This is a genomic window from Streptomyces diastatochromogenes (assembly GCF_002242805.1).
GTDB lineage: Bacteria > Actinomycetota > Actinomycetes > Streptomycetales > Streptomycetaceae > Streptomyces > Streptomyces diastatochromogenes.
In genome coordinates this window covers 1-57,671 of sequence record NZ_MCGQ01000039.1, presented here as the reverse complement: position 1 = coordinate 57,671, position 57,671 = coordinate 1, and the positions used below count along the sequence as shown (strand labels likewise).

The following is a 57,671-nucleotide window of genomic DNA, read 5'->3' as shown; positions in this document are numbered from 1 at the left end:
TGGGGTGCAGGCAGCGAGCGGCCAAGGACGATCTGCTGCGCATCGTGGCGGATCAGGAACAGTGCGTTCCCGATCCTCGCGGTACGCTGCCCGGCCGGGGTGCCTATGTACACCCCGACCTGGTCTGTCTCGACCAGGCGGTACGCCGCCGGGCGTTCCCACGGGCGCTGCGCGTCCCGGGGCCGCTCGACATAAAGGCGTTGCGCCGGTACGTCGAGCAGTCAGACAGTTGCTGAGCAGGCAACACAGTAAGAAAGCGAGCCGTACGGATCCTCCTGTACGGCCTGGTACACCTCGCGAGTCGAAAGCAGGTCGAGATTGCGATGAGCACTCGATGAGTACGCGATGAGTACGCCCATGAACTAGCGACGGTCCGGCTTCCCCGGACCTCAAAGGAGCGAAGTGGCTAAGGTCCGGGTCTACGAACTCGCCAAGGAGTTCGGTGTTGAGAGCAAGGTCGTCATGGCCAAGCTCCAGGAACTCGGTGAATTCGTCCGTTCGGCGTCTTCGACTATCGAAGCGCCTGTCGTACGCAAGCTGACCGACGCCTTCCAGGGTGGCTCCGGCAAGTCCGCCGGCAAGCCCGCCCCGCGCAAGGCCGCCCCCAAGCCCGCCGCGCCCTCTCCGGCGCAGGCGGCCCGTCCGGCTGCTCCGAGGCCGGCGGCCCCCAAGCCTCCGACGGCTCCGCAGCCCGCTGCTCCGGCGGCGGCCACGACTCCGTCGGCCCCTCTGACCCCCTCGCCGGCCCCGGGCCCGCGTCCGGGTCCGAAGCCCGCGCCGCGTCCGGCTCCGGCCGCCCCGGAGTTCACCGCTCCGCCGGCCGCTCCGGCCGCACAGGCTCCGGCCGCGCAGGCCCCGCAGGCTCCGGCCCCGCAGGGTCAGCGTCCCGGCGGCGCCCGTCCGGGCGCGCCGCGTCCCGGTGGCCGTCCGTCGGCTCCCGGTCAGGGCCAGGCCCGTCCGGGTCAGGGTGCCCCGCGCCCCGGTGGCCAGGCTCCGCGTCCCGGTGCCCGTCCGGCCGGTCCGCGTCCGGGTAACAACCCCTTCACCTCCGGTGGCTCCACCGGCATGGCCCGTCCGCAGGCTCCGCGCCCGCAGGGCGGACCCCGTCCCGGCGGCCACGGTGGCCCCGGTGCCCCCGGCGCCGGTCCCCGTCCGCAGGGCCCCGGTGCCCAGGGCGGCGGTCCGCGTCCGCAGGCTCCGGGCGGTGCCCGTCCGTCGCCCGCCGGTATGCCCCGTCCGCAGGGTGGTCCGCGTCCCGGCCCGGCCGGTCCGCGTCCTAACCCGGGCATGATGCCGCAGCGTCCCGCTGCCGGCCCGCGTCCCGGTGGCGGTGGTCCCGGCGGCCGCGGTCCCGGTGGCGGCGGTCGTCCCGGTGGTGGCGGCGGCGGTCGTCCGGGTGGCGGCGGCTTCGCCGGTCGTCCGGGTGGCGGCGGTGGCGGCTTCGCCGGTCGTCCCGGTGGTCCCGGTGGCGGTGGCGGCGGCTTCGCCGGTCGTCCCGGTGGTGGTCCTGGCGCCGGTACCGGCGGCGGTGGCCGTCCCGGCTTCGGTGGTCGTCCCGGTGGTCCCGGTGGCCGTGGTGGCACGCAGGGCGCCTTCGGTCGTCCCGGTGGTCCCGCGCGTCGTGGTCGCAAGTCGAAGCGGCAGAGGCGCCAGGAGTACGAGGCCATGCAGGCCCCGAGCGTCGGCGGCGTGATGCTGCCGCGCGGCAACGGCGAGACCATCCGTCTCTCCCGCGGCGCGTCGCTCACCGACTTCGCGGAGAAGATCAACGCCAACCCGGCGTCCCTCGTCGCGGTCATGATGAACCTCGGCGAGATGGTCACGGCCACGCAGTCCGTCTCCGACGAGACGCTGCAGCTCCTCGCGGGCGAGATGAACTACCTGGTTCAGATCGTCAGCCCCGAGGAGGAGGACCGCGAGCTGCTCGAGTCCTTCGACATCGAGTTCGGCGAGGACGAGGGCGACGAGGAGGACCTGGTGGTCCGTCCGCCGGTCGTCACCGTCATGGGTCACGTCGACCACGGTAAGACCCGACTGCTCGACGCCATCCGCAAGACGAACGTCATCGCGGGCGAGGCCGGCGGCATCACCCAGCACATCGGTGCCTACCAGGTCTCGACCGAGGTCAACGACGAAGAGCGCAAGATCACCTTCATCGACACCCCGGGTCACGAGGCGTTCACCGCCATGCGTGCCCGTGGTGCGAAGTCGACCGACATCGCGATCCTGGTCGTCGCGGCCAACGACGGCGTCATGCCGCAGACGGTCGAGGCGCTCAACCACGCCAAGGCGGCCGACGTCCCGATCGTCGTCGCGGTCAACAAGATCGACGTCGAGGGCGCCGACCCGACCAAGGTGCGCGGTCAGCTGACCGAGTACGGCCTGGTGGCCGAGGAGTACGGCGGCGACACCATGTTCGTCGACATCTCCGCCAAGCAGGGTCTGCACATCGACTCGCTGCTGGAGGCCGTGGTCCTCACGGCCGACGCCTCGCTCGACCTGCGGGCCAACCCGGCCCAGGACGCGCAGGGCATCTCGATCGAGTCCCGTCTCGACCGCGGCCGTGGTGCCGTGGCGACGGTCCTCGTCCAGCGAGGCACGCTGCGGGTCGGCGACACGATGGTCGTGGGCGACGCCTACGGTCGCGTGCGCGCCATGCTCGACGACAACGGCAACAACGTCGCCGAGGCCGGCCCGTCGACGCCGGTCCAGGTCCTGGGCCTGACCAACGTCCCGGGTGCGGGCGACAACTTCCTGGTGGTGGACGAGGACCGTACGGCCCGTCAGATCGCCGAGAAGCGCGCCGCCCGTGAGCGCAACGCCGCGTTCGCCAAGCGCACGCGCCGCGTCTCCCTCGAGGACCTGGACAAGGTGCTCAAGGCCGGCGAGGTCCAGCAGCTCAACCTCATCATCAAGGGTGACGCTTCTGGTTCCGTCGAGGCGCTCGAGTCCTCCCTGCTCCAGCTGGACGTCGGCGAAGAGGTCGACATCCGCGTCCTGCACCGCGGCGTCGGTGCGGTCACGGAGTCGGACATCGACCTGGCGATGGGCTCCGACGCCATCGTGATCGGCTTCAACGTCCGTGCGGCCGGCCGCGCGGCGCAGATGGCCGAGCGCGAGGGTGTGGACGTCCGGTACTACTCGGTCATCTACCAGGCGATCGAGGAGATCGAGGCGGCCCTCAAGGGCATGCTCAAGCCGGAGTACGAAGAGGTCGAGCTCGGTACGGCGGAGATCCGCGAGGTCTTCAAGTCGTCCAAGCTGGGCAACATCGCCGGTGTCCTCATCCGGTCCGGCGAGGTCAAGCGCAACACCAAGGCGCGCCTGGTCCGCGACGGCAAGGTCATCGCCGAGAACCTCAACATCGAGGGTCTGCGTCGCTTCAAGGACGACGTCACCGAGATCCGCGAAGGCTACGAGGGTGGTATCAACCTCGGAAACTTCAACGACATCAAGGTCGACGACGTCATCGCGACGTACGAGATGCGGGAGAAGCCGCGGGCGTAACGCCTACGGTTCGCTGCTGGCCGACGGGACTCCGGTCCTGTCGGCCAGCAGGCCGTTCCTGGGGGCTCCGCCCCCGGGCGGGAGCCGCAGCCCAGGGTGCGGTAAAACCCCGTCGAGCCTCCGGCAGGAACGGGGTACCGTTCTTGATGTCCCCGGCCCGCACGGGTCCGGGGCCATCGATCCCGTACCGGCGGGTGAACCGGCTACACACATGTACGTGGGGACTCTGTCCTTCGACCTCCTCCTCGGCGACGTCCACTCGCTGAAGGAGAAGCGCTCCGTCGTCCGCCCGATCGTCGCCGAACTCCAGCGGAAGTACGCCGTGAGCGCGGCCGAGGTGGACCACATGGACCTCCACCGGCGAGCGATCATCGGCCTGGCCATGGTCTCCGGCGACGCGGCGCACCTCACCGACGTACTGGACCGGTGCGAACGGCTGGTCGCCGGCCGCCCCGAAGTGGAACTGCTGTCCGTGCGACGGCGCTTCCACGGCGACGACGACTGACCACAGAACGAGAAGAAGAAAGAACGGGAGACGGACCAGTGGCCGACAACGCGCGGGCGAAAAGGCTGGCGGACCTCATCCGGGAGGTGGTGGCCCAGAAGCTGCAGCGCGGGATCAAGGACCCGCGGCTCGGCTCGCACGTCACCATCACGGACACCCGGGTCACGGGTGACCTGCGGGAGGCGACCGTCTTCTACACGGTCTACGGGGACGACGAGGAGCGGACGGCCGCGGCCGCCGGCCTGGAGAGCGCCAAGGGCATCCTGCGCTCCGAGGTCGGCCGCGCGGCCGGCGTGAAGTTCACGCCGACCCTCACCTTCGTCGCGGACGCCCTCCCCGACACCGCCCGGACCATCGAGGACCTCCTCGACAAGGCACGGCAGTCCGACGCGAAGGTCCGCGAGGCCTCCGCGGGCGCGTCCTACGCGGCCGGCGCGGACCCGTACCGCAAGCCGGCCGAGGACGAGAGCGCCGAGACGGACGGCGACGCCGCGGAATGACCCAGAAGCACACCACGCCCGACGGCCTTGTCATCGTCGACAAGCCGTCGGGCTTCACTTCGCACGACGTGGTCGCCAAGATGCGCGGCATCGCACGCACGCGCCGCGTCGGCCACGCCGGCACCCTCGACCCGATGGCCACCGGCGTCCTCGTCCTCGGTGTGGAGCGCGCCACCAAGCTCCTCGGGCACCTCGCCCTCACCGAGAAGGAGTACCTGGGCACCATCCGGCTCGGCCAGAACACCGTCACCGACGACGCCGAGGGGGACATCACCTCCTCCACCGACGCGTCCAAGGTGACCCGGGACGCCATCGACGCCGGCATCGCCAAGCTGACCGGCGACATCATGCAGGTGCCGTCCAAGGTCAGCGCCATCAAGATCGACGGCGTACGGTCGTACAAGCGGGCCCGCGAGGGCGAGGACTTCGAGATCCCCGCCCGGCCGGTGCGCGTCTCCTCCTTCACGGTGTACGACGTCCGGGACGCCGTCGCCGAGGACGGCACCGCCGTGCTCGACCTGGTGGTCTCGGTGGTCTGCTCGTCCGGTACCTACATCCGCGCCCTCGCCCGCGACCTCGGCGCCGACCTGGGCGTCGGCGGCCACCTCACCGCGCTGCGCCGCACCCGCGTCGGGCCGTACAAGATCGACTCCGCGAAGACGCTGGACCAGCTCCAGGCGGAGCTGACCGTCATGCCGATCGCCGAGGCCGCCGCGGCCGCGTTCCGACGCTGGGACGTGGACGCCAAGCGCGCCCGGCTGCTCCTCAACGGCGTCCGGCTGGAGATGCCCGAGACGTACGCGGGCGCCGGCCCCGTCGCCGTCTTCGACCCCGAGGGCCGCTTCCTCGCGCTGGTCGAGGAGCACAAGGGCAAGGCGAAGAGCCTGGCCGTCTTCGGCTGACCGGCGTCCGGACCGCGCGGCTCCACGGGTACCAGCCCGTGGAGCGGCGGCCACGGGGTACTGCCCTTGCCGCCGCTCCACGGTCCCCCCTCGGTTCCCCCACCCCTAGGGTGTATCCAGCCGCCCCCGCCTATTCACCCGACCGGGCAGGCGCTCGGAGTGAAGCGGGGGAGCGGAAGGGGGCGCTTTCACCCCGCGTGCTGTCCCGCTGATCACCACGCCCCTACCGTCGATCGCGAGGGCACGTGTACGGGCGGGGAGGTACGGCCATGGCAGGTCGGGTCGGCGATGCGAACCGTACCGGCGTCTTCGGCCGGGTCCCGGACGAGAGCCGCAGGGACCGGGACGAGAGCCGCGGGGACCAGGACGAGAGCCGTAGGGGCCACGACGAGCGCCGTAGGGACGGCACGGACTGTGCCGACGGTCCGCGCACGGACCGTGCCGACGATCCGGCTCGCACAGACGTCCTCGTCCGGATCCGCGACCTGGCCGGCCGCCCCCGCGGCGTCGGCTTCCTGGCCGACCATCACGGCACCCTCCTCACCAGCCACGAGGTCGTCGACGGACTCGCCCGACTGGTCGTGCACACCGCCACGGACCGCACCCTGGTGGTCGACGCCGCCGACGTCACCCCGCTGCCCGCGCTCGGCCTGGCCCTGGTCCGCACCGAGGGCCTGGATGTGGACCCCCTGCCGCTGACCGTCCGGGAGCGCGTCGAGGCCGGCACCTACGTCCGGATCGCCGCGGGCTGCTGGCGCGAGGCACGGGTGCTGGCCGCCACCCAGGTGACGTACACCGCCACCGACCGCTTCCACCTCGTCGAGGACGCCCTGGAGCTGGCCATCGGCACGGCGGGCCGGGACGCGCTCCGGCTCGGCGGCGGCGCCTGCGGGGGACCGGTGCTGGACGCGCGGACCGGCGCCGTCCTCGGCGTCCTCGGCACGGCCCTGCACTCCACCGCGCCCTCCCCTCTGCACTCCGCCCAGCGCGACGCCTGCTTCGCGGTACCGCTCCGGCCCGCCGACGGCCCGCTGGCCGAGCTGCTCGCCCGCAACGCGGCCACCGTGCCCGCCTACGGCGCCGACCTGAACCTGGCCGGCGCCCTGGAGCTGACCGCCACCTCGGTGGGCCAGGACGGCCCGCCCGGCGCCCTCGCCGGGCACGTCGGCACCGCCGGCCCCGGCCGCCTGCAACCGGTCGAACGCGCCGACGTGGCACGGGAGTTGTCCGACTTCGCCGACGGTGAACCCGACCGTGCCGTGCTCGGTCTGGTCGGCGCCCCGGGCAGCGGTCGTACCACGGAACTCGCGGCCCTCACCGCCCGTCGGGGCCGGGCCGAGCGGCCCGCGCCCACGCTGTGGCTGCGCGGCGCCGACCTGAGGGACGCCGACGACTCCGTGGCCGACGCGGCCCGCCGCACCCTCCAGCGCGCCGCCCGGATCGTGGCCGCCTCCCGCTGCGTGCACCCCGCCGACCTCGGTGACCTCAGCCCCGAGCGCCTTGCCCGCCTCGCCGGGCGGGCCGGCCGCCCGCTGCTGCTCCTGCTCGACGGCCCGGAGGAGATGCCCCCCGTACTCGTACACCGGCTGCCCGAGTGGACCAAGGGGACGGCCGCGTGGCTGCGGGAGACCGGGGCGCGGCTGGTGGTGGCCTGCCGGGAGGAGTACTGGGAGCGCGCCGCGGCCGAGTTCCCGGCGGACCGGCTCCCTTGGCCCGCCTGCGTACGGCTCGCCGACCTCACCGAGGACGAGGCCCGCCGGGCCCGGGCCCGCTACGGCATCCCCGACGGCGCCCTCACCGACCGCGACGCCCGGCACCCGCTCACCCTGCGCCTCCTCTCCGAGGTCCGTGCCGCCCTCCCGGACGTCCCGCCCACCGGGCCGCTCGACCGGCACGAGGTCTTCGCCGCCCACCTCGACCTGATGTGCCTGCGCATCGCGGTCCGCCTCGCCGCCGAGAACGGGCTGCGCGGCACGGCCGTACGGCGGCTCGCGGCCCGGGTGGCCGGGCAGGTGCACGAGGCCGCCCGGTGCAGCCTCGGCCCCGGCCAGGGCGAGCTGGACCGGGCCTCCTTCGAGGCGGTGTTCCCCTGGGGGCCCGCCCCGGCCCGGCTCGGCGGCGGCTCCGGCTGGGCCTCCGCCGTCCTCACCGAAGGCCTGCTGGTCCCGGCCGGCAGCGGCTACCGCTTCGCGTACGAGGAGCTGGCCGACTGGATCCAGGGCATGCACCTCGACCTGGACGAGGCCCTGCACGCCCTGGTCCACCGCCCCCGCACCCCGCAGGAAGCGCACCCGCTCCCCGTCCCGCACCACCGGATCGGCCCCGTCGTCCAGGCCATGCTCCTCCTCGGCCGCCAGCAGGGCCCCCATCAACTCTCCCACCAGCTACGGGAGTTGGTGGACGCCCTGGACCTGGACCCCACCTCCTGGTGGGCCGCCCGGCTGCTCGCCCACACCCTCCTCCAGCTCCCGGACGCGACGCCGTACACCGACGTACTCCGCCTCCTCGCCGACCGCATCGTCGGCTGGCGCCTGGCCCGACGCCCCGTACCGTCCGACTTCGGCCCCGCCTTCTGGACCGCGCTGCCCCTCCCTGATGCGGAGCGCTTCGCACTGCTGCGGGTGCTGGTCCTGGCGGACGGGGAAGCGTCGAACCCGGGGTCCGTCGCCGGGGGTGAGCGCCACCTGGACGCCGTGGCCCGGCTGCTCGGCGCCGAGCCCGCTGTCGTACAGCCGCATCTCACCCGCTGGTTCGACGACGAGCGGCCGTTGCCCGCGACGCCGCACGCCACCGTGGCGACCGCCGCGCAGGCCCTGCTGCACACCCACCGGCACGGGGCCCTGGACGACCTCACCGAGGTGCTCGTGGAGAGCGCGCACCGCAGGGCCGACGAGCTGCTCGCCGTCCTCGCCGAGGACGAGCCCTCGGCGCTCTGCCGGGCCGTCGACCGCTGGGCGCACGACGAGCGCCCCGCCCGCCGGGTCGCCGCGGTGGCGTACGGGCTGCGCGCGGCCCCCCACGTCCGCTCGGCGGCCGACCGTGAACTGCTGCGCTACGCCGCCCTCGCCCTGCTCGCCCGCCCCGCCGACCGCACCCTGCACGGCGGCGCCCTCGCCCTCCTGGTGCGCGACCCGGACACCCGCGACCGGAATCTCGCCGAGGCCCTGCGCCACTTCGCCGAAGGCGACCCGCAGTTCCCGCCCGCCGCCCTGGTCCCGGCCCTGACCAGCCACACCGAGCCCGTCCTCGAGGCCTTCCGCGCCCGCCTGCGCGGCGCCCCTGACGCCGGGGAGACGCTCCGCACCCTCGCCGACGTCACCACGCCGGCCCTGGCCGGCCGGGTCGCCGCCCTCGTCCGGGAGGCCGCGGCGCTGCGGCCGGAGACCGCCGGACACGTGGCCGCGTACGTCGACCGCCGCCTCGACCACGGCCCCGCCGCCCGCCCCGTCCTGCTGCCCCTGGTCACCGGCCTCCTCGACGGCGGCCCTGTGGGGGTCCGGGCGGCCCTCGCCACCGTGCTCGCCGCCCCCGGCACCCCCGCCTCCGGCCCCCTGCGCCGCGAACTGCTGGACTTCCTGCTCGCCCACGAGCACGAGCCGGACGTCCTGGACGCCGTCCTGCAGGCGGCGGCCCCGCACGGCGAGGGCCGCGACGCGGAGCTGCGCGCCCTGGTCCACCGCACCGGCCTGCTCCTCGTCCGCACCCCCGACGGCGCGACCCGGTTCGACTGGGGCCTGGTCGTCCTGGCCCGGCACGTGCCCGGCTTCGCCGCCCGGATGGCCCGCTGGCTGGGCGAGGCCCCTCAGGACTGGGCCGCGGTGGTGGGCCCCAGCACCCGCCGCGTGATCGAGAACCTGGCCGGGGTGCGCGTACCGGCCTGACCGGCCGCCGCGAACGTGCGCCCGGTCACAGCCCCCATGCCGATGCCGGGCCGGGGCACCCGGCATGGCACCCTTAGACCTGCACAAGAGGTCAACGGTAGACACGGACACGGGTTCGAGGAGCGGTCACAGTGCAGCGCTGGCGTGGCTTGGAGGACATCCCCCAGGACTGGGGGCGCAGCGTCGTCACCATCGGTTCCTACGACGGCGTTCACCGCGGCCATCAGCTGATCATCAAGCACGCCGTCGACCGCGCCCGCGAGCTGGGCGTCCCGGCCGTCGTCGTCACGTTCGACCCGCACCCCAGCGAGGTCGTCCGCCCCGGCAGCCACCCGCCCCTGCTCGCCCCGCACCACCGCCGCGCCGAGCTGATGGCGGAGCTGGGCGTCGACGCGTGCCTCATCCTCCCCTTCACCACCGAGTTCTCGAAGCTGTCGCCGGCCGAGTTCGTCGTCAAGGTGCTGGTCGACAAGCTGCACGCCCGGGCGGTCGTCGAGGGCCCGAACTTCCGCTTCGGCCACAAGGCGGCCGGCAACGTGGAGTTCCTCACCGAGCAGGGCAAGATCTACGACTTCGAGGTCGAGGTCGTGGACCTGTACGTCACCGGTGAGGCGGGCGGCGGCGAGCCGTTCTCCTCGACCCTGACCCGGCGCCTGGTCGCCGAGGGCGACGTGGCCGGTGCCCGGGAGATCCTGGGCCGCCCGCACCGGGTGGAGGGCGTGGTGGTCCGCGGCGCCCAGCGCGGCCGCGAGCTGGGCTTCCCCACGGCCAACGTCGAGACGCTCCCGCACACCGCGATCCCCGCCGACGGCGTGTACGCCGGCTATCTGCACGCGCAGGGCGAGGTCATGCCGGCCGCGATCTCCGTCGGCACCAACCCGCAGTTCGACGGCACCGAGCGCACGGTGGAGGCGTACGCCATCGACCGCGTCGGCCTCGACCTGTACGGCCTGCACGTCGCCGTCGACTTCCTCGCCTACGTCCGCGGCCAGGCGAAGTTCGAGTCGCTGGAGGCCCTGCTGGAGCAGATGGCCGAGGACGTGAAGCGCTGCCGGGAGATCGTGGCGGCGGAAGCGTAGGCCTTCGCTTCGCTTCTCCTCGGCTTCGCTTCTCTTCGACTTCGCTACGACACGAAAGGGCGGCCGGTGCGGTGAGCACCGGCCGCCCTTCGTCGTGCCGTCCTACTGCTGGGGCGGCGGCGGAGCCTGCGGAGGCTGCCCGCCCTGCGGGGGCTGCGGGTAGCCGTACAGATCGGGCTGGGGCGGCTGTCCCTGCTGCGGCGGGTACGGCTGGCCGGGGGCGGCCTGCGGGTACGGCTGGCCCGGCTGCTGCGGCGGGTAGGGCTGCCCCTGTTGCGGCGGGTAGGGCTGTCCCGGCTGCTGCGGGTACGGCTGGCCGGGGTACTGCTGGCCCGGGACAGGCTGGCCCGGCATCGGCTGGCCCGGCATCGGCGGGGCGGCCACCGGCGGCGGGTTGCCGTTGCTGGTCCACAGCCCGTGCGACTGCTGGTGGCGTACGAAGTCCTCGGCGACCATGGCGGCGAGGTTGAAGTACGCCTCCCGCACCTTGGGTCGCATCATGTCGAGGTCGACCTCGGCACCGGCGGCCAGGTGCTCGTCGAACGGCACCACGACGACACCGCGGCAGCGCGTCTCGAAGTGCCCCACGATGTCCTCGACCTTGATCATCTTGCCGGTCTCGCGGACCCCGGAGATCACGGTGATGGAGCGGGAGACCAGGTCGGCGTAGCCGTGCGCGGACAGCCAGTCCAGCGTCGTACTGGCGCTGCTCGCACCGTCCACGGACGGCGTCGAGATGATGATGAGCTGGTCGGCGAGGTCGAGCACCCCGCGCATCGCGCTGTACAGCAGACCCGTGCCCGAGTCGGTGAGGATCACCGGGTACTGCTTGCCGAGCACGTCGATGGCGCGCCGGTAGTCCTCGTCGTTGAACGTGGTCGACACGGCCGGGTCCACGTCGTTGGCGATGATCTCCAGGCCGGAGGAGGCCTGGGACGTGAACCGGCGGATGTCCATGTACGAGTTGAGGTACGGGATCGCCTGGACCAGGTCGCGGATGGTCGCACCGGTCTCCCGGCGCACCCGTCGGCCGAGCGTGCCGGCGTCCGGGTTCGCGTCGATGGCGAGGATCTTGTCCTGCCGCTCGATGGCGAGGGTGGAGCCGAGGGCGGTGGTGGTCGTCGTCTTGCCGACACCGCCCTTGAGGCTGATCACCGCGATCCGGTAGCAGGACAGCACCGGCGTGCGGATCAGCTCCAGCTTGCGCTGCCGCTCGGCCTCCTCCTTCTTGCCGCCCAGCTTGAAGCGGGACGAGGCGGCCGCGGGCCGGCCGCTCTTCGCCTTCTGCTTCTTGTTGTTGAGCAGCCGGTCCGAGGACAGCTCCACGGCCGCGGTGTAACCCAGCGGCGCCGCACCCGGGTTGGTCATCTGCCGCTGGTCGTGCTGGATGGGCTGCGGCCAGGCGGCACCGGCACGGGGGTCGGCGGCCGGCTGCGGGGCACCCGCGGCGGACTCGGGGTTCTGCGGGGGCTGAGGCTGCTGCCCCGGCTGCGGGAAGCCGTAACCGCCGGGCTGGGCCGGGGGGATGGGCGCCTCGGGCTGCGGGAAGCCGTAGCCGGACTGGGGGTTGGGGCCGTTGGGCGGGGGCGGCTGCTGTCCCGGCTGGGGGAAGCCGTAGCCGCCGGGCTGGGCCGGGGGGTTGGGGGTGCCGGGCTGCGGGAAGCCGTAGCCGGACTGGGGGTTGGGGCCGTTGGGCGGGGGCGGCTGCTGTCCCGGCTGCGGGAAGCCGTAGCCGCCGGGCTGGGCCGGAGGGTTGGGCGCGCCGGACTGCGGGTGGGGACCGCCCGGCGGCGCCGGCTGCGGTGCCGGAGGCTGCGGGAAGCCGTAACCGCCCGGCGGGGTCGGCTGCGGTGCCGGTGCGGGGGGCGTCGGCTGGCCGGCGGCGGGGGCGGGGACACCGGGAGTTGGCGGGGCGTAGGGCTGGCCGGGCTGCGGTGCGGGCTGCGCGGGCGCCGGAGCCGGCGGAGTGGGGGTGCCGGGCTGGTTCCAGGCGGCGGGTGCGGGCTGGGGTGCCTGCGGGTGGAACGGCTGCTGCTGGGGCGGCACGGGCGGGTGCGCCGGAGCGGCGGTCGGCTGCGCCTGGGCGGCGTACGGCTGCGGCGCCGACGGGTCGGTCGGCTGCGGCTGCGCGGGCCACTGCGCGGCCGGGGCCGGGGCGGCGGGCTGGTAGGAGGGGGGCAGCGGCGGCACGTTGCCCTGCGGCGCCGGCGGGGGAGCCCAGGCGGGCTGGGGGCCCGGTGTGGCTTCGGGGGCTGCGGCGGGGGAGCCGGCGTCGCCCGGTGCGGCGTCGGGGCCCGCGGGGGCGGATGCGGGGACCTGGGCGGCCTCGGCGCTCACGACGGCGGGTCCGTCGGCCTGCGCGTCCGCGCTCACGGCGGGAGCCTCGCCTGCCTGGGCGTCGCTGTTCTCCGGTGCGGGCGCCTGCGTCTGCGCGCTCGGTGCGGAGGCGTCCGGGGACGCGCCCTCGGGCTGGGTGGCGTCCGCGCCTGCCGTGTCGCCTTCACCGGGCTCGGTGTCGGGCGCGGGCTCGGCGTCGGTGTCCGGGAGGCCGGCTTCCGAGGCGTCCGCGCGGGCGTCCGTCTCCGAGTCGTCCTGGGACGCGGCGTCCCCGTCGTCCTGTGCCTCGCCGTCGTGCGTGGTGGCCGCACCGGAGGACGTGTCCACGGCGGCTGCGGCCACGTCAGCATCCGCCTCCGGACCGCCGTCGCCGTCTCCGCTCGCCGCCGACTCGGCAGCACCGTCCGGCTGTTCGGCAGAGGGTTCACTGCCGTGCGCCTGGCTGCCGGTCCCGACGTCGGTCCCGGCCTGGTCGGCAGTGGCAGCGGCTGCCGCGGCCGACCGCTCCGCGATCTCCCGCTTCACCGCCGAGGCGGAGATCCGCATGGTCGCGCCGCTGACGAGGTCACCGCTGTCCTCCTCGCTCGGCACCAAGGGCGCGACGGCAGGGGTGACCGGGGCCGCGGGCGGGGCGACAGGGTCTGCCGGAGCCACGGGCGGAGCGACCGGGGTGGGCGGCGCCGTCCAGGCCGGCTGGTAGCCGCTCCCGGGCGGCACGTCGGGAACCGCGAAGGGCTGGCCGACCGGCGGCGGCGGAGGCGTGGCGGGAGTGGCGGGCGGGGGCGGCACCGGGGCCGCGGCGGGCGTACCGGACGCACCACCCGACGCGTTCTGCGTGTACCAGGCGGGCGGCGCGTAGTCGATCGTGAACTCGCCCGTCATCTCGATGCCGGACTCCGCGTCGGTCTGGTCGTCGTCGGGTGTGTCCCAACCCCCGCGGATCCCGTCCCGATCGCTGTTCACAGTTCCTCCTGGTGTGGTCGAACACCCTCATGCCGTGCCTGGGGGCGACCGTTCCTGTCGTACGATTCGCCGGGCTTCCCCCTTGGGCCAGTTGGCCCCTTTTGTCGCGGAGCGCGCACTGCCCGCTCGCGGAAACCCGCGACGTGCCCGGTCCCAGCCTAATCACCTGAACCGTGGGCCCGGCAGGCCCGGCGGCCCCTTCGCGCCCGTCCGACGCGTCACACCGGGCCTTCGACCTCCGCGGCACACGCGTACGTACACCAAAACGTGACGAAGACGCGGTGCGCTCAGCCCCCGATAGTGCGTGAATTCACGCGATAGCGCGCCAGTCCCCGTGAAAACGGGCCAAGTTGGACGCTCGTCAGTCCATCCGGCGTGCCATGCCCAGCAGTCCGGTCTCGGGGTCCGTCGCCCGCGTCACCACGTACTGCCGGTCCCGCTCCGTGCACCACAGCGTCACACCGTCCGGCAGTGAGGGCAGCGACTCGACGTCCGGGCGCGGCAGCGCGAGCACTCGCCCGATCTCCGCCGCCTCGTCCGGCGACACCCGCTGCACGCCCACCAGACGCGCCTGGCGCATCAACCGCGGCGCCACCGGGCTCAGATACGGCAGCAGCGTCAGCACGGACTGCCACGGCGCCGACACCACACGCCCGCGCGGCGGCCGCATGCCGCAGTCCCGCACCACCAGCACGGGTGTACCGGCCGAGGCGCCCTGCGGGGGCACGCGGCCGACGTCGTACACCGCGAGGCCGTTCTGCCCGCCGCCCATGGCGTGCACCATCGGCATCCAGGCCTGGGCCCGCCCCGTCTCCACCGCCACGCGCGCGCCCGTCGCCGCGGCGCGCAGCGCCATGACCTGCGCGGTCCACAGGCCACCGATGAGCACGATGTCGTACGGCGTCGGACGGTTCACCCCGAGCACGGCGGGCTGGCCCTCGGCGTTGTCGCCGACCACCACACCGTCGTCGCCGATGGGCAGGGACAGTGCGTCGACCTGCTCCAGGGGCAGCGTGTGCCGCGGATGGCGGGGGCCCAGCAGGCCGAAGCCGGTGCGCAGCCGCTCGCCGAGGCCCGGCGCCGACCCGTTCGTGCCCGCCGGGGCGGGCGAAGTCGTCGTGGCCATCAGCGGGAACCTCCGAGCGGCAGGGTGGCGAGAACGCCGGGGAGTTGTTCACGGTCGAGACGCGCGAGCCCGGTCCGCGTCTGCCGCGCCGCATGCTCCAGATCGCGCCGCGCGTCGGTCAGCTCCTGGTTGCTGCGGCCGGTGATCCGCAGATGACCCGTGATGGCCACGTCCTGCTGCGCACCCTTGGCCAGCGTCAGGCTGAAGGTCGTCGCCAGCGCGGGAACCGCGGTCAGCTGGGCCACCAGCTGCGCCAGCGAGCCGCCCGATCCGCCCAGTTGGGGCCAGCGGCGCACCCAGTAGGTGGTGTGCCGGCGGTTGTCGCAGCGCCAGCTGCGGCTGGACTCCTCGGTACGGCGCTGCGGCGCCTCGCCCCGCCCGGCCTGGGCCGCCTGGGCCGTCACCATCGGGTTGGCGCACGCGGAGGTGGCGATGGCGGCCGTCAGCTCCTCCTCGGTGAGCACGCTCGCCTGGAACCCGGCGCCGGTCAGCCGGCTCGCCAGGTGCTCGGCCGCGCGCGTCAGGCACTTCTGCGCGCCCGGCAGCCCGCCGCCGCGAGCGGCCACCGCCTCCGGGCACAGCTCGGGATCGAGCTTCAGCGCGATCCACGTGATGCGCACGGCGGGGGAGCCGGTCTGGGCCTGCAGCGGCGCGTAGTTGCTGACCACGACCGACTGCTGGGGCAGGTGCAGCGCGGGAGCGGGCTGCGTGTGCACCACGATCTGCGCCGACTCCAGCCGGATCCCGTCGACTTCGAGGACGTCCCGTACGAGGGCCAGCGGCAGCGGTCTGCGGCTGCGCTCCGCGCGCAGTGCGTCGGCGCCCGACTCCACCTGGAGCACCGCGGTCAGGAACCCGCCGTCGCCCACCATGCCGATGGGCCGCTGGTCGCGGTCGTCGCCGCGGCTGTAGCTGTACGTGCGCAGGGTCGGGTCGCACTCCACGGCGGGCGCGAGACCGGAGTCGGTGCCCGGCGGCAGCGGCGTGCTCGCGGCCCGCCGCCTGCGGGCCCGCAGCGCCAGCAGCGTGCCGAGCCATTCCGGCAGGGAGCGCCCCCGGCGTCGTACGACCGCGAGCACCACGAACAGCGCGGCGACCGCGGCGGCGGCGATCAGCGCGACCGTACCCAGGAGCCAGCCGCTCACCACGAGCGCGCCCGCGATCTCCAGCAGCACCAGCCGCTGCACCGCGAACGAACCGCCGCGCCCCGAACGGGACTCCACATGCGGCGCGAACGCGCCCTGGTACGGCGCGGGTGCCTGCTGGGCGCGCGGCCGGGAGGAAGAAGTGCCGCGACCACGCGACCGGCGCGCGCCGCCCGATCGTGACCCCGATTGCGATCGCGACCGGGTCCGCGTTGCGGAAGCCATCACTCCAAAACCCCCGAACTCTCCCGAAAACCCTGGCGCTCCGGTCCCTTCAAGCCCTGAGCACCCTACCCGTGCCACACGCACGTCCTGGCAACAGGCATAGTAGGGGCCGGGTCTGACAGTCGAGACACCAGAGGCAACCGAGGGCGGGGGACGGATCTTCACAGGTCCCCCACGGCTCCGCAACGGGGAGAGAGCGGACACAGATGGCATCACGGCGGGACGAACTCAACGCCTACACCTTCGCGAAGCGCCGTACGCTCGCATCATTCCTGCAGCCCTCCCCCTCCGGCTCGGAGGAGGGCGCCCCCAAGCCGCTGGGCGCACTGGTGCCCGGCCTCGTCGTCGGCGCGGTGGTCCTCGCGGTGTTCGGCGCGATCGGCATGTTCAGCCCGACCGCGCCCAAGGGCTGGGACGACCCGGAAGCGCACGTCATCGTCGCCAGCGAGTCGACCACGCGGTACGTCGTCCTGAAGACGGGCAAGCAGAAGCAGCTGCACCCGGTCCTCAACATGGCCTCCGCCAAGCTCCTGCTGGACCCCGACAAGGACAGCGTCATCACCGTCGACGAGAAGATCCTCGACAGCGGCAAGCCCCCGCACGGCGCCACCATCGGCATCCCCTACGCCCCCGACCGCCTGCCCTCCCCGGACGAGGCCTCCGCCGCCAAGCGCTGGGCGGTCTGCGAACGCCCCGGCGACGGCGGCCGCGCCATCCAGAAGGCGGCGTTCGTCCTCGCGAAGAAGGAATGGCCCAAGACCGAGGGGCCCGACAAGCTCACCGGCGGCGACCTGATGTACGTCGTCGCCCCGGACGGCAAGACCCAGTACGTCGTCGACGCGCGGGGCACGGCGTACCCGATCGCCCACCCGGGCGACAAGGAAGTGCTCAAGGCCCTCGACACCCAGGGCCGCGCCCCGCAGCGCGTCTCCCAGGACTGGCTCGACACCGTCAACAAGGGCGACGCGATCTCGATCCCGCCCATCGACGGCACGCCCGGATCGAAGGCCGGTGCCGGCAGCCTGCTGGGGCAGTACGACAAGGTCGGCGAGGTCCTCACGGCGCCCGACGGCCAGACCATGCAGTACTACGTCGTCCTGCGGGGCAAGGTGGCCCGCATCTCCGAGTTCACGGCCACTCTCCTGCTCAACAGCGGTGCCCTCGTCGACGTGGGCCAGGCGGGTGAGGCGCAGAAGGTCAGCCCCGCCGCGGTCGCCGACAGCACGACGTTCGACGGCAACCGCAACTGGCCGACGTACAAGCCGAAGACGGTGAACGACGGCTCCAGCACCACCAGCGGCCGCAACACGGTCTGCAACGTCCTGCTCTCGGTCGCCGGCAAGGGCAAGACCACCCTGTCGACCTGGGTGGGCAAGGACTTCCCCGCCCAGCTGCCCACCGGCTCCTCCAGCGGGTACGTCACCGCCGGCTCCGGCCAGCTCTACCGCCAGTTCCAGGGCACGGAGACCTCGGTCGGCGGCGTCTTCCTGGTCACCGACACGGGCCTGCGCTACGCCCTGCAGTCCAACAGCGACAGCGCCACCGACGACCAGGGCATCGGCAGCTCCGCCAAGCAGCGCAAGGAGGAGCTGAGCGAGGCCAGGATCGCCCAGACCCGCCTCGGCTACGAGAAGGTCAAGCCCACTCCCATCCCCGTGCAGTGGTCGACGTTCCTGCCGACGGGCCCGCGCCTGTCGGAGGCGGCGGCGCGGCAGCCGCAGGGTTCGTAGCGGCGCGGGCAGAGGAGAAGCGAACTCATGCTGAAGGCAAGGACGTCGGGGACCGCGGCCCGGGCAGCAGGCGTGGCCGCCGCGGCGGTCCTCACCGCGACGACCATGGTGGTCGCCCTCCCCGCTTCCCCGGCCCGGGCGGACGACGGCCAGTGCACGTTCCCGTCGAAGCCCTACACGGGCCGGCCCTGGGCGCTGCAGCGCGTCAACCTGGACGAGCTGTGGGCGCAGTCGACGGGCAAGGGGGTGCAGGTGGCCGTGATCGACACCGGTGTGGACGTCAAGAACCCGCAGCTCACCAAGGCCGTGGACGTGTCGAAGGGCGAGAACCTGCTGCCGTCCAAGAACGCCAAGGGCGAGAAGATAGAGCGCGGCAACAAGTCGGGCACCACGGACACGGTCGGCCACGGCACGCGCGTGGCGGGCATCATCGCGGCCCGCCCGGCGAAGGGAACAGGCTTCGTGGGCCTGGCCCCGGACGCGACGATCATCCCGATCAAGCAGAACGACGCCGAGGGCAACGGCACGGCGGACACGTTGGCCAGGGCGATCAAGGACGCGGTCCGGGCGGGCGCCGACGTCATCAACATCTCCCAGGACACGGCCAAGGCGATCGACCCGCAGGACTCGGCCCTGAAGGACGCCGTCGACTTCGCCCTGGGCCAGAAGGTCGTGGTCGTGGCCTCGGCCGGCAACGACGGCCTGGGCGGCAACGTCAAGCAGACGTACCCGGCGTCGTACCAGGGCGTCCTGGCGGTCGCGGCGTCCGACCGCAACAACGAACGGGCCCCCTTTTCACAATCGCAGGACACGGTGGGCGTCGCCGCACCCGGTGTCGACATGATCTCCACAGTTCCCGGCGGCGGCCACTGCTCGGACAACGGCACGAGCTTCTCGGCCCCCTATGTCGCGGGCGTGGCCGCCCTGTTGAAGGCCAAGTACCCCAACTGGACGGCCCAGGAGGTCGTCGCCCAGATCGAACAGACCGCGGAACGCTCGATCCCCGGGCACGACCGGCTGGTGGGCTGGGGCGTGGTCGACCCGGTGAAGGCGCTGACCGACGTGGACCCGGGCCACCCCGTCGAGTCCCCGAAACCCGAGAACGGCGTCGCCAAGGGCGAGGCCCCGTCGGTCACGCCCCTGCACTTCGGCGAGACCGCGGACGAACGCAACTCCCGCATGGGGACGTACGTCGTGGTCGGGGGCCTGGTCGTGGTGGCGGGGCTGAGCGGTACGGCGGTGGCGGTGCGGGATGCGCGGCGCCGGCGCGGACGGAGCCTGGGCGCCGGTTGATGGACACTCTGACCAAGCTGAACACACTGAGCCTGATCCTCTGCGCCGGCCTGGTCGCCATGGCGTGCGTGAAGGCGGACCGGGTGCGCGCCTGGCGCTCGAGCATCAATCCCTCGGCACCGGAACTGCCCGACGCCGCCTTCGTCGTCGGCCGCGTCACACTCGTGACCGTGGCCGCCATCGGCGTCTACGCGTCCCTCCAGGGATTCGGTGTCGCCGACGACTTGTCGTGGGACGACAGGGAGCTGAGCAGCGCGGTACAGCACGCCAGGGACGACCTGGACGGCTACATGTTCAGGGTCGACGACTCCGGTACGCCGGACTACTTCAACAGCTACGAGTCGCTGTTGGAGGACAAGGTGGTCGAGAACGGCGGCGGCGACGCCCCGCAGGACGGCGTGACCGCCACCGCGGCCGACGGCAACACGGCCGACGACGCGTACTTCACGGTGACGGCCGAGGGCGCGGACGGCGCGTTCTGCACGCACATCGAGCGCACCCGCTCCAAGAAGGACGACTACTCCCCGCCGGGACTCAACGGTCGGGAGAGCTTTCTGAAGTATCGGGGGTACAGGATGGCTGTGACGGCGGAGCAGGGGGAGTGCTGACCAAGGGGAGTGTCGGCAGGCCGAATGACCTCATAGATTGCCGAAGACCACTCCCCGCCAGGTCCAGCCGGACTTGAGGACGGTGTTCCGCAGCGGCTCGCGCAGCTGCGCGCTGTCGAAGCGGAAGGTCTCCGTCGCTTCGAGGCCACCGCTCTCCCCGCGTCCGATGGTCCACCGGCGGCTGACAGTCCGGCTCGGCCCGCGCGTGTACTCCGACGTCCTCCGGAGCGTCGTCGGAGTCCCGACCCGGCTGACCTCCCACTGCTCCTCGAGAGCGCGCACCTCGTGCTCCTTGTGGTCCAGCCGCATCCGGATCCGCACGGCGTGACTGACCTGGGACCGGACGAAGAGGTGCTGCCAGGCGGGCTCCGTCAACCGCCACTCCGCCAGCAGATCGCACTGCTCACCGCCGCCGTAACGGATGACGTACGGAACATCGGGCTGATTGAGGCCGAGCAGCGCCGCACGCAGTTCCTCGCCCGGGACCGGCGAAACTCCCTCTGCGGGGTGCTGGGTGCCGGTGAGCTTGTCGAAGAGTCCCATGGGGCCAACCTACGAAGGAGTCGGCCCCGGCGAAACCGGGGAGCCTCCGACATCGCCCAAGTGGCCGTCGGCCTGACTCAGTTCGCGGCCGGCGAAGCCTTGTCGTCGGCCTTGATGTCGAAGTTGATCTGGTCTCCCTTGACGGAGGAGACGGTGACCGTCACTCCCAGAGTGCTGCCGTCGCTCGCCGTGAGCGTGCAACGAGTGGTGGTGCCGACCTTCCCGGCGAGGTCCTCGGGGCAGGTGATCTTCGGCTTCGGCTGACCCGTCTGGGCGGCGAGCTTCTCCGAGACCGTGGTGGCCAGCTTGTCGGCGGACAACTTCGGCTCGGACTTCTCCACCTTGACCGAGGCAGAGCAGCCGACAAGCAGCACACCGGTGGCCACGGCCGAAAGGCTCCAAGCTGCTGCGGATACACGGCCTATGGTCATGTTGGGCTCCATTTCAGGTGATCAGGACAAGGGGACGCCCGAAGCATACCGACAGCATTCCTCCGGACTTCGTACTGAAGCGGCCGCCCGGCGCGAGCCGGAGGATATTGCCACTGCGACCCTGCAAAAGATCCTCACCAATAAGGAGAAGGATCGGCAATTGTGAGGGGTGAGTGAACGTCAACCCCACACCGACGTCGGCGTGTGCTCGAGAACGTCACAAAGGAAATTGAGCTTCGGCAGCACGTCCGCGGGGCGAAGACGCCCCTCGAACCAGGTGACCAACTCGCCCTTGTCGAACCGAAGAGGAACGCCGTCGGCCCGGGGGTCGGTACGGAGGAAATTCTCCAGCTTCCCGTCGGCGAACTTCCCGCCGAGATCGCCCGGTTCGTGGACCACGGTGCGGGGGACGGTGCCGGGTGTGGTGACCGAGAAGACCGAGTAGTACGTCGTCTTCGTGTCCAAGCGCCGCGGCCCCGCCGACCGGACGGTCTCCTCGTCGCGGTACTCGAAGCAGTGGATGCTGCAGCCCCGGTGACGCCCCTCGATGTCGTCCCAGGCGCTCACCCCCGACGACAGGTTCGGGAAGGGGGCGACGCCTTCGTAGCGGTCGACACCGCCCGCGTCCTGCGCCTTGTAGGTCCATCCGTGCTCGCTCGCGAGGGCGGTGAGGCGGGACAACTCCTCGTCGCTACGGGAATCTTTCCGCGCACTTGACCAGCTGGCCCAGACGATACCGCCGAAGGCACCGGCGAAGAGCACGACGATTCCGGTGCCGGCCAGGAGGACGTAACGCCGAGGAATTTCACGGTCGTTGACGATGACCACACGGCGTCGCTCGGCCGGGCGGGACGGGGCCTCATTGTTCATGGCACAGGAGGCTACCGGCGTTCTGGGTGGCGCTGAGCAGTAGGAGTCGTGTGGGGGTAGTGAGCTGGCGGGGAGGGGGCCGGTGTTGGTGCTAGCGTGAGCGAGCTAATTCGCCAAGGCATATATGTGCAGGCGGGGTTGAGGAAAGGGGGACTGGGGTCTCGTGTCGACTGATCTGGGAGTGGAGCCGGGGGTCCTGAAGAAGGGCGCCTCGGACATTCTGGAATGTCTGACGCCGGTCCAGAAGGTGGACCTGAAGGGCCTGGCCGAGCAGGGTTCCGCGATCGGAGACGACTCTGCGGCCGAGGCGCTGGTCACGTTCTGCGGCACCTGGGAGCTGGGGGCCGAGTTCCTCGCCGACTGCGCGGCATCCCTGGCAGAGGGCCTGAACTCGGCCAACAACAACTTCACGGAGACGGACCAGGCCATCCGCGATGCGGTGAATTCGGTCAAGTCGGACTTGAGTTAGAAGACTGAATCAGAGACGGGGAATCCGAATCCATGGCAACCGAGCTGGGGTCGACGACCGACCCCAAGGAGCTCATCCCGGGAGACACCGGAAAGCTGACCGAGCTCGCCTCCTCCCTCACCGGCTGGTCCAAGAAGTTCGACAAGATCGGCGACGGCCTGCGTGACCTGAAGATCTCGGGCTGGAAGGGCGAGGCCAGTGACGCCTTCTGGCCCACCCTGTCCAAGGAGAAGTCCAACTGGTACCTCGCGGCCGACGCGATGTCGGGCGCGGCCGACGCGGTCACCTCGTACTCCTCCACGCTCGGATGGGCACAGAAGCAGGCCTCGACGGCGATCGAGCAGTGGAAGTCCGGCGACCACGACGCGGCGCAGACGACGCTGAACGCCGCGCGCAAGCAACTCAAGCCCGAGCTCGAGAAGATGACGAAGAAGCTCGGCGACCTCGCGGGGGGTGCGGCGCACAGCCCTGGCTGGCTGGTGAATGCCAGGCAACGGGTCGACGACTGGAAGTGGATCCAGGACCACAGCGTCGGCAAGACGAGTCAGAACCGGTGGAAGCTGGAGACCGAGCGCTGGCTCCCGAAGGGCGACGGCCACTATCGCGCCGACAAGGTCTGGGGCAAGGACGAGGACGGCAACTGGTTCATCCGCGACAAGCCCGAGCCGACCGGGGATGAGGAGGACGGGACCACCCCCGGCAAGAAGACCAACCTGACCGTCAAGCTCGCCGAGTGGCAGGGCGGTGCCAACGTCTGGTCGGACGGCACGAAGGGAGAGACGTCCTTCGCGGGTGACGGCAAGCTGCAAGGGTCGTTGGGCGTTTCGGCGCTCGGTGTCGACGGATCCGCCGGTGCGAGCATCACCAACGGACGGCTCCAGGCCGGCGTCTCGGGAAGCGCGTACCTCGCACAGGCCTCCGCGAACGGCAGTGTCGAGTACGGCTATGCGGCGGCCCAGGCCGAAGGGAAGGCCTATGCGGGTGCCGAGGCCTCCGCGAACCTGGGCGTCGGCAAGGACGGCCTGCACGCCGGCGCCGAGGCTTTCGCCGGCGCCAAGGCCACCGGCTCGGTCTCCGGTGACGTCGCCGGCGTCGGCGCCGGTGTCGGTGGCGAGGCGTGGGCGGGTGCGGGTGCGTCCGCCAGCGCCGACCTGGGGATGAAGGACGGCAAGTTCACCATCGGCGGCGAGGTCGGAGTCGGCCTCGGCATCGGCGGCAAGGTCTCCTTCGACGTCACCGTCGATCCGCACAAGGTGGTCGACTCGCTCGGTGACGCGGCCGACGCGATCGGCGACTGGTTCTAGGCTGAGCTGACGCTCATCAAGGAAGGGAGCATCATGGCGGCCACACTGCCGGTCAAGATCTCGTTCTCGTTGCCGGACGGCTGGCAGGCGGCGCCGCCGGACGAGGTGGGAGCACCCGGCGCCGCCTTCGTCGCGCTCCACCCCGCCTCCGTCGACGGTGGGTTCACGGCGAACATCACCATCGCCGGGCAGATGCGCAACGACAGCGCCACCATGTGGCAGATCGCCGACGAGTCGGTGCCCCGGCTCGAACAGGCGGGAACCGTGGAGGTCGTCAAGAAGTCCGAGGTGGGCACCCCGGATATCCCGGGTCTGACGGACGCCCCCGGCGTGGTCCAGAACCTCCGCCTCCACACCACCCTGAAGGGCGAGCCGCTGGAGCTGCTCCAGAGCCAGGTGTACCTCGGCATGGAGGACGTCAGGAACACGGCGAAGCGCGCGGTGATCGAACTCGTCCTCACCGCGAAGCCGAGCCAGATGGCCGAGGTGCTGGACGACTTCAAGGCCTTCCTGCGGACCGTGCGCCCGGCCGAGGAAGACTCCGACTGAACGACAGAGTGCCCGTCTTCCCGCGACCCAGCCGGCCTCGGGAAAACGGGCACTCTGATGTTGCTCAGGCGGCGCTCCAAGCCCGTTCCGGAACCCGGTCCAGGACATCGCACAGGTAGTTCAGCTTCTCGTCGACGGCCTGTGGAGTCAGGGGGCCCCGGTACCACGTGAACAGTTCGTTGTCGCGCAGCTGGAGCGAGGACCTGGTCTTCGGGTCTGTCGTCAGATAGGGCACCACGGTGTGGCTCAGAGCGTTGCGGACAAAATCCTCATCCCGGGTGATGACCCGGAAGTTCTTATCGAATTCCGGCACACCGAGCTGCATCTTGGCCCTCCGGTCGAACAGTGTGTCCAGCACGCTCGGACGGAGTATCTGCACGAACGGCCCGGAGCCAGGCGCCGTGACGATGAAAACGGACTCGATGTTGGGCTGCTTGCGTTCCCCGGTGTCCGCGCCCGACTGAAGGTTCATGGAGCGGTACTCGAAGTACTTGAAGGTACGACCGCGGAACTCTCCCGTGGTGTAGTGCCAGGCGCGCAGATTGCTCCCGCGGCCAGGAAAGGGACGCACGCCGCAGTACTGATCGATCTCCCCTTGCACGCGTGTCTGATATGTCCACCCACGTTCCGGTGCGATCCGGGCAAGCTGCTCATAGCCCTCTCTGATCCGCGCATCCTTCTTGCGTCCGCGCGCCGACACCGTGAACACGAGGACGAACATTCCCGCGATGAAGGCGAACAGCGACCACTTGATCAGTTCCCCAGCCCAATGCTCCATGTCCCCAGATTATGGCGGGCGGGGGTGACGCGGTGAACGGCGCCTTCCGTTTGGCCGCAGACGTCCGGAGACGCCAGTTCCTTGGCGACTGAACAAAGTCACGTTCGTCCGGGCCGTCACGGCGCACGATGAGGTGCGGTGAAGCACGAGGACACCCTTGACGATGTCGTATCACGAACGCCGGGACTGCTCGTGGTCCGCACTCACGCGGCAAGACTGGGTCTGAGCGCGGCCAGGACGTCGACCGCCCCCGTAGCGCAGCGGCAGACGGCGGAGACGCCGATCCGGAAGGCGTAGGCCAGTTGGGGGTAGGTGTCGCCGCAGCGCAGGTGAGCTTCATCGTCGACGGCTACCCGGATCCAGCCGACCTGTCCTCCAGGCCCTGATCGGCTCGTGCCTGGCCAAGGACCTTGCACACCGGCCCGCCCCGGCCGCGGTCGCTCAGGCGTTCGCTGCGCCGCGCGGCACCGACCGCGTATGACGTCACGGGCCCGTTGCCGCGGACATCCAGCGGCGGGAGCGCCACCTGCACGAGCTGACCACCCTGCCCGGAACCAGTGCGCCGGGCGACCTCTCCGTCGCCGCTTGTTGACGGCCCTCGCGGTCGGCGGCCCGGTCGCCCTTGCCGACGCGGGCGGCACCGCCTGGTGGCTCTGGGTGACGTAGGTCGAACCCGGGGCCGATGGCAGGTGAGGAGCGCGCTCGGGCGGGCCGTTCGACTGAGGTCAGCGCAGCTTGCTGAGGGCGTCGGTGCGGGCAGCGGCCGCGTTGTCGCGGGAGTCGTACGGCAATGAGTCTTTCAACCCCTGGTCGAGCCCCAGACCCTGGGCCCACAGGCGGGTCATGTCCATGCTCTGCGCCTCCAGCCGCGTGAGCGCGTTCTTCGGGCCGGCGTCCTTCAGCTCGCGCTTCCACGAGTTCAGCAGATGACCGGTGGGGTCCGCATGGTAGGCGGGCGGTGCCACGGCGTTCGCCGAGAGGCGCGCGACAACGTCCGCGCCCCACTTCTGCGCCTGACCCCGCCCCTGTGCCTGCGTGACCTTCTCCGCCACGCCGTCCAAGGAGCCCAGGATCCGGGCGCCGAGCTTGGCGCGGAGGCTCAGCGTGTCCTTCCCGGCGCTGCGGGGGGTCGCCGCGAGGTCGGCCGAGATGTGCCGGGTGGCGGCCTCCCGCACTGTGGCGTAGGCGGCAGGGCTGTGCGATATCGCCCGTACGACATGGAGCAGGGAGTCCACCGAGACGGACATGTGCACGCCGGCCTCGTCCTGCCACGGGGATGTGGACGAGGTGTCCGCCCGGATGTAGTCGACGTTCACCGAGGTCAGGATCTGGTCCGTGTCGTCCGCGTAGTCGGCCAGCGCCTCGGAGAAGGGAACGGCCAGGGCGGGCTCCACCTCCGCCGAGCCGGTTCCCGCCGTGTCGTCCATAGACAGCAGCAGGTTCTGCATGGACCGCGCCTGCTGAAGGGAGTGTCTGCCCGCCGTGGCCCCCATGGTGGCCCGCTTGACAGCGGCTCCCAGCTCAGAGCAGCTGAGATGGCTTCGATACTCCGACCCCAGCGCCGATCGTATGCGCTTGTCCCCCACCAGCTCCTGACACGTCCCAGAGGCGCCGCCCGAGCCGAGCCAGAGCCACGTCCCGATACCTCCGGCCATGACCAGACACACGGCAGCGATCGTGGTCTTCAGGGGGAACCGGATGGAGCGCGGCGCCGAGGCTGGGGACATGACTGCTGACGGGTGAGATGGGCGGGGGCTTTGGTCTCCTCCCGCTGGGTATGGCGACTGATCTGTGGTGCAGACAGGGCGGCCGCGGGCGAAGTGATCGCCGGGGCCATATGCTCGAACCGTGATGTTCTTGGTGGGAGTTGCTCGGCTGCGATCGACTACGCCTTCAACTCTCCAAGCGTCTTCGGTAGGACGCTCGCCTTTCAGTAGCCGATCGCGGGTGGCCCACACCGAAACCTGAGCTGCACCAGGCGCCTGCGTTGTGTTATCCCGGCGAGTGCTGTGCACGAACATGTTGATGTGGACCGCGCCCACCCCGTCGAGTCCCCGAAGGCCGACGAAGGCGTGCGCAAGGCTGAGGCCCCTTCCGTCACCCCGCCCCGCTTCGGCGAAACTGCCGACGACCGAAACACCCGCCTCGGCACGTTCGTGGTGGTTACGGTAGCGGCCTGATCGCGGTAGCCGGCCTGGGCGGCTAGGGATGAGGGATCAACCGACTTGCGGCTGGCCGTTCGGCAGGTCGGCAGCTTCCTCGCAGAGCCAAATTTTCCCGGCCATGAGTCGAATGGTGTCGGACGCCAGCGACGCCATTTCCTTGATGTCGGAGCGCTCGGTTGTCTTTTCGTACGTGACATCGACTGACAGCAACTGCGTTTCGTCGCCGGTATGGTAGGTGCAGTTGACGAATAGTGAGGCGGTCGCCCCCCGGTGGAATCCTCTGGTGCTACCGAGAACAATGCTGGTGCTGCCGGATTTGCTCGCGTCGCGGGCGACGTCCTCCATCGTATATTCGGACTTCCGTAGTATTTCTGTTTCGATTTTCACAGACTTTCCGCCGCCGGAAAGGTTGCAAATCCCGGGCCGCTTCAATTCGCGAGTATTCGACGGGTTGAAGCCGAATGAATAGCCTTCCGAGAAAGGCTTCCCCGTCTCCGGCAGCAGTGCCCTCACCGGGACGCCGGACAGGGAATCCTCGCAGACTCGCGATGGCACGGAAACGGCAGTAACTTCGGAGGGCCAGACCTGCCACACCACCACTCCGGCAGCGGCAAGTACGCCGATCGAGGCCCATGCGACCCACGTCTTGGATCGCCGCTCTTCCCTCATTTTCTTCACGTGACTCTAGTTCCCTGCCCTCTGGCGGCCCATGCCATAGCTCTCGAGGATCTGTAGCCGGGCTGCTTCGGCCTGGCTGCGTGCATTGGTGTCGTTATAACCGGCTTCCTTGGCCGCCGTGTACGTGGAATCGTAGATTGCGTCCGCAGAGCTCATCCTCTGGCTCTCCAGAAAGGTGTCCCGTTCCTGATGGGCTTCCTCACTCGAATCGTGAGTGTAATGTTCGACGACCGACTCCTGGATGTCCTCCACGACCCAGCCGGCCACCTCACCGCCCACCGGAATCTTTCCTATCCCCATGCCGATGATCCGCCCGGCCCACTTGTCCGCCGTAGCGACCCCTTCGTTGAATTCGGCATCCTTGGCAATTTTCTCGTCGTAGACCGCCTGTGTACGGGATTCCGCCATGATGCCGGCGATCTCACCCCCGGGGTGAACGCGGTTCGCGACCTCGGGAGCCAGCTCCTTGTACTTGTCCGCGTCATGGAAGGCTTCGTTGACGAGGTCCGTGGTGACGGTCTGCTGGGAGTTGATGATGGCCCCGTAGGCGTCGGGATCCTTCCCTACTTCCGCCAGGAAGTTCTTCAGGACACCGGGCGAAAGCCCCTCGGGATTGGTCTTGACGTCAAGGTCTCCGAGGTGCGCGCTCGCCCCGTGACTTCCCGCCATGGCCCCGCCGTCTCCCATGAACGCACCCTGCACGTCGCGCATGTAGTCGGCGGTAATGTTCCCGAGGCTGTCACTCATGGGTGACTCGTCGAGGTATGAGGGGTTCGTTCCGTAGTGCTCGACGATCTTGTGGAATATGGCGGCAGCGTCCTTGGAGTGCGGCGGTGACACGGCATCGCTGCCATAGGGCAAGCCGGTGGTTGCCGCTTCCAGGGCGTGACCCAGGGCGTCCTGCGGGTAGCCGACCGCCCTTTTGGCGGCGTCCTCGCCCGGCGCTTCAAGGCTGTCAGCGGGCCACTTGAAGTCCTTCTTCGTCAGCTCGTCGAAGTACGTGTAGCCGAGCGGCTTGTCTTTATTGACTGTGCCGTCCTCGTTGTATGCGAGCGGGGTATACGAGTCGGAGAAGAACTTCTCTGCCGCTTCAGGACTGTGCCCCAGTCCTTCCAGGACGCTGGTCAAGGGGTCGTACCCCGCACCCACCTTGCCCGAGGGGTTGAAGCCGTAGTCGAGGTCGTCCCTGCTGAGCGGCTTGTTGAGCATAAACCGGTCAGGGTCCTTGTGATGCGTCTGGACGATGTGCTCCGCGATGGGGAGGATGAACCGCGAGTCGTAGTTGCCGTACCGGAGCAGTCCGCCGAGGATCTGGTACCCGTAGGGCTGGTTCATCGCCCCCCGATACAGCTCGATCTCCTGGTTTCCCAGTTTACGGAAGTCCGTTCCCCAGCTTGGCGGCAGATGGACGCGGTTGTCCGGATCGGTGGCGGTGGCCAGGGCGGTACCGAGGTTCCTCTGGAGTTCTCGTGTGAGGGCGAGGCGTGCCTTGTCATTGCCGTCCGTGCCGTCGAGCGACATCTTGCCGTAGAACTCAAGAGTTTCTTTGGGGCCGCCCAGACCCTTGTAGAACTCCGTCGTAAATTCAGGATCCCTCGAGTTGTACTTCGTGATCCTATTGAATTCGGCGAACTCTTTGTCTGTCATTTTTGTGCCCTTGTGGGCGAGTTCGAGGGCGCGCTCGGCCTCGGCATCGTCGAGGGACTCGTACTTGCTGTGGCCGGCGTTGTAGAGGTCGTTGCCGTGGCTCTTGGCCAGTGCCTGAGCGACTGCGGCGTCGATCTCCCCGGCGTGGTCCAGGATCCCGTTGATCCGGTTCTCCAGCTCCTGCTTGGCGTCGAGCTGTTCCTGGGTCCGCTCGTCGGAGTCACCGCGGACATGGATGAAGTAGCAGCGAACCTTGCCGTCGCCGAGGTCCTCCACCCGGACGCCGAGATTGCTCGCGTCCTCATGCGCGGCCCTCTTGATCTGCTTCTGAAGAGAGGCGAGCTCCGTGTGCCCGTCGTCGAGCACCTGGTAGATGCTGTTCGCCTCGGTGTGGAGGTCCGAGATCTCCTTCGCGGTCTTGGTGATGAACTCCCGCGTCACCGTCGCATTGACGCCGGCCCACCGTGCGGAGTCCGACTTCGCCTTCATGCCCTTGCGGGCGTTCTCGGCAGCGGTCTTGAGCCCGTCGACCATCTTCTTCCAGTCCGTCACGGTGCTGCCGAGCTTGTCAAGGTCGACCTCAATGAGGTCCGTGCACTTCAGAGACACCTGTGGACCTCCTACTTGAAGTACTCGTTGAGCGTTGACGCCGGCACGGCTGAACCGTCACGGCTGCGTAGGACGGCCGCGATCTGCGCGTCGTCCTCCGAGTGACGCTTCTTGCTGTAGTCGAGGTGGTTGGAGATGTGTGCACACGCCTGCAGCACGGACTTGACCTGGGACGTCCACATCTCGACGGTCATCTCCAGCGCACTGCCCATCTGGAAGCTGTGTGACTTCAACGCGGCCGCGGCCTGCATCGTCGAGCCGACCTCTCCCTTACCGGACCCCGCCGCCGCGATGTTGGCCTTCGCGCGGAGGTCGTCGAAGAGGAGATGGGCCTCGTGCCCGACAACACCCAGGTCGTCACGCTGCACGACGAGGTCCCCGCCACCGCCTCCGCCGTCGGACGCCGCCAACTGGTTGAGACGCATGTGCGTCGAACGGCGTTCGGCAGCCTCGGACTTCAGCTGCTCCCACTCGTCCCATGCCATCTGACAGGATCCTTCCCCGTGGCCGTGCTCGACTGCTTGCTGCTCCCGCCCAACCTCTGAGACTCCGGCAGAGCCTGGATCACGCTAGCAAGTCGGTTCGCACCACACGGGCGTTGCCGTGGAGTCGCGATCAGTCGGGTGTGGAAGTTTTGCGAAGGTCGCAAACGATGCCGCGTGATCAGTGTCAGTCGCGGTCACGATTGGCCCGTGCCTTGAAGTGCCGGTGGCGAGACGACCACATACCCACCCGTCACAGTCCTGCAAATCGGGCAAAGCGGGGCGCCTGGTCCGGTCTCGTAACTGAGTTAACACATACGCCGGTTGGACCCGTTGAGCAGGTTGACTACAGTGGTAAAAGCGTTGTGAGACGCGGCTCGCTTTGCGATCGTACGGCGAGTGGTCAGGCCGTCTCGTTCGCGAGGCGTACGGGGAAACGGGGAGGAGCGTCGTGCTTCCGGCAGACATGGTTGGGGGCGTGTCGGCGGCGAACCTGGAGGCCAGCGGTGACGCGCTGAAAAAGTTCGTCAGCCGGGTGGACGGGGTGCTGCAGACCCTTGAGAAGTCAGCGGGCAATCCGACGCGGGTCGGGGAGCAGTCGATCCGTCAGGGGTCGCTGAGCAGCGGGGCCGGAGCCTTCCATGAGGCCGACGCCCTGTACGGGACGTTCAACGCCGTCCACGAGAAGCTCACCACCCTTTCCAGGACCCTGCACCTGCAGATCGAGGCCATGGGTATTGCGGTTCTCGGTGCGAAGGGGACCTTCGACAACCTCGAAGAGGAGCAGCGCCGTCGGTTCTACGAGATTCAGTGGGAGATCAAGCAACTCAATCCACAGGGCGACAAGAAGGCCGGCGGTGCGGAGAAGGGAACGCTCTGAGGATGACCGACAACGACAAGCAGCACCAGGCAGACATGGACCGGGCCTCCGCCCAGAACAACGTCACGGACTACGCCCGGGGCCTCGGGGAGCACCCTTACGAGGGCGGCGGCCTTGTCGGTTTCGTTGACAACGCCATTCGTACTGCGGTCAAGCACACCCCGTATTCGCAGGCCATGGTCAGTCGTACGGAATTCGACCATCACGACCTCAACGCGATGATCGACCTGGTCGAGCAGACGGACCCGGAAGACCTGGAGTCTTCCGGCCGAGCCCTCTGGGACGCTCGCGATGCCATCAAGGCGGCGGCCGACGAACTCAAGGGCCAGTTCCACACAGTGCCATGGGTCGGCAAGGCCGGCGATGACTTCCGGACGTGGGGCGATGGGCTTGTTGCGAGCACCTATCAACTGAGTGGCTTCGCCGGCGGAGCGGGCGACCAGATCACTGCCGCCGCCGAGGGACTGGCGTCCGTCCGGAAGGCCATGCCCCCTCGCGACACCCGAGTGAACCCGACACCCGCCAAGGACTTCCCTGCACCCGAGAAGGTCGCGGGCAACAAGGACTACGCCGCTGCGGTCCAGGTGGAGAAGCACCGCCAAGAAGCGATCAACCAGATGAATCGGTTGGCGTCGTATTACGCGGTGTCCAATCAATCACTGCAGGACTTGCACAAGAACGAGCCTGAGTTCAAGGATCTCCCCGAGGTCGGGGTGCCCAGGCCCACCTCGTTCGCCGACCCCGCTCCCGGAGGGTCCGCTTCACACGGTTCCACAGGAACGGGCTCGACGGCAGTCGGGGGGCATCACGCCACGGTGGCGCCGGTGCGTCACGCAAGTGTGCCCGACGCAACCGGCACGCCGGCACCCGTAAAAGACGCTACGGACCAAGTCAGGCACCCAGACGTTCCCGTCGGAACGCATATCGACTCCACCGGCACTCTACCGCCGCCCACGACCACCACACCTGGGCCCAGCCATACTCCGCCGGTCACTGGCACTCCTCCCACAAGTGGCAGCCAACCCGATGTGTTCGGCGGTGGTGGATTCAGGCTCCCCGTCCCCAATGGCCCATCGGGTCGGGGCTTGAGCGGCACCGGTGGTTTCCGTACTCCTCCGTCGGCTCAGGGGCGCGCGGGTACGTCAGGTGTGACCAATCCAGGCTCCGGACGGTCCACGGGGCGAGGGCCCATGGACCAGATGGGCCGCGCTACGTCGACCGGTCAGTCCGCAGTCAAGGGCGCCGGTTCCGGACCGAGGGCGTCCTCCCCTATGGGGCGAGGGGTCACGGGTGGTACGCCGCGACCCGCAGGCACGGCGGCACAGCGTACGACCAGCGGGCCGACAACCGGCGCCGGCCGGTCCAACGGAGTTGTCGGGGGACGTCCCTCCGCAACGAATCCGTCGTCGAAGAACGGGTCGAGGATTCCTCGCGGCACGATCATCGGTGGTGAGGATGAAGCCAACTCCCGGAACACGACAGGCCGGCTCGGCCAGCGCGGTGTCTTCGGAACGCCCGAGTCCGAGTCCACGGCGCGGCCCGGTTCGGGGGCGACTGGCTCCCGTGCCCGCGCGGGAACGTCTGAGGCCGTCACCGGGAAGCCGACCGCACGCACCTCTGCGGCGGGAGCTGAGCGCAACGGCATGACCCATGGTGGTGCCGGTCTCACGCGCGGCGCCGGCCACAACGGAAGGCCTGGCGAAGAGCGGAAGGCGGACGGGACACCGCGGCCCGACTACCTGGTCGAAGACGAAGAGACACACCTGCCGAACGAGCCCCGGCGCAATGTGCCGCCGGTCATCAACTGAACGCGAGCGAGGACATTCAACGCCATGAAGTCAGGGACCAGCCGACGAGCCGAGCAGGCTGAACTCCGCACGGCACGCCGCGGAAGACGAGTGCGCGCGGTGGGTGCGGCCGTCGGCGCCCTGGCCGTTGTGACCGTGGGTTTGGCCCCAGCCGCAGCTGCCTCCGACGAACAGTCGAAGGAGTGGTACCTGGGCCCCATGCAAGCCGAGCAGATGTGGAAGGTGAGCACGGGGAAGGGCGTCAAGGTCGCGGTCATCGACACCGGGGTGAACGCGAATACGCCGTCGCTGAAGGGGCAAGTCCTGACCGACGAGGTTCCCAAGGCGGTTGCCTACCACGCTACGGATGATTACGCCGGCCACGGCACGAGCATGGCTGAGCTGATCGCAGGTACCGGGGCAGGCGGTGGGCTGAAGGGTCTGGCACCGGGCGCGAAGATCGTTCCCTACCGTGTTCAGCTCGAGGGGCTCAAGGATGGGAATGAGAAGGAGAAGACTCCGGAGGCCTGGCAAGCCCTCAGGGCAGCTGCTGACACTGACGCAAAGATCATCAACATGTCATTCGGCGGTATGACCACTGACGAGGATGAGGCTGCGGTCAAATACGCGGCCTCGAAGGGAAAGTTGCTGATCGCAGCAGTTGGAAACAACGGGAAGAATAGTTTCTCTGATTTCCCTGCCTCCTACCCTTATGTCCTGGGTGTTGCGTCGGTCGATAAGTCTCTCACGGTCTCGAAGTTTTCTTCGAGCGCAGGCTATGCCGACCTGGGGGCTCCCGGTGAGGGAATTCCTGCGTATTGTGGCGCCAATTTCCACTCGTACTGCGAAGGCAAAGCTGGTACGAGTCCGGCGACTGCACTCACCTCAGCCGCCGCCGCCCTTATCTGGTCGGCCCATCCGGACTGGAATGTGAACCAGGTTGTGAGGGCCATGATCGACACTGCTGGGCGCACGTTTCCGAAGGATGAACCGAGTAAGTACATCGGCTTTGGCTTGATTCGCCCCCGCGTGGTCCTCGCGAATCCCCATTACAATGCCGGCCCGCCGAACATCGACCCGCTCGCCAAGTACAACGGCGGGGACCTGCTGGCCAAATCCGCAACCACCGCCTCAGCCTCTCCCTCTCCTTCTGCATCAGCCACGTCACAAGCCTCGGAAAAGGGTTCCACCGGAGCAACCTCGGCGTCAGGATCGAATGCGGAGTCGTCGAATGGCGGCAACAGCAACACCCTCTGGATCGCGCTCGGCGCCATTGCCGCAGTCGTCGTGATCGGCGGTGGAGGCCTGGCTGTCATGCGGGCGCGACGCGCCAGGTGACGTGCTCAGTCGTCAACAGTCGTAGCAGCCCTGTGCTGTTCGGGCGGCACAGGCACTGCGTACTCATCCCTGCAGAGCAACAAGCGCAGCGGTGAGCCGAATCCATCAGATCAACAACGGACACACGAAAGGCAGGGCCGATCATGGCCGGCGGAAAGCAGAAGCTCGAAGATGCCGCAGTAGTCCACCTGCAGAAGCAGATGGTGGAGAAGTACGAGGGCATCCAGAAGCGCGTGCACGGGCTTCAGGGCGTCATCGACGGCCTGGAAGGCCAGTGGCAGGGTATCGGCCGTGCCGCGTTCGACAAGAAGCAGTTCGAGATCAACGAGTCGCTGCGGAACATCGGCAACATCCTCGGTGACGTCATCGAGGCGATGACCTCGACGCGCAACATCAAGGACAGCAAGGAAGACGAGGTGCGCGCGGCGGTCAACAAGATCGACCTCCAGGACGGCGCTCCCACCGTTCCGACGTCTTCCCTCAGCTCCTACTGAGTCGAGCGGCACTCAGGACAACTGCCGGGCAGCCGGCGCACCCACCAGCTACACACCAGCGAGACGAGGTAACAGGCATGGCCAACAACGCTGAGGGACTGTCAGTCACTTATGACGGGCTCGACGTCGCGGCAACCAAGATCGGTAACGAGGCGAGCACGCTCGAGCAGGACCTGCAGGAGCTCCGCAAGATGGTCGTGAGCAGCCTGCAGTACTGGGAGGGCGAGGCCCAGGGCACCTTCAACGAGAAGCTGCACCGCTGGGACAAGGAGGCGAACGACATCCACCAGGCCCTCACCGGCATCGGCCACGTCGTCGCCCAGTCCGGCGGTACGTACATGGAAGGTGACAAGAAGGCGGCCAGCTACTTCCGGTAGGCCGAGGCTCGTAGAAGCAACTCCAGGGTGGGCGCGCGCGGGAGGCGCCCACCCTGTGGTGTGCCGAGCCAGAGGCACGAAAGCACTGAGGCACCAAGCCACGAAGGGTGGACATGCGCGCGCCAGACACCGGACCGGGTACCCGAGGTACTCGGCAGATCGGCCCGTACACGGTCGTCACCCGGCTCGACACCGGCAGCCCCGCGCACACACCCGTCCCCGAGCACCGCTTCATCGCCCGCAGCGCCGACGGGGACCGCACCGTGCTGCTCAGCAGCCCACTGGCGACGGTCGACCCGCAGCGCTTCATGGCCGAAGCCGACACCTCCCGCTATCTCCTGGGTTCCTGGGTCCTCCCGGCCGTCGAACTCGCTGCCCCCGGCGAGCAGGCGTGGCATGCGCGTCCCTATCTGCCCGCGCTTCCGCTGCCCATCGCCCTCGCCGTGCACGGCGGCCCGCTGCCCGAGCGGACGGTCCGGGCGCTTGCCATCGCGCTGGCCGAGAACCTCGCCGTGATGCACGGGCAGAACCTGATCCACGCGGGGGTCAGCCCGTCCGCCGTGCTGATCGCCGCGGACGGACCCCGGCTCACCTGCTTCGGAGCGGTACGGGCCGCCGCACCGGACGGTGTCGCACGGCAGGAGGTGCCCGGGCTCGACCCCGGCACCCTGCCGCCCGAGCAGGCCGCAGGCGGGCAGCCGCGCCCGCTGGGTGACGTGTACGCGCTCGGTGCGACGCTCGCCTACGCCGCCACGGGCTACACCATGCCGGAGCGGGAGGAACTGCCGTCGGCGCTGCGCTCATTGGTCGCGCGGTGCCTGTCCCGCGACCCGGCCCAGCGGCCGCAACTCTCCGAGATCATCGACGAGCTGGCGGGGAGCGACCGACCGGACATCCCCGCGGGTTTCGGCCCGCCCACGCGCGCGGACGCCTTGCTGGGCCCCGGTTGGCTGCCTGCCCGACTCGTCGCCGCCATCGTCCACCAGTCGGCGTCCGTGCTGGCCGCCGAGGTGGAGCTACCGGTGCAGGCGCAGGCACATCCGGCCTGGCCGGTGGGCAGCGCGCCGTCCCAGGCCCCCGTTCCTCACCACAGTCACTGACGACAAGAACCCCATGCCGACTCCCCTCATTCACGACGACCCCGTCGCTCTCGGCCCCTACCGGCTCATCGCCCGGCTCGGCAGCGGAGGCATGGGCACCGTCTACGTGGCGCGTTCCTCCGGTGGGCGCACCGTCGCCCTGAAGACCATGCACGCCGCCATCGCCACCGATCCGGCGGCCCGCACCCGTTTCCGGCTGGAGGCGGACGCGGCCCGGGTCATCGGCGACCGGTTCGGGGCGCGGGTGGTGGACGCGGATGCGCTCGCGGAGACGCCCTGGCTGGCGACGGAGTATGTGCTCGGGCCCCCACTCGACGAGGCCGTGGAGGCAGCGGGACCGTTGCCCGAGCAGTCCGTACGGGCCCTGGGCGCCGCCCTGTGCTCGGCGCTCGGTCAGCTGCACCGGTCGGACGTCGTGCACCGCGACCTCAAGCCCTCCAACATCCTGGTCACCGCCTACGGGCCGAAGGTCATCGACTTCGGCATCGCGCGGGCGATCGGCGACGACCGGCTGACCCGCGCCGGCGCCGCCGTCGGCACACCGGCCTTCATGTCGCCGGAGCAGGCGACCGGGCAGGAGCACGACGCGGGCGGCGATGTGTTCGCGCTCGCCGGAGTGCTGGTGTACGCGGCCACCGGGCACGGCCCGTTCGGGCACGGGCAGGCGGCGGATCTGCTGTACCGGGTGCGATACGCGGAGGCGGACCTCAGCGGCGTTCCGGCCGCCCTCGCGCCGGTGCTGGCCCAATGTCTGGCCAAGGAGCCGGGGGCCCGACCCACCACGGCTTACCTTGCGGCGCAACTCCACGACGGCAAGGGTGAGTTTGCCGACCACCTTCCGCACGAGCTGCTCGCAGACATCGGACGGCGGGCGGCCGACGTCTGGCGGCTGGTGCCACAGCGGCTGCCCGCGCCGGTGGCCGGTCCGGAGGTCATGGCGGGCACCACGGCGGCCGGTCGTCGCCGGTCGCGTCGCGGGGTCCTCGCCCTCGGCGGCGCACTCGCCGTCGGAGCGGCGGCGGGCGGAGGCGCGTGGTGGTGGCAGGAGCGCACCCCAGCACGGGGCGGCGGTGGCACGAGAACGAAGAGCAGCACCCACAGGACGCAGAACATTGAGCCGCTGTGGACGTACACGGTCGACGTCGTGGTCACGGCTGAGTTGGGCGCGGTCGTCCCCCAGGCGCTCGGCGGAATGATCGTCGTGCCCACGGGCGGTGGGAGCCAAGGTGTCAGTTCGGCGAGCGGAGCCCGCAAGTGGGACAGCTACTCCGAAGAGAGCAGTTGGCAGACGCTCGTGGCGGGTGGTCGGCTCTACCGCCTCTCGATCGGGGAGGAAACCAGCGACGGGATCGGGGCCGCCGTCACGCTCCAGACCGTCGATCCGAAGAACGGGAAAACGATCAAGACCCTGGCCCGGTTCGCGGGCACCAATGACGAGCTCCCGACACATCAACTCCTGTGCGTCACGGACCGCGTCGCATACGTCGTCGTAGGCAAGGGGAAGAACGACGGGACCGGCGCCTTCTCGGTCGGGGAGACCGACGCCCTGGGTGCCGCCGACCTCGAGACCGGCAAGCTCCTGTGGTCGAAACCGCTGCCCGTACGGTTCGAGTTGAGCTCGAGGCTGCATTTCCTCGCTGCGAAGGCCGTCGGCAGCCGCCTGGTGACACTCCAGGAAGTGAAGGACGGGACCGTCCGCATCGTCGTTCGGGACGCCTCGACTGGCGCCGTCCTCTGGGAGAGGCCGTACGGCATTGACGAGCCGGACGTCCTACGGGGCGGGATCGCCGCGGACAGCGATCACCTGTATCTCGGCGGCAGTCGGCTCTGGGCGCTGCGGCTGAGCGACGGGGCCGTGACGTGGAAGACCTCGACAGAGCACGTGCACGGTCCGCCAGTGCTCAAGGCGGGCATCCTGTACGCCGTGGGCGGCGGCGTCGGTTTGACGGCGGTGGACGCGCGCAGCGGAAAGGTGCTCTGGACCGAGCGCGGCGGGGAGGTGTCGGAGGCATCCACCGCCTGGCCGCCCGTCCTCGGCACCCGCTACGCGTACTACAAGAACGGGACTCTGCTGCGCGCGATCAGCTTGTCGAGCCACACTACTTCGCTGACATACCAGACGAGTGGCAGACAGTTCTACGCGGACGCGGACGCGAAGCTGGTCCTCGGCGTGGACAGCCAGAACCTGACCGCGTATCCCCTCCAGTGACGTGACCTCGAAGCGGCAGAACACCGGTCGCGCGGAACCGCGCACGACAGCCTCGCCGCTCGGCCGCCCCCACCGACCCCTCTCGGGCAGAAGGACCCACCATGAAACCCCTTGCCACCGGCGACCCACTCCGCCTCGGTCCCTATCGTGTTCTCGGCGTTCTCGGCGAAGGCGGCATGGGCAAGGTCTACGTCGGCCAGGACGGTGCCGGTAGCCTGGCTGCTGTCAAGGTGCTGCGGCCGGAACTCACCCACGACACCCACCTCGCTCAGCGGTTCGTGCGCGAGGCGCAGGCCGCTCAGGCGGTGCGGAGCAACGGAATCGCGAATGTACTCGGCGCATGGACCGAGGGCGGACGGCCCTGGATCGCTACCGAGTTCCTCGCGGGACTCACCCTGGACCAAGCCGTCGACACCTACGGACCTCTCGACGAGTCGGCTCTGCGCGCCCTTGCCACCGCGCTCGCCCGGACCCTCGCCGACATCCACGCTGCCGGGTTCATCCACCGTGACCTGAAGCCGCCGAACATCGTGCTCACCTCGGCCGGACCGCGCATCATCGACTTCGGTATCGCTCGGCCCGAACACGGCCTGACCCTCACCACGACTGGGCAGGTGCCCGTCACTCCGGGGTACGGCGCTCCCGAGCAGGTGCTCGGTCGGCGGGTGACTCCGTCGGCGGACGTGTTCTCGCTCGGCGCGGTTCTGGCCTACGCGGCAAGTGGCAGACGGGCGTACGAGGGCTCGCATGTCGCAGCCGTGCAGTACGAAGTGGTGCACGGAGAACCACGGCTCGACGGCATCGCACCGCATCTGCAGTCACTGATCCTGCCCTGCCTGGCCAAGGAGCCGGCCGCGCGTCCTGCCCCGCCCCAGATCGTCCAGGCCATGGCGGCGCCCAAGAGAGCCGATCGAGTCTGGCAGCGTGGACCGGTTGCCGACGCCATCAGAGAGCGGGAGGTCGCGGCACGCCGACTGCCCCTACCGGTCACGACGGAGACGGCTCCGTCCGTCACCCGCAGGCGGGTGCTCACCGGGCTGGCCGCCAGTGGCGTGGTCCTGGCGGGCGGGGGCGGCACGGCCGCGTGGTGGTTCGGAACACGCGGTGGATCGACGAGGACGAAGAGCGGTCCATTCGACATTCCTCCGGCGGTGCCTGTTCCCCTGCAAAAGCTGGACGTCCACGGCATCGAGGACCCGATCAACCATGACGTTCAGCCGACGGACCTCTGGGAAGTGCACGGCAAGGCGGACGCCTACTCTCAGACGCTGCTGCCGATCGGGGACGTCATCGTCTTCGGCGTCGCGACCGGCGGCATCGCGGGATTCGACATCACCAACGGCAAGCGCCGCTGGAGCGCGCCTCACGTCAGGACGAAGAGCGGCTATCTGTCTCTCTCCGACCGGCTGGTCGTCGGCGCCGACGACAAGGGTGTCCTACGGACGTTCGTGCCTTCCACGGGTGAACCCAAGTGGACGTGCCCGGCCGCGGAGACGGCGGCGCTGCTCGCGGCCGACGACGATGCCGTGTACCTGGTGACGAAGGACCACAGGCTGCGCAGCGTGAGCCGCTCCGACGCCAGGATCCGCTGGACGACTGCCGTCCCCACAAAGTTCCGCGGGAATCTGCTCGCCCCTGCCGTTGCCGGCCAGGGCAGGCTGGTCATATCGGCCGTGGACGGCACCGTGCTCGTCGTGCACACCAACGATGGCAGCACGGCATGGACCCGCCTCGACCAGGACAAGGACCTCACGGTCAGCCCGGTGGTCTACGACGGCATCGTGTACATCAACGGCAAGTCCATGGACGCCCGCCGGCTCAGCGACGGAACGAGGATCTGGAATACCAAACTCGACGACTGGGAGACCGACGGGTACAAGTGGGGCCCTGCCGCGGTCTACGCGGACGCGGTCTACACGAACGCGGGTACAGGCACCAGGTGCCTGGACAAGGGAAACGGCAAGGTGCTGTGGGAGGCGTCGCAGAACGCGACGTGGGGGAGCCCTGTGGTACGGCAGGGCCACGGCGTCTGGACGTTCGGCAGGACCCATAACGGGTATGGGCCACAGCTGTTGATCAATGCGGTGCGGTCCTCGGACGGAAAGGACTCACGGAGCTACATGGTCCCCGATCCCGACTACGCCCGCCTGGCCGCCGCCGGAAACCGCGTCTTCGTCATGTACGACAGCTCGGTCATCGCTCTTTCGACGTTCTGAGCGGTGAGCACGTCGTTCGACCGTGTTCGGGACGGCAGGATGCCGCGGACCGGCATGGTCCGCGGCATCCAGGTCGGATCAGGAGGCGAGGGCCGTTCCTGTCGGGGAACGACTCCGAAGGCGAAGGTCTCCTAGGACTCCACCAGCCCCACCTGCACCATCGGCTTCCCCCTCTTCCGAGAAACGAAGATCCCCCGCCCCGCAGGCATCGCCCGCGGCCGTACCCCGCCGAGCAGGTCGCCCTCCGCCGGATCGCCCGCGAGGACCACGCCCTGGGCGCCGAGTTCCTTGATGCGCTGCATGAAGGACTCGTAGCCGGCGCGGGACGCGCCCGCCGTGGAGCGGGCGATGATGAAGCGGACGCCGACGTCGCGGGCGAACGGCAGCATTTCCGTGAGGCCCGCCAGCGGGTTGCCGCTGGACGTGGACACGAGGTCGTAGTCGTCGATGACGACGTACACCGTGGGGCCCCGCCACCAGCTGCGCTCGCGCAGCTGCTCCGGGGTCACGTCGGCCGTCGGGGTGCGGCGCTGCATCAGGTCGGCCAGTGCGTCCATGTGGTGCTGCATCTGGTTGGACATGGGGATGTACTCCGCCAGGTGGGACGGCGGGGTCACCCCGAGCAGCGAGCGGCGGTTGTCGACGACGAACAGCTTGCAGCTGTTGCCGTCGTAGCGCTCGGTGAGGCGCTTGATCAGCAGCTTCAGCAGGTTCGACTTGCCGGACTCGCTCTCGCCGAACACCAGGAAGAACGGGTCCTGTTCGAAGTCCACGAACACCGGCTCGAGGTTGTCCTCGTCGAGGGCGAAGGAGACGCCGCGGTTCGGGAAGCGGTCGCCCGGGGGAAGCTGGGCCGCGGCGAACTCGCGGGGCAGCAGGCGTACCTCCGGTGCGCCGGGCTCCTGCCAGTGACGGGTGACCTCGGCCGCGAGGGCGGTCGACGCCTCCGCGAGGTCCGTGTCGGAGGAGAGGCCGTCGATGCGCGGGACCGCCGCCATGAAGTGCTGCTTCTGCGGGGTCTGACCGCGACCCGGCACTCCGGTGGGGACATTGGCCGCGACCTTGCGGTCGATCTCGGAGTCCATCGGGTCGCCCAGCCGCAGCTCCAGGCGGTTCATCAGATGGTCCTTGAGGTTCGCGCGGACCTCCATCGTGCGCGAGGCGGTGAGGACGAGGTGGATGCCGTAGCCCAGGCCGCGCGCGGCGATGTCCAGGACCAGCGGCTCCAGGGCCTCGTAGTCCGAGCGGAAGTTGCCCCAGCCGTCGATGACCAGGAAGACGTCACCCCAGGGCTGGTCGGTCACCGAGATCTCGCCCCGCGCGCGGCGGGAGCGGAACTCCGCGATGGAGGAGATGCCCGCGGAGCGGAAGTACTCCTCGCGGCGAGTCATGACGCCGTACACCTCGGCCGCCGTACGCCGGACCTTCTCGGGGTCCAGTCGCGAGGCGACACCGCCCACGTGCGGCAGGCCGGCCACCGCGGCCATACCGCCACCGCCGAAGTCCAGGCCGTAGAACTGCACTTCCTGCGGGGTGTGGGTGAGCGCGAACGACGCGATGATCGAGCGCAGCAGCGTCGACTTGCCGGACTGCGGGCCGCCGACGATCTGCATGTGGCCGGCCGCGCCGCCGAAGTCGAGCCACAGCGGGTCGCGGCGCTGCTCGTAGGGCTTGTCGATGAGGCCGACGGGGACCACGAGCCGGCCCGCGCCCTCGTAGCCCGGCTGGGTCATGCCACGGCCGGGCACCGGGGCGAGCCCCGGCAGCAGCGCGTCGAGCGACGGCGGGCTGTCCAGCGGGGGCAGCCACACCTGGTGGGCGGCCGGACCCTGCGCCTCCAGGCGCCGCACGATCACGTCGAGCACGGTGTCGGCGAGTGCGTCGTCCTTCTGCTCCTCGGGCGCCTCCTGGCGCTGCTTCGGGACCGGCGCGTACTGCACCGCGACCTCGGCCGCCGTGAAGAGGACCGGCCTGCGGTCCACGGGCAGCGGACCGCCCAGCGCGGCGACCTGCTGCGAGCTGGTGCGGTACACCCCGGAGACGTACGCCGCCTTGAAGCGCACCATCTCGTCCGTACCGAACTTCAGGAAACCCGAACCCGGGACGTTCGGCAGCTCGTAGGCGTCCGGGACGCCGAGCGCGGCACGCGACTCGGCCGCCGAGAACGTGCGCAGACCGATGCGGTAGGAGAGGTACGTCTCCAGGCCGCGCAGCCGGCCCTCCTCCAGGCGCTGGGAGGCGAGCAGCAGGTGCACGCCCAGCGAACGGCCGATACGGCCGATCTGCACGAACATCTCGATGAAGTCCGGCTTCGCGGTCAGCAGTTCGCTGAACTCGTCGATCACCAGGACCAGGGACGGGATCGGCTGCAGCGGCGCGCCCGCCGCGCGGGCCTTCTCGTAGTCGTGGATGTTCGCGTAGTTGCCCGCGTCGCGGAGCATCTCCTGGCGGCGGTTCAGCTCACCCCGGATCGAGTCACCCATACGGTCGACGAGGGTCAGGTCGTCCGCGAGGTTGGTGATCACGGCCGCCACGTGCGGCATCTGGGCCATGCCCGCGAACGTGGCACCACCCTTGAAGTCGGCGAGGACGAAGTTCAGCGTCTCGGAGGAGTGGGTCACGGCGAGACCGAGCACCAGCGTACGCAGCAGCTCCGACTTGCCGGAACCGGTCGCACCGACGCACAGGCCGTGCGGGCCCATGCCCTCCTGGGCGGCCTCCTTGAGGTCCAGCATCACGGGCCGGCCGTCCTCGCCGAGACCGATCGCCACCCGCAGCCGCTCCGACTGCGAGCGCGGCCGCCAGGTCCGCTTCGTGTCGACCGAGGCCGCGTCGCCCAGGTTCAGCAGATCCGTGAACTCCAGGTTGGCGAGCAGCGGTTGGTCGTCGTCTCCGCCCGACGCCATGCGCAGCGGCGCCAGCTGGCGGGCGAGCGCCTCCGCGGCCTCGTACGACAGGACGTCCGGCGTCCCGTCGTAGACCATGCCGTGCGCCGACTCCAGGCGCAGCTCCTTGGGCTGCACGAGGACGGAGAGGTCGCCGCGGCCGAAGGTGAGGTCGCCGGGCACGACCTCCAGGACCGTCACGCCCTGCATGCCCTCGGGGCTGGCCAGCAACGACGTCGGCGGCAGGGAGATGCCGTCGAGTACGACCACCACGTGCGGCTGCTCGGGCACCGGCGGTCCGCCCGGGTGGAAGCGCGGGCGGCCCTGCAGGCGGGAGGCGAGCCGGTCCTCCAGCTCCACCGGGTCGGTGGTGATCAGACGCAAGCTGCCGGCGCCGTCGGCGACGCCCGGGACCTGCACGTGCGGCAGCCACTTGGCCCACTCCCACTCGGGCGCCGAGGCGCGTCCGGTGACGACGGCGATGACCAGGTCCTCGGGGGAGTGCAGCGAGGCGAGGGAGGCGGTGACGGCCCGGGCGGTGCCGCGCACGGTGCCCGGCTCGCCGCTGATCGTCACGTGGTAGAAGGCGCGCAGCGACACCGCCATCGGCAGGTCGTCGAGGGCGCTGTGCGTGGCCAGGAAGCGCTGCATGGCGCCCGCGGTCAGTGGCTCCAGCTCGTCGACCGGGGCGGTCTGCGGTGGGATCAGGGGAGTTGCCAGGGACTGTGGGCCGAGGCCCACCCGTACCTGTCCGAAGTCCTCGTCACCGGTGCGCCGTTCCCACACCCGGCTGCCCTCGGCGACCAGGGCCCACAGTTGCTCCGGCGAAGGGTGCAGGTAGTACTGGGCGTCGCGCTGCGCCTGCGCGGTCTCCAGGGCGCCGCGCCGCGTCTGCGACAGGTAACGCAGGTAGTCACGGCGCATGTCGGCCATCTGCCCCTGGCTGCCGCGGCGGTAGCGGATCAGCATCGAGATGCCCATGCCGATCGTCGAGGCCACCATCACCATGCCCATGATCTTCATGAAGGGCTGGGCCTGGGGGTTGAAGAAGAAGACCACGGACCCGCCCATGCCGAGCATGGGCAGGAGCTGCATCAGAGCGCCTTCCTGCTGGCCGCGCGGAAGCTCCGGCGGCGCTTGCAGTACGACCTCGTCCGTGGGCACTTCCTTCGGCAGTGCCCGCGGTGGGCGCTTGACGACGATGTGGCTCACTACGCACCAATTCCCTTGCCGGACCGAGATGTTTCGTCCGCCGCCCCGTGTCAGGCGGACGTCGACCGCGAAGCGCGATCCTACTGACAACCACTGACAACGGCGGGCGGTAGGGTGCCGGTGAGACGCGTGAGCAGTTGCGAATCGTGCCGGGAAAACCCGGGCAATCCGCAACGGTTCGAAGCAAGCGCCACCCCGCAACCCCCGGATACGACCGCTCGGTTGGCCGGCGGTGCGGATGGCGCGGCACAACCTACACAGGATCTTTACGGGCGGAAGGGTGCGCGGCGGCACGCAGGCCGCCCCACCACCGACGAGGGGGAACAGCAGGTGAGCATGACGGCCTCCGCGCCTGCCGGCGCGACCGGTGGACCGGGCACCGGAGCCCCTTCCGGGGCAGGCATGGGATTCGGCTTCTGCCGGGTCACCATCGTGGCGCCCGACAGCCGCATAGACGTGGCGCTGCCCGACGACGTACCGGTCGCCGACCTGTACCCGGAGATCCTGCGCCTGTCCCAGCAGAGCCCCTCCGAGGGCGCGCCGGTCGGCTACCACCTCGTCCGGCGTGACGGCACCGTCCTCGACGGCGCCCGGTCCTTCACGGCGCAGCGCATCCTCGACGGCGAGCTGCTCACCCTGCGCCCGTTCGCCGAGTCGCTGCCGCCCGCGGTCCTCGACGACGTCTCCGAGGCGGTGGCCTCCGCCGTCACCCGCGACCGCACCCTGTGGAGCGGCGACCTCACCCGTGCCGCCGGCCTCGTCGCGGGCGGCATCCTGCCCGCGCTGCTCGCGTTCGTGGCCTGGAGCTCCCAGATCCGCCACGACATGAACAGCCTGCAGGGCATCATCGCGGGCGTCACCGGCATCCTCCTGGTCACCATCGCCTGCGTCCGCGCGCGTGTGTACGGCGACCGGGGCTCCGCGGTCGCGCTGGGACTCGGCGCTCTGCCGAACGTGGCCGTGGCCGGTTCGGGGCTGCTGTCGCTCTCCGCCGGCCAGGGCATCGGACGGCTCCAGTTCCTGCTCGCCTGCACGGCGGTCCTGGTCGCCTCCCTGGTGCTCACCCTGATGTCGCCGGGCGGCGACGGACCCTTCGTGGCGTTCGTCTTCGCCTCCGCCATCGGTCTGATCACCAGCTTCATCGCGCTCCTCACCGAGCTGAAGGCCATCGAAACGGCCGCGATCTGCGCCCCGCTGTCCGTCGTTTCGCTGGCCTTCCTGCCGGGTCTGTCCATGCGCTTCGCACGGCTGCCCATCGGCTTCGAGCCGCCCAACCCCTCGCGCGGCGGCTACGACAGCGGCGAGCCCGCCCCGCAGGAGCCCGTGGACCTCGAGCGGGTGGCCGCCCAGGCCCGGCGCGGCCACGAACTCCTCGTCGGCCTCGTCGGCGGCTGTGCCCTCGTCGCGGTGGGCGCGTCGATCGTCCTCGGCTTCTCCAGCAACATCTGGGCCCAGCTCCTGGCCCTCGCGACCGGCGTGGCGATGCTGATGCGGGCGCACCTGTTCCGCTACACCGCGCAGGTCGGCGCCACCCTGGCCGCGGGCCTCGCCGCGATCGTCTTCCTCGGCCTCGGGCTCGCCCTGAACCCGCCCCGGAACTACCTGATCGACGCCTTCCAGGGCGACCACGCCTCCCTCGACATCCGCAGCGTCTGGCTCGCCGCGGCGGTCGGCGCGGCCACCGCCCTGGTCACCGCGATCGGTCTGATCACTCCGCGGCGCGGCGTCACCCCCTTCTGGGGCCGCTTCCTGGAGATCGCCGAGAGCTTCGTCCTGCTCACGCTGATCCCGCTGGCGCTGGCCGTGTTCGACGTGTACGAGCGGGCGCGCGCGATGACGAGCTAGGTTCTCGCAGGCTCACCAGACGCAGAAAGCAGAAAAAGGGCGGCACGCGCGCGTGCCGCCCTTTTCACGTCTCACGTTGCGCTCACTGCGCCGCGAGCCCGCCGTTCTCCGGCGTCGGCTTCAGATCGAACTCCCCGTCCCGGGCACCCAGGACGAACGCCCGCCACTCCGCCTCCGTGTACCGCAGCACGGTGTCGTGGTCGAGGGAGGACCGCATCGCCACCGCCCCTTCCGGGAGGTACGCGATCTCGACCCGCTCCTCGTGCTCCTCCGTACCCGGGGCGCTGTGCCACTCGACGCCCGAGATGTCGAGCGCGTACAGCTCGTCGCGCTCCCGCTCCTTGCGCGCCTTGATCTCCGCTTCCGTCTCCGCCATCCCGAAGCGACCCCTTCCCGACGTCCGTACGATCAGCACGCTCACCCTAGTGGCCGCCTCCACCGTGCCCGGGGCGTTCCAAAAGGTGGGAGAGGGTTCCCGCCACTGGCTGGTACCCTGTGTGACGGCCGTTTGTGTACGCACCCCCGGAGCCCTCTCAGAAGGCTCTGGAGGCCGCGCCCAGCGGATCCCCGCCTCCCGAGTTACGGAAGCTCCCCCGAGAAGTGGACCGGGGGCACTCGATGGCACTCACAGACTATGAGGAGTACGCGTGTCGCTCGACGCCGCTACGAAGAAGCAGATCATCACCGAGTTCGGTACCAAGGAGGGCGACACCGGCTCCCCCGAGGTCCAGGTCGCCATGCTCTCGCGTCGGATCTCCGACCTGACGGAGCACCTCAAGACCCACAAGCACGACCACCACTCCCGCCGTGGTCTGCTGATCCTGGTCGGTCAGCGCCGTCGCCTGCTGCAGTACCTGGCGAAGAAGGACATCCAGCGCTTCCGTACGCTGGTCGACCGCCTGGGCATCCGCCGCGGTGCTGCGGGCGCCAAGTAAGACGCCGTGAGGGGAGCGGTTCCCGGAAGGACTCCGGGACCGCTCCCTTTGCCGTATGCACGAAGCCCTCGTCGTCAGGGCCGAAACGTGCGGAGTGTCACTCACGCTTTGTAGTGTGGTAGCACACAACGCAATACGGACGACACAGCACGATAAAAAGAGGAGAAGTGCACCTCGCCGCCGCCGGTCCTCGGTAGTGGCCCCCGGGGGGAAGCGAGCCCCGGGTGCTTCGATCGAAGACCGGCCCGCACCGCACGGCGCGCTTCTCCGTAACCGTCCCCCTGCCACACGGGCAGCCCAGGGACGAAGACGAGGAGAAAACGCTAGTGGAGAACGAGACCCACTACGCCGAGGCCGTCATCGACAACGGCGCCTTCGGCACCCGTACCATCCGCTTCGAGACGGGCCGCCTGGCCAAGCAGGCCGCCGGTTCCGCCGTGGCGTACCTGGACGACGACACCATGGTGCTGTCGGCCACCACCGCATCCAAGAACCCCAAGGACCAGCTCGACTTCTTCCCCCTGACGGTGGACGTCGAGGAGCGGATGTACGCCGCCGGCAAGATCCCCGGCAGCTTCTTCCGCCGTGAGGGCCGTCCCTCCGAGGACGCGATCCTCACCTGCCGTCTGATCGACCGCCCGCTGCGCCCGTCCTTCAAGAAGGGCCTGCGCAACGAGATCCAGGTCGTCGCGACGATCATGGCCCTCAACCCCGACCACCTGTACGACGTCGTGGCGATCAACGCCGCGTCCGCGTCCACGCAGCTGGCCGGCCTGCCCTTCTCCGGCCCGATCGGCGGCGTCCGCGTCGCGCTGATCAACGGCCAGTGGGTCGCGTTCCCGACGCACACCGAGCTCGAGGACGCCGTCTTCGACATGGTGGTCGCCGGTCGCGTCCTGGAGGACGGCGACGTCGCGATCATGATGGTCGAGGCCGAGGCCACCGACAAGACCATCCAGCTGGTCGAGGGTGGCTCCGAGGCGCCGACCGAGGAGGTCGTCGCTGCCGGTCTGGAGGCCGCGAAGCCCTTCATCAAGGTCCTGTGCAAGGCCCAGGCGGACCTCGCCTCGAAGGCTGCCAAGCCGACCGGCGAGTTCCCGATCTTCCTGGACTACCAGGACGACGTCCTGGAGGCCCTGACGGCCGCCGTCCGCCCCGAGCTGGCCCAGGCGCTCACCATCGCCGGCAAGCAGGAGCGCGAGGCCGAGCTGGACCGCGTCAAGGGCCTGGCTGCCGAGAAGCTCCTGCCGGAGTTCGAGGGCCGCGAGAAGGAGATCTCCGCCGCGTACCGCTCGCTCACCAAGCAGCTGGTCCGCGAGCGCGTGATCAAGGAGAAGAAGCGCATCGACGGCCGTGGCGTCACGGACATCCGTACGCTCGCCGCCGAGGTCGAGGCCATCCCGCGGGTGCACGGTTCCGCCGTGTTCGAGCGTGGCGAGACCCAGATCCTGGGCGTCACCACCCTCAACATGCTCCGCATGGAGCAGCAGCTGGACACCCTCTCCCCGGTGACCCGCAAGCGCTACATGCACAACTACAACTTCCCGCCGTACTCCACCGGCGAGACCGGCCGCGTCGGCTCCCCGAAGCGCCGCGAGATCGGCCACGGTGCGCTCGCCGAGCGCGCCCTGGTCCCGGTCCTGCCGACGCGTGAGGAGTTCCCCTACGCGATCCGCCAGGTGTCCGAGGCGCTCAGCTCGAACGGCTCGACCTCCATGGGCTCGGTCTGCGCCTCCACCATGTCGCTGCTGAACGCCGGTGTGCCGCTGAAGGCCCCGGTCGCCGGTATCGCCATGGGTCTGATCTCCCAGGAGATCGACGGCGAGACGCACTACGTCACCCTCACCGACATCCTCGGTGCGGAGGACGCCTTCGGCGACATGGACTTCAAGGTCGCCGGCACCAAGGAGTTCGTGACCGCCCTCCAGCTCGACACCAAGCTGGACGGCATCCCGGCCTCCGTCCTGGCCGCGGCCCTCAAGCAGGCCCGCGACGCCCGGCTCCACATCCTCGACGTGATGATGGAGGCCATCGACCGGCCCGACGAGATGTCCCCGCACGCCCCGCGGATCATCACCGTCAAGATCCCGGTCGACAAGATCGGTGAGGTCATCGGCCCCAAGGGCAAGATGATCAACCAGATCCAGGAGGACACGGGCGCCGAGATCACCATCGAGGACGACGGCACGATCTACATCGGTGCCGCCGACGGCCCGTCCGCCGAGGCCGCCCGTGCCACGATCAACGGCATCGCCAACCCGACGATGCCCGAGGTCGGCGAGCGCTACCTCGGTACGGTCGTGAAGACGACCACCTTCGGTGCGTTCGTCTCCCTGCTGCCCGGCAAGGACGGTCTGCTGCACATCTCGCAGATCCGCAAGCTCGCCGGCGGCAAGCGCGTGGAGAACGTCGAGGACGTCCTCGGTGTGGGCCAGAAGGTCCAGGTCGAGATCGCCGAGATCGACTCCCGCGGCAAGCTCTCCCTCGTTCCGGTGATCGAGGGCGAAGAAGGCGACGAGACGAAGAAGGACGACGCCGAGCAGTGACGTCCCGTAGCTCCAAGGCGACGGCCCGCACCTCTACGGAGGCGCGGGCCGTTGCCCGTACCCAAACCCTGATCAAGGGCACAGCCGGCATCGGCACGGTCCGCAAGACCACCCTCCCGGGCGGCCTGCGCATCGTCACCGAGACCCTGCCCTCGGTCCGCTCCGCGACCTTCGGCATCTGGGCACACGTCGGCTCCCGCGACGAGACGCCGTCCCTGAACGGCGCCACGCACTACCTGGAGCACCTGCTCTTCAAGGGCACGAACCGCAGGTCGGCGCTGGACATCTCCTCCGCCGTCGACGCGGTCGGCGGCGAGATGAACGCGTTCACGGCCAAGGAGTACACGTGCTACTACGCGCGCGTGCTCGACACCGACCTGCCGCTCGCCATCGACGTCGTCTGCGACATGCTGACCGGCTCGCTCATCCTCGAAGACGACGTCAACGTCGAGCGCGGCGCGATCCTCGAAGAGATCGCGATGACCGAGGACGACCCGGGCGACTGTGTGCACGACCTGTTCGCGCACACGATGTTCGGAGACAACGCCCTCGGCCGCCCCGTCCTCGGCACGGTCGACACGGTCAACGCCCTCAGCGCCGACCGCATCCGCCGCTTCTACAAGAAGCACTACGACCCGACCCACCTCGTGGTCGCCTGCGCGGGCAACATCGACCACAACAAGGTCGTACGACAGGTCCGCGCGGCCTTCGAGAAGGCGGGCGCCTTCAAGAACCTGGACGCGCAGCCCATCGCCCCGCGCGACGGCAGCCGTACGATCCGCACGGCCGGCAAGGTCGAGCTGCTCGCCCGCAAGACCGAGCAGGCGCACGTCGTCCTCGGCATGCCCGGCCTGGCCCGCACGGACGACCGCCGCTGGGCCATGGGCGTGCTCAACACCGCCCTCGGCGGCGGCATGTCCTCCCGCCTCTTCCAGGAGGTCCGGGAGAAGCGCGGCCTCGCCTACAGCGTGTACTCGTACACCTCCGGCTTCGCCGACTGCGGCCTGTTCGGCGTGTACGCCGGCTGCCGCCCGAGCCAGGTGCACGACGTGCTGAAGATCTGCCGGGACGAACTCGACCACGTCGCCGCCAACGGTCTCTCCGACGACGAGATCGGCCGCGCCATCGGCCAGCTCCAGGGCTCCACGGTCCTGGGCCTGGAGGACACCGGCGCGCTGATGAACCGTATCGGCAAGAGCGAGCTGTGCTGGGGCGAGCAGATGTCCGTCGACGACATGCTGGCCCGGATAGCCGCGGTCACCCCGGACGAGGTCCGCTCGGTCGCCCGCGACATCCTGGGACAGCGCCCGTCGCTGTCGGTCATCGGCCCGCTGAAGGACAAGCAGGCCGCCCGGCTGCACGACGCCGTCGCCTGAAACACCACCGGTTAGGAAGCAGGAACATGAGCAAGCTGCGCGTGGCGGTCCTCGGTGCCAGGGGCCGGATCGGGGCCGAGGCGGTACGGGCGGTCGAGGCCGCCGAGGACATGGAGCTGGTCGCCGCCCTCGGCCGGGGCGACAAGCTTGAGACGCTGGCGGAGACCGGTGCCCAGGTCGCCGTCGAGCTGACCACCCCCGCCTCCGTCATGGGCAACCTCGACTTCTGCGTGCGCCACGGCATCCACGCGGTCGTCGGTACGACGGGCTGGACCGACGAGCGCCTCGCGCAGCTGAAGGGCTGGCTCGCCCAGTCCCCTCAGACCGGCGTGCTCATCGCGCCGAACTTCTCCATCGGCGCCGTGCTGACCATGAAGTTCGCGCAGATCGCCGCGCCGTACTTCGAGTCGGTCGAGGTCGTCGAGCTGCACCACCCGAACAAGGTGGACGCCCCCTCGGGGACCGCCACGCGCACCGCCCAGCTCATCGCCGAGGCCCGCCGCGCCGCCGGTACGGCCCCGGCGCCGGACGCCACGGTGACGGCCCTGGACGGCGCCCGGGGTGCCGATGTCGACGGCGTCCCCGTGCACGCCGTCCGCCTGCGCGGCCTCCTGGCCCACCAGGAGGTGCTGCTCGGCGGCGAGGGCGAGACCCTCACCATCCGCCACGACTCCCTGCACCACAGCAGCTTCATGCCGGGCATCCTGCTCGGCGCCCGCCGCGTGGTGTCGACTCCGGGCCTGACCTTCGGCCTGGAGCACTTCCTGGACCTGAGCTGAGACCCGAGCCGAGCCTGAAGACGTCATGCGCGCGAAGATCACCTACCTCGTCACGGCCGCCGTCCTGCTGTTCTACTTCGTGCTGGTCGGCAGCCGCGGCGTCATGCTCATCCAGTCCGGCACGGTCCTCACCGTCACCTTCGGGATCGCGGTGCTCATCCTGCCGGTCATCGGCCTGTGGTTCCTGTGGAAGAACACCCAGTTCGTCCGCAAGGCCAACCAGCTCGCCGCCGAACTCGACGCCGAGGGCGGTCTGCCCGTCGACGAGCTGAAGCGCACCCCGGGCGGCCGTGTCGACCGCGACTCGGCCGACGAGGTGTTCGCCAAGCGGAAGGCCGAGACGGAGGCGGCTCCGGACGACTGGCGCAGCTGGTTCCGGCTCGCCGTCGCCTACCACGACGCCCGGGACACCCCGCGCGCCCGCAAGGCGATGCAGCGCGCCATCGCCCTGCACGACGGCAGGCCCGTCCAGGCCTGAGCCGTACCGCTCAGGCCTGGGCGTCAGCGGCGCACGTACTCCGCGGCCCACGCCTCCACCGTGTCCGCCGCCCGGTCGAAGGCCGCGGGGCGGTTCAGGAAGTCCAGGCCGTGCGAGGTCAGCAGGGGCGCGGTGTCCTCGGCCGCCCGGTCCTTGCGTACGAGCGTCAGGGCCTGTCCCTGCACCGTGCGCGGCAGCCCCAGCCAGCGCACCGGCTGCTGGGCCGTCCGCACCGAGACCACCCGCTGCCAGGGCACCGTACGCGTCACCAGGAAGCCGACCTGGCGCAGCCCGCGTGCGCTCACCCACACGCCCATGCGCAGCATCCGCAGCGTGCTGGCGATGACCGCCAGCGCCAGGCCGAGGACCACGCCGGCCGAGGACGCCGAGCCGGTCAGGGCGATCGCGACCGCCGCGAACAGCACGAACGAGGAGAGCAGCAGCCCCAGGGCCGCCCCGCCCACCCGCCCGGGACCGGGCCGGTAGGGGCGCCGCCAGCGCTCCAGGTCGTCGAAGGGCAGCGGGCTCTCGGAAGCCGCCTCGAAGGTGCGGTCGGCCGTCAGGAAGGGCAGGGGCACGGCTGGTCCTCACTCAATCCTTGCTGGGGCTGTGCCCGGTGAGGCTATCCGGCCGAGTTCCCGCTCACCACCCTGGAGCGGCCGGAAGGGTCAGTGCCCCTGCGAGGCCTGGGACTGCTGGACCGGCGTACTGGACGGCGTGGACAGGGCCGGCATGCCGATGACCACCGAGCCGACGAGCCCGGCCACGATGGTGAGGCCCAGCAGCCAGCCTCCGGCTATCTGGCGGGCGGACGCCCGCTGACGGGGCGGGGGAGTGACATTGCTGAGCACGGGGGGCACCGCTCCTCTCGGGATCGAACACGCAAGCCTCACCGATACAGACGCACGAGTGACACAAAAGGTGCCCATGTCCGAAAAAATCCTCGACAACGTCACGGTTCGGGCTCTGTCAGTGGGCCCCCGTACAGTGGGCGCGAACCTGAAGAAGTGATGGGAAGGACCCCCGTGACCACCCCCGAGTCGCTCACCCTGCGCAGTGACGTCACCGTCGAGCTCGTGAAGTCCAGCGCTTCGGATGCCGACGTCCTCTTCGCCGCCCGCGTCTCCACGCTCGGCGAGCAGTCCCTGGACGAGCTGAAGAAGGACCCCGAGCGCTCCAAGGGCCTGATCAACTACCTGATGCGCGACCGGCACGGCAGCCCGTTCGAGCACAACTCGATGACGTTCTTCATCAGCGCCCCGATCTTCGTCTTCCGCGAGTTCATGCGGCACCGGGTCGGCTGGTCGTACAACGAGGAGTCGGGCCGCTACCGGGAGCTGGAGCCCGTCTTCTACGTCCCCGGCGAGTCCCGCAAGCTCGTGCAGGAGGGCCGCCCGGGCAAGTACGTCTTCGTCGAGGGCACCCCGGCCCAGCACGAGACCGTGCGCGGCACCCTCGAGGAGTCGTACGAGCAGGCCTACGCGGCCTACCAGAAGCTCCTCGCGGAGGGCGTCGCCCGCGAGGTCGCCCGCTCGGTCCTCCCCGTCGGCCTCTTCTCCTCCATGTACGCCACCTGCAACGCACGCTCCCTGATGCACTTCCTCGGCTTGCGCACCCAGCACGAGCTGGCCAAGGTGCCGTCCTTCCCGCAGCGGGAGATCGAGATGGTCGGCGAGAAGATGGAGGAGGAGTGGGCCAGGCTCATGCCGCTCACCTACGCCGCCTTCAATACGAACGGGCGTGTGGCCCCGTAACGAAGCCCTGTTCCCCCACGCGGAACGGATGTACGGATCAGTCGCGCGAAGTGTCCGTATTGCGGCATTTGGAGAAGTTCATCTAGCCTGATCAAACGGACCCGGCACTGCTTGAACCCCCGAGCAGGCAGTGCCGGGCTCCGCATTTGTCCTGACTTTCCCGGCACCCCGCGGGCAGACCACGCATGGAGCACCGAGTAGCGTGTTACCCATGGCTCCGACCTCGACTCCGCAGACCCCCTTCGGGAGGGTCCTCACCGCCATGGTCACGCCCTTCACGGCGGACGGCGCACTCGACCTCGACGGCGCGCAGCGGCTCGCCACCCACCTGGTGGACGCAGGCAACGACGGCCTGATCATCAACGGCACCACCGGCGAGTCCCCGACCACCACCGACGCGGAGAAATCGGACCTGGTACGAGCCGTACTGGAGGCGGTCGGAGACCGCGCCCACATCGTGGCCGGCGTCGGCACCAACGACACCCACCACAGCATCGAGCTGGCCCGCGAAGCCGAGCGCGTCGGCGCGCACGGCCTGCTGGTCGTCACGCCGTACTACAACAAGCCCCCGCAGGAGGGCCTGTACCGGCACTTCACGGCCGTCGCGGACGCCGCCGGCCTGCCGGTCATGCTCTACGACATCCCCGGCCGCAGCGGCGTCCCGATCAACACCGAGACGCTCGTCCGCCTCGCGGAGCACCCCCGGATCGTGGCCAACAAGGACGCCAAGGGCGACCTCGGCCGCGCCAGCTGGGCCATCGCCCAGTCCGGCCTCGCCTGGTACTCCGGCGACGACATGCTGAACCTGCCGCTGCTCTCCGTGGGCGCGGTCGGCTTCGTCTCGGTCGTCGGCCATGTCGTCACCCCCGACCTGCGGGCCCTCGTCGAGGCGTACACCTCGGGCGACGTCGTCAAGGCCACCGAGATCCACCAGAAGCTGCTCCCGGTCTACACCGGCATGTTCCGCACCCAGGGCGTGATGACCACCAAGGCGGCGCTCGCCCTCCAGGGCCTCCCCGCCGGGCCCCTGCGCGCCCCCATGGTCGAGTGTTCGCCCGAGGAGATCGCCCAGCTCAAGATCGATCTTGCCGCCGGCGGGGTACAGCTCTGACAACAGACTTGGCACCACCCGAGCTTCACAACTGAAGAGACAACCGCATAAGCGGGCCACCGGTGCCCGCGCCCCACAACGACAACTGCTTCTGCACGAACGTCATGCGCGCCACGTGCCCGACCGGTACGTGGCGTGCGTGGTGAGGAGAGTCTTTTGAGTCATCCGCATCCTGAACTCGGCCCGCCCCCGCCGCTCCCCGAGGGCGGCCTCCGGGTCACCCCGCTCGGCGGCCTCGGTGAGATCGGCCGAAACATGACGGTCTTCGAGTACGGCGGCCGTCTGCTGATCGTCGACTGCGGAGTGCTCTTCCCCGAGGAGGAGCAGCCCGGAATCGACCTGATCCTGCCGGACTTCTCGTCCATCCGGGACCGCCTCGACGACATCGAGGGCATCGTCCTCACGCACGGCCATGAGGACCACATCGGCGGCGTCCCCTTCCTGCTCCGCGAGAAGCCGGACATCCCGCTGATCGGCTCCAAGCTGACCCTCGCCCTCATCGAGGCCAAGCTCCAGGAGCACCGGATCCGCCCGTACACCCTGGAGGTGGCGGAGGGGAACCGCGAGCGCATCGGCCCCTTCGACTGCGAGTTCATCGCGGTCAACCACTCCATCCCGGACGCCCTGGCGGTCGCCATCCGCACCCCCGCCGGCATGGTGGTGCACACCGGCGACTTCAAGATGGACCAGCTCCCGCTGGACAACCGCCTCACCGACCTGCACGCGTTCGCCCGGCTGAGCGAGGAGGGCATCGACCTCCTGCTCACCGACTCCACGAACGCCGAGGTCCCGGGCTTCACCCCGCACGAGCGGGACATCTCCAACGTCCTGCGCCAGGTCTTCGCCGGCGCCCGCAAGCGGATCATCGTGGCGAGCTTCGCCAGCCACGTCCACCGCATCCAGCAGATCCTGGACGCGGCGCACGAGTACGGCCGCCGGGTCGCCTTCGTCGGCCGCTCCATGGTCCGCAACATGGGCATCGCCCGCGACCTCGGCTACCTGAAGGTCCCGCCGGGCCTGGTCGTCGACGTCAAGACGCTGGACGACCTGCCGGACCACGAGGTGGTCCTGGTCTGCACGGGCTCCCAGGGCGAGCCGATGGCGGCCCTGTCCCGCATGGCCAACCGGGACCACCAGATCCGCATCGTCGACGGCGACACGGTCATCCTGGCCTCGTCCCTCATCCCCGGAAACGAGAACGCGGTCTACCGCGTCATCAACGGCCTGACCCGCTGGGGCGCCAACGTCGTCCACAAGGGCAACGCCAAGGTGCATGTCTCCGGCCACGCCTCCGCGGGCGAGCTGCTGTACTTCTACAACATCTGCCGCCCGAGGAACCTGATGCCGGTCCACGGCGAATGGCGCCATCTGCGCGCCAACGCCGAGCTGGGCGCGATGACGGGTGTTCCGCACGACCGGATCGTCATCGCCGAGGACGGCGTGGTGGTGGACCTGATCGAGGGCAAGGCGAAGATCTCGGGCAAGGTCCAGGCGGGTTACGTCTACGTCGACGGCCTCTCCGTCGGCGATGTCGGCGAGCCGGCCCTGAAGGACCGCAAGATCCTCGGCGACGAGGGCATCATCTCGGTCTTCGTGGTGGTGGACTCCTCCACCGGCAAGATCACGGGTGGCCCGCACGTCCAGGCCCGCGGTTCCGGCATCGAGGACGCGGCCTTCGCCGACGTCATCCCGAAGATCACGGAGGTCCTGGAGCGCTCGGCCCAGGACGGCGTGGTGGAGCCCCACCAGCTGCAGCAACTCATTCGGCGCACCCTCGGCAAGTGGGTCTCCGACTCGTATCGCCGCAGGCCGATGATCCTGCCGGTCGTGGTGGAGGTCTGACACCCCGTCCGCGTGAACTTGGAGCGGGGCGCCTCGATTTGCATCGGGGCGCCCCGCTCCAGTACGTTTACGGCTCCGCCCAACCGGGAACCCGAGTGCCTCATATGCAGGACGACGGCGCACCGGAGCGGGTGGGAAATCCGGCTCAGAACTTCTGATAAAGTCGGAACCGCCGGAAAGG

General features: G+C 69.9%; 46 protein-coding genes (1 of these 46 running past the window's edge). 31 read left to right on the top strand and 15 right to left on the bottom strand.

Annotation, left to right across the window (positions count from 1 at the left end):
- From BEK98_RS36585 to BEK98_RS36555, 7 genes are all read left to right on the top strand, one after another.
- Window positions 1–236 carry the 3' portion of a YlxR family protein gene (locus BEK98_RS36585; RefSeq protein ID WP_094221065.1) on the top strand. The gene continues 46 nt to the left of window position 1, outside the view, so the window shows 236 of its 282 coding nt (coding positions 47–282); its start codon lies off the left edge, out of view; its stop codon occupies window positions 234–236.
- A 166-nt stretch (window positions 237–402) separates the two neighbouring features.
- Complete coding sequence (gene infB / locus BEK98_RS36580) at window positions 403–3,507, top strand: translation initiation factor IF-2 (protein ID WP_094221064.1); 3,105 nt, start codon at window positions 403–405, stop codon at window positions 3,505–3,507.
- A gap of 211 nt (window positions 3,508–3,718) precedes the next feature.
- Window positions 3,719–4,012 (top strand): DUF503 domain-containing protein, encoded by a 294-nt coding sequence (locus BEK98_RS36575; RefSeq protein WP_067008837.1) that lies wholly within the window; start codon window positions 3,719–3,721, stop codon window positions 4,010–4,012.
- 38 nt (window positions 4,013–4,050) lie between these two features.
- On the top strand, window positions 4,051–4,512 hold the full coding sequence (gene rbfA, locus BEK98_RS36570; RefSeq protein WP_094221063.1) for a 30S ribosome-binding factor RbfA: 462 nt from the start codon (window positions 4,051–4,053) through the stop codon (window positions 4,510–4,512).
- Complete coding sequence (truB, locus tag BEK98_RS36565) at window positions 4,509–5,414, top strand: tRNA pseudouridine(55) synthase TruB (RefSeq protein WP_094221062.1); 906 nt, start codon at window positions 4,509–4,511, stop codon at window positions 5,412–5,414. Before rbfA ends, truB begins: the two co-directional genes overlap by 4 nt.
- A gap of 269 nt (window positions 5,415–5,683) precedes the next feature.
- Complete coding sequence (locus BEK98_RS36560) at window positions 5,684–9,295, top strand: S1 family peptidase (RefSeq protein ID WP_244202125.1); 3,612 nt, start codon at window positions 5,684–5,686, stop codon at window positions 9,293–9,295.
- 131 nt (window positions 9,296–9,426) lie between these two features.
- Window positions 9,427–10,374 carry a bifunctional riboflavin kinase/FAD synthetase gene (locus BEK98_RS36555; protein WP_094221061.1) on the top strand — a complete coding sequence of 316 codons (948 nt, stop codon included), beginning with the start codon at window positions 9,427–9,429 and terminating at the stop codon, window positions 10,372–10,374.
- A 102-nt stretch (window positions 10,375–10,476) separates the two neighbouring features.
- On the opposite strand, the gene BEK98_RS36550 is transcribed toward BEK98_RS36555, so the two are convergent.
- From BEK98_RS36550 to eccE, 3 genes are all read right to left on the bottom strand, one after another.
- Window positions 10,477–13,674: an SCO5717 family growth-regulating ATPase gene (locus BEK98_RS36550; protein ID WP_094221060.1), complete on the bottom strand. Its 3,198-nt coding sequence runs from the start codon at window positions 13,672–13,674 to the stop codon at window positions 10,477–10,479.
- Window positions 13,675–14,035: 361 nt separating this feature from the next.
- Window positions 14,036–14,800 (bottom strand): hypothetical protein, encoded by a 765-nt coding sequence (locus tag BEK98_RS36545; protein WP_094221059.1) that lies wholly within the window; start codon window positions 14,798–14,800, stop codon window positions 14,036–14,038.
- Window positions 14,800–16,170: a type VII secretion protein EccE gene (gene eccE / locus BEK98_RS36540; RefSeq protein ID WP_167444342.1), complete on the bottom strand. Its 1,371-nt coding sequence runs from the start codon at window positions 16,168–16,170 to the stop codon at window positions 14,800–14,802. The genes BEK98_RS36545 and eccE overlap by 1 nt, the downstream gene beginning before the upstream one ends.
- A 206-nt stretch (window positions 16,171–16,376) precedes the next feature.
- Here eccE and eccB point away from each other — a divergent pair, with 206 nt between their 5' ends.
- From eccB to BEK98_RS36525, 3 genes are read left to right on the top strand one after another with little or no spacing between them, the layout of a single operon-like run.
- Window positions 16,377–17,900 carry a type VII secretion protein EccB gene (eccB, locus tag BEK98_RS36535; protein ID WP_094221058.1) on the top strand — a complete coding sequence of 508 codons (1,524 nt, stop codon included), beginning with the start codon at window positions 16,377–16,379 and terminating at the stop codon, window positions 17,898–17,900.
- 27 nt (window positions 17,901–17,927) lie between these two features.
- Window positions 17,928–19,193, top strand: coding sequence for a type VII secretion-associated serine protease mycosin (gene mycP / locus BEK98_RS36530; protein ID WP_094221057.1), 1,266 nt, complete (start codon window positions 17,928–17,930; stop codon window positions 19,191–19,193).
- Window positions 19,193–19,801, top strand: coding sequence for a hypothetical protein (locus tag BEK98_RS36525; protein ID WP_094221056.1), 609 nt, complete (start codon window positions 19,193–19,195; stop codon window positions 19,799–19,801). Before mycP ends, BEK98_RS36525 begins: the two co-directional genes overlap by 1 nt.
- A gap of 30 nt (window positions 19,802–19,831) precedes the next feature.
- On the opposite strand, the gene BEK98_RS36520 is transcribed toward BEK98_RS36525, so the two are convergent.
- Window positions 19,832–20,344 (bottom strand): hypothetical protein, encoded by a 513-nt coding sequence (locus BEK98_RS36520; protein WP_094221055.1) that lies wholly within the window; start codon window positions 20,342–20,344, stop codon window positions 19,832–19,834.
- Between the two features lie 77 nt (window positions 20,345–20,421).
- Entirely contained in the window at window positions 20,422–20,775 is a 354-nt protein-coding gene (locus BEK98_RS36515; protein WP_094221054.1) for a DUF4333 domain-containing protein, read from the bottom strand.
- Between BEK98_RS36515 and BEK98_RS49210 the strand changes: the two genes are divergently transcribed.
- Window positions 20,723–20,941: a hypothetical protein gene (locus tag BEK98_RS49210; RefSeq protein ID WP_167444341.1), complete on the top strand. Its 219-nt coding sequence runs from the start codon at window positions 20,723–20,725 to the stop codon at window positions 20,939–20,941. The two genes, BEK98_RS36515 and BEK98_RS49210, sit on opposite strands and share 53 nt — an antisense overlap.
- A gap of 14 nt (window positions 20,942–20,955) precedes the next feature.
- Here BEK98_RS49210 and BEK98_RS36510 read toward each other — a convergent pair whose 3' ends face one another.
- A complete protein-coding gene (locus BEK98_RS36510; RefSeq protein WP_143684205.1) occupies window positions 20,956–21,645 on the bottom strand; it encodes a hypothetical protein in 690 nt (229 codons plus the stop codon).
- 163 nt (window positions 21,646–21,808) lie between these two features.
- Between BEK98_RS36510 and BEK98_RS36505 the strand changes: the two genes are divergently transcribed.
- The 3 genes from BEK98_RS36505 to BEK98_RS36495 are packed head-to-tail and all read left to right on the top strand — an operon-like array spanning window position 21,809 to window position 23,967.
- Window positions 21,809–22,114, top strand: coding sequence for a hypothetical protein (locus tag BEK98_RS36505; protein ID WP_143669956.1), 306 nt, complete (start codon window positions 21,809–21,811; stop codon window positions 22,112–22,114).
- Window positions 22,115–22,146: 32 nt separating this feature from the next.
- A complete protein-coding gene (locus tag BEK98_RS36500; protein ID WP_094221051.1) occupies window positions 22,147–23,418 on the top strand; it encodes a putative T7SS-secreted protein in 1,272 nt (423 codons plus the stop codon).
- Between the two features lie 33 nt (window positions 23,419–23,451).
- Window positions 23,452–23,967 (top strand): hypothetical protein, encoded by a 516-nt coding sequence (locus tag BEK98_RS36495; protein WP_208643333.1) that lies wholly within the window; start codon window positions 23,452–23,454, stop codon window positions 23,965–23,967.
- 64 nt (window positions 23,968–24,031) lie between these two features.
- Here BEK98_RS36495 and BEK98_RS36490 read toward each other — a convergent pair whose 3' ends face one another.
- The 5 genes from BEK98_RS36490 to BEK98_RS36470 form a co-directional block, all read right to left on the bottom strand.
- Window positions 24,032–24,745, bottom strand: a complete 714-nt coding sequence (locus BEK98_RS36490; protein WP_094221050.1) for a hypothetical protein — start codon at window positions 24,743–24,745, stop codon at window positions 24,032–24,034.
- A 725-nt stretch (window positions 24,746–25,470) separates the two neighbouring features.
- Entirely contained in the window at window positions 25,471–26,193 is a 723-nt protein-coding gene (locus BEK98_RS36485; RefSeq protein ID WP_143684204.1) for a hypothetical protein, read from the bottom strand.
- 768 nt (window positions 26,194–26,961) lie between these two features.
- The gene (locus tag BEK98_RS48720) at window positions 26,962–27,588 is read right to left on the bottom strand and encodes a hypothetical protein (protein ID WP_143684203.1); all 627 of its coding nucleotides are present in this window, start codon (window positions 27,586–27,588) and stop codon (window positions 26,962–26,964) included.
- Window positions 27,589–27,594: 6 nt separating this feature from the next.
- A complete protein-coding gene (locus tag BEK98_RS36475) occupies window positions 27,595–29,844 on the bottom strand; it encodes a DUF6571 family protein (protein WP_094221047.1) in 2,250 nt (749 codons plus the stop codon).
- Between the two features lie 11 nt (window positions 29,845–29,855).
- Window positions 29,856–30,329, bottom strand: a complete 474-nt coding sequence (locus BEK98_RS36470; protein ID WP_094221046.1) for a hypothetical protein — start codon at window positions 30,327–30,329, stop codon at window positions 29,856–29,858.
- A 475-nt stretch (window positions 30,330–30,804) separates the two neighbouring features.
- Here BEK98_RS36470 and BEK98_RS36465 point away from each other — a divergent pair, with 475 nt between their 5' ends.
- The 8 genes from BEK98_RS36465 (at window position 30,805) to BEK98_RS36430 (ending at window position 40,727) form a co-directional block, all read left to right on the top strand.
- The gene (locus tag BEK98_RS36465; protein ID WP_341869028.1) at window positions 30,805–31,206 is read left to right on the top strand and encodes a hypothetical protein; all 402 of its coding nucleotides are present in this window, start codon (window positions 30,805–30,807) and stop codon (window positions 31,204–31,206) included.
- A gap of 2 nt (window positions 31,207–31,208) precedes the next feature.
- The gene (locus BEK98_RS36460) at window positions 31,209–33,014 is read left to right on the top strand and encodes a hypothetical protein (RefSeq protein ID WP_094221044.1); all 1,806 of its coding nucleotides are present in this window, start codon (window positions 31,209–31,211) and stop codon (window positions 33,012–33,014) included.
- Between the two features lie 90 nt (window positions 33,015–33,104).
- Window positions 33,105–34,331 carry a S8 family serine peptidase gene (locus BEK98_RS36455; protein ID WP_425276644.1) on the top strand — a complete coding sequence of 409 codons (1,227 nt, stop codon included), beginning with the start codon at window positions 33,105–33,107 and terminating at the stop codon, window positions 34,329–34,331.
- A gap of 143 nt (window positions 34,332–34,474) precedes the next feature.
- Complete coding sequence (locus tag BEK98_RS36450; RefSeq protein WP_094221042.1) at window positions 34,475–34,825, top strand: WXG100 family type VII secretion target; 351 nt, start codon at window positions 34,475–34,477, stop codon at window positions 34,823–34,825.
- Window positions 34,826–34,902: 77 nt separating this feature from the next.
- Window positions 34,903–35,202 carry a WXG100 family type VII secretion target gene (locus BEK98_RS36445; RefSeq protein WP_094221041.1) on the top strand — a complete coding sequence of 100 codons (300 nt, stop codon included), beginning with the start codon at window positions 34,903–34,905 and terminating at the stop codon, window positions 35,200–35,202.
- A gap of 113 nt (window positions 35,203–35,315) precedes the next feature.
- The gene (locus BEK98_RS36440) at window positions 35,316–36,302 is read left to right on the top strand and encodes a serine/threonine-protein kinase (protein ID WP_244202124.1); all 987 of its coding nucleotides are present in this window, start codon (window positions 35,316–35,318) and stop codon (window positions 36,300–36,302) included.
- 13 nt (window positions 36,303–36,315) lie between these two features.
- Complete coding sequence (locus BEK98_RS36435; protein WP_094221040.1) at window positions 36,316–38,511, top strand: protein kinase domain-containing protein; 2,196 nt, start codon at window positions 36,316–36,318, stop codon at window positions 38,509–38,511.
- Window positions 38,512–38,612: 101 nt separating this feature from the next.
- Window positions 38,613–40,727: a serine/threonine-protein kinase gene (locus BEK98_RS36430; RefSeq protein ID WP_094221039.1), complete on the top strand. Its 2,115-nt coding sequence runs from the start codon at window positions 38,613–38,615 to the stop codon at window positions 40,725–40,727.
- A 131-nt stretch (window positions 40,728–40,858) separates the two neighbouring features.
- On the opposite strand, the gene eccCa is transcribed toward BEK98_RS36430, so the two are convergent.
- Window positions 40,859–44,824 carry a type VII secretion protein EccCa gene (eccCa, locus tag BEK98_RS36425; protein ID WP_094221038.1) on the bottom strand — a complete coding sequence of 1,322 codons (3,966 nt, stop codon included), beginning with the start codon at window positions 44,822–44,824 and terminating at the stop codon, window positions 40,859–40,861.
- A gap of 336 nt (window positions 44,825–45,160) precedes the next feature.
- Between eccCa and eccD the strand changes: the two genes are divergently transcribed.
- Window positions 45,161–46,669 (top strand): type VII secretion integral membrane protein EccD, encoded by a 1,509-nt coding sequence (gene eccD / locus BEK98_RS36415; RefSeq protein ID WP_094221037.1) that lies wholly within the window; start codon window positions 45,161–45,163, stop codon window positions 46,667–46,669.
- Window positions 46,670–46,751: 82 nt separating this feature from the next.
- Here the strand turns inward: eccD and BEK98_RS36410 are convergent, their stop codons facing one another.
- Window positions 46,752–47,045 (bottom strand): DUF397 domain-containing protein, encoded by a 294-nt coding sequence (locus tag BEK98_RS36410; RefSeq protein WP_094221036.1) that lies wholly within the window; start codon window positions 47,043–47,045, stop codon window positions 46,752–46,754.
- Window positions 47,046–47,316: 271 nt separating this feature from the next.
- On the opposite strand from BEK98_RS36410, the gene rpsO reads away from it, so the two are divergent.
- The 5 genes from rpsO to BEK98_RS36385 all read left to right on the top strand — a co-directional run bounded on the left by rpsO (window position 47,317) and on the right by BEK98_RS36385 (window position 52,783).
- Complete coding sequence (gene rpsO, locus BEK98_RS36405) at window positions 47,317–47,604, top strand: 30S ribosomal protein S15 (RefSeq protein ID WP_020138875.1); 288 nt, start codon at window positions 47,317–47,319, stop codon at window positions 47,602–47,604.
- Window positions 47,605–47,930: 326 nt separating this feature from the next.
- Window positions 47,931–50,150 (top strand): polyribonucleotide nucleotidyltransferase, encoded by a 2,220-nt coding sequence (locus BEK98_RS36400; protein ID WP_094221035.1) that lies wholly within the window; start codon window positions 47,931–47,933, stop codon window positions 50,148–50,150.
- The gene (locus tag BEK98_RS36395; protein ID WP_094221034.1) at window positions 50,147–51,526 is read left to right on the top strand and encodes a M16 family metallopeptidase; all 1,380 of its coding nucleotides are present in this window, start codon (window positions 50,147–50,149) and stop codon (window positions 51,524–51,526) included. Before BEK98_RS36400 ends, BEK98_RS36395 begins: the two co-directional genes overlap by 4 nt.
- A gap of 26 nt (window positions 51,527–51,552) precedes the next feature.
- Complete coding sequence (gene dapB, locus BEK98_RS36390) at window positions 51,553–52,305, top strand: 4-hydroxy-tetrahydrodipicolinate reductase (RefSeq protein ID WP_094221033.1); 753 nt, start codon at window positions 51,553–51,555, stop codon at window positions 52,303–52,305.
- Between the two features lie 25 nt (window positions 52,306–52,330).
- Window positions 52,331–52,783 carry a tetratricopeptide repeat protein gene (locus tag BEK98_RS36385; protein WP_094221032.1) on the top strand — a complete coding sequence of 151 codons (453 nt, stop codon included), beginning with the start codon at window positions 52,331–52,333 and terminating at the stop codon, window positions 52,781–52,783.
- A gap of 23 nt (window positions 52,784–52,806) precedes the next feature.
- Here BEK98_RS36385 and BEK98_RS36380 read toward each other — a convergent pair whose 3' ends face one another.
- Complete coding sequence (locus tag BEK98_RS36380) at window positions 52,807–53,361, bottom strand: hypothetical protein (RefSeq protein ID WP_094221031.1); 555 nt, start codon at window positions 53,359–53,361, stop codon at window positions 52,807–52,809.
- 90 nt (window positions 53,362–53,451) lie between these two features.
- Window positions 53,452–53,634, bottom strand: a complete 183-nt coding sequence (locus BEK98_RS36375) for a hypothetical protein (RefSeq protein ID WP_244202123.1) — start codon at window positions 53,632–53,634, stop codon at window positions 53,452–53,454.
- Window positions 53,635–53,793: 159 nt separating this feature from the next.
- Between BEK98_RS36375 and thyX the strand changes: the two genes are divergently transcribed.
- The 3 genes from thyX (at window position 53,794) to BEK98_RS36360 (ending at window position 57,490) form a co-directional block, all read left to right on the top strand.
- Window positions 53,794–54,537, top strand: a complete 744-nt coding sequence (gene thyX, locus BEK98_RS36370) for an FAD-dependent thymidylate synthase (protein ID WP_094221030.1) — start codon at window positions 53,794–53,796, stop codon at window positions 54,535–54,537.
- Window positions 54,538–54,748: 211 nt separating this feature from the next.
- Window positions 54,749–55,648 (top strand): 4-hydroxy-tetrahydrodipicolinate synthase, encoded by a 900-nt coding sequence (dapA, locus tag BEK98_RS36365; RefSeq protein WP_094221029.1) that lies wholly within the window; start codon window positions 54,749–54,751, stop codon window positions 55,646–55,648.
- A 156-nt stretch (window positions 55,649–55,804) separates the two neighbouring features.
- Window positions 55,805–57,490, top strand: coding sequence for a ribonuclease J (locus tag BEK98_RS36360; RefSeq protein ID WP_094221028.1), 1,686 nt, complete (start codon window positions 55,805–55,807; stop codon window positions 57,488–57,490).
- The last annotated feature ends 181 nt before the right edge of the window (window positions 57,491–57,671 follow it).

Bases quoted from the DNA above. Each gene is read 5' to 3' on its own strand.
- BEK98_RS36485 (WP_143684204.1), bottom strand. From the start codon at position 26,193: ATGCAGAACCTGCTGCTGTCTATGGACGACACGGCGGGAACCGGCTCG.
- BEK98_RS36440 (WP_244202124.1), top strand. From the start codon at position 35,316: ATGCGCGCGCCAGACACCGGACCGGGTACCCGAGGTACTCGGCAGATC.
- dapB (WP_094221033.1), top strand. From the start codon at position 51,553: ATGAGCAAGCTGCGCGTGGCGGTCCTCGGTGCCAGGGGCCGGATCGGG.
- BEK98_RS36450 (WP_094221042.1), top strand. From the start codon at position 34,475: ATGGCCGGCGGAAAGCAGAAGCTCGAAGATGCCGCAGTAGTCCACCTG.
- eccD (WP_094221037.1), top strand. From the start codon at position 45,161: ATGACGGCCTCCGCGCCTGCCGGCGCGACCGGTGGACCGGGCACCGGA.
- BEK98_RS36525 (WP_094221056.1), top strand. From the start codon at position 19,193: ATGGACACTCTGACCAAGCTGAACACACTGAGCCTGATCCTCTGCGCC.
- BEK98_RS36435 (WP_094221040.1), top strand. From the start codon at position 36,316: ATGCCGACTCCCCTCATTCACGACGACCCCGTCGCTCTCGGCCCCTAC.
- eccB (WP_094221058.1), top strand. From the start codon at position 16,377: ATGGCATCACGGCGGGACGAACTCAACGCCTACACCTTCGCGAAGCGC.
- BEK98_RS36385 (WP_094221032.1), top strand. From the start codon at position 52,331: ATGCGCGCGAAGATCACCTACCTCGTCACGGCCGCCGTCCTGCTGTTC.
- BEK98_RS36575 (WP_067008837.1), top strand. From the start codon at position 3,719: ATGTACGTGGGGACTCTGTCCTTCGACCTCCTCCTCGGCGACGTCCAC.
- BEK98_RS36410 (WP_094221036.1), bottom strand. From the start codon at position 47,045: ATGGCGGAGACGGAAGCGGAGATCAAGGCGCGCAAGGAGCGGGAGCGC.
- BEK98_RS36430 (WP_094221039.1), top strand. From the start codon at position 38,613: ATGAAACCCCTTGCCACCGGCGACCCACTCCGCCTCGGTCCCTATCGT.
- BEK98_RS36545 (WP_094221059.1), bottom strand. From the start codon at position 14,800: ATGGCCACGACGACTTCGCCCGCCCCGGCGGGCACGAACGGGTCGGCG.
- BEK98_RS36500 (WP_094221051.1), top strand. From the start codon at position 22,147: ATGGCAACCGAGCTGGGGTCGACGACCGACCCCAAGGAGCTCATCCCG.
- dapA (WP_094221029.1), top strand. From the start codon at position 54,749: ATGGCTCCGACCTCGACTCCGCAGACCCCCTTCGGGAGGGTCCTCACC.
- BEK98_RS36445 (WP_094221041.1), top strand. From the start codon at position 34,903: ATGGCCAACAACGCTGAGGGACTGTCAGTCACTTATGACGGGCTCGAC.
- BEK98_RS36460 (WP_094221044.1), top strand. From the start codon at position 31,209: ATGACCGACAACGACAAGCAGCACCAGGCAGACATGGACCGGGCCTCC.
- BEK98_RS36560 (WP_244202125.1), top strand. From the start codon at position 5,684: ATGGCAGGTCGGGTCGGCGATGCGAACCGTACCGGCGTCTTCGGCCGG.
- thyX (WP_094221030.1), top strand. From the start codon at position 53,794: ATGGGAAGGACCCCCGTGACCACCCCCGAGTCGCTCACCCTGCGCAGT.
- mycP (WP_094221057.1), top strand. From the start codon at position 17,928: ATGCTGAAGGCAAGGACGTCGGGGACCGCGGCCCGGGCAGCAGGCGTG.
- eccE (WP_167444342.1), bottom strand. From the start codon at position 16,170: ATGGCTTCCGCAACGCGGACCCGGTCGCGATCGCAATCGGGGTCACGA.
- BEK98_RS36470 (WP_094221046.1), bottom strand. From the start codon at position 30,329: ATGGCATGGGACGAGTGGGAGCAGCTGAAGTCCGAGGCTGCCGAACGC.
- BEK98_RS36515 (WP_094221054.1), bottom strand. From the start codon at position 20,775: ATGACCATAGGCCGTGTATCCGCAGCAGCTTGGAGCCTTTCGGCCGTG.
- truB (WP_094221062.1), top strand. From the start codon at position 4,509: ATGACCCAGAAGCACACCACGCCCGACGGCCTTGTCATCGTCGACAAG.
- BEK98_RS36520 (WP_094221055.1), bottom strand. From the start codon at position 20,344: ATGGGACTCTTCGACAAGCTCACCGGCACCCAGCACCCCGCAGAGGGA.
- BEK98_RS36490 (WP_094221050.1), bottom strand. From the start codon at position 24,745: ATGGAGCATTGGGCTGGGGAACTGATCAAGTGGTCGCTGTTCGCCTTC.
- BEK98_RS36495 (WP_208643333.1), top strand. From the start codon at position 23,452: ATGGCGGCCACACTGCCGGTCAAGATCTCGTTCTCGTTGCCGGACGGC.
- BEK98_RS36510 (WP_143684205.1), bottom strand. From the start codon at position 21,645: ATGAACAATGAGGCCCCGTCCCGCCCGGCCGAGCGACGCCGTGTGGTC.